The sequence below is a fragment of the Exiguobacterium sp. UBA6282 genome (assembly GCF_002440475.1).
Taxonomy (GTDB): domain Bacteria; phylum Bacillota; class Bacilli; order Exiguobacteriales; family Exiguobacteriaceae; genus Exiguobacterium_A.
In genome coordinates, this window is sequence record NZ_DJUM01000053.1 from 38,778 (window position 1) to 96,448 (window position 57,671).

Annotated in this window: 52 protein-coding genes, 6 pseudogenes and 1 riboswitch (2 of these 59 cut by a window edge); of the genes and pseudogenes, 5 read left to right on the plus strand and 53 right to left on the minus strand. The window is 48.6% G+C overall.

Going from position 1 to position 57,671, the window contains the following annotated elements; genetic code table 11:
- The 9 genes and pseudogenes from B2751_RS13305 to B2751_RS13345 all read right to left on the minus strand — a co-directional run.
- Positions 1–269, minus strand: a pseudogene (locus B2751_RS13305) (3-oxoacyl-ACP reductase family protein); it reaches 384 nt to the left of the window's first position.
- Positions 266–1,186 (minus strand): ACP S-malonyltransferase, encoded by a 921-nt coding sequence (fabD, locus tag B2751_RS13310; RefSeq protein ID WP_214854551.1) that lies wholly within the window; start codon positions 1,184–1,186, stop codon positions 266–268. The pseudogene B2751_RS13305 and the gene fabD overlap by 4 nt, the downstream one beginning before the upstream one ends.
- A 16-nt stretch (positions 1,187–1,202) precedes the next feature.
- Positions 1,203–2,198: a phosphate acyltransferase PlsX gene (gene plsX, locus B2751_RS13315; protein ID WP_290775256.1), complete on the minus strand. Its 996-nt coding sequence runs from the start codon at positions 2,196–2,198 to the stop codon at positions 1,203–1,205.
- Positions 2,195–2,764, minus strand: coding sequence for a transcription factor FapR (fapR, locus tag B2751_RS13320; RefSeq protein WP_035406919.1), 570 nt, complete (start codon positions 2,762–2,764; stop codon positions 2,195–2,197). Before fapR ends, plsX begins: the two co-directional genes overlap by 4 nt.
- A gap of 85 nt (positions 2,765–2,849) precedes the next feature.
- On the minus strand, positions 2,850–4,880 hold the full coding sequence (gene recG / locus B2751_RS13325; protein ID WP_290775257.1) for an ATP-dependent DNA helicase RecG: 2,031 nt from the start codon (positions 4,878–4,880) through the stop codon (positions 2,850–2,852).
- The gene (gene sdaAA / locus B2751_RS13330) at positions 4,864–5,760 is read right to left on the minus strand and encodes an L-serine ammonia-lyase, iron-sulfur-dependent, subunit alpha (RefSeq protein ID WP_035406913.1); all 897 of its coding nucleotides are present in this window, start codon (positions 5,758–5,760) and stop codon (positions 4,864–4,866) included. Before sdaAA ends, recG begins: the two co-directional genes overlap by 17 nt.
- Positions 5,761–5,764: 4 nt before the next feature.
- Entirely contained in the window at positions 5,765–6,427 is a 663-nt protein-coding gene (sdaAB, locus tag B2751_RS13335) for an L-serine ammonia-lyase, iron-sulfur-dependent subunit beta (RefSeq protein WP_023468755.1), read from the minus strand.
- A gap of 100 nt (positions 6,428–6,527) precedes the next feature.
- Positions 6,528–8,201, minus strand: a complete 1,674-nt coding sequence (locus tag B2751_RS13340) for a DAK2 domain-containing protein (protein WP_375091899.1) — start codon at positions 8,199–8,201, stop codon at positions 6,528–6,530.
- A 25-nt stretch (positions 8,202–8,226) separates the two neighbouring features.
- The gene (locus B2751_RS13345) at positions 8,227–8,589 is read right to left on the minus strand and encodes an Asp23/Gls24 family envelope stress response protein (RefSeq protein WP_023468757.1); all 363 of its coding nucleotides are present in this window, start codon (positions 8,587–8,589) and stop codon (positions 8,227–8,229) included.
- A 283-nt stretch (positions 8,590–8,872) separates the two neighbouring features.
- On the opposite strand from B2751_RS13345, the gene rpmB reads away from it, so the two are divergent.
- A complete protein-coding gene (gene rpmB, locus B2751_RS13350; protein WP_023468758.1) occupies positions 8,873–9,061 on the plus strand; it encodes a 50S ribosomal protein L28 in 189 nt (62 codons plus the stop codon).
- Between the two features lie 140 nt (positions 9,062–9,201).
- A pseudogene (locus B2751_RS13355) lies at positions 9,202–10,600 on the plus strand (amino acid permease).
- A 54-nt stretch (positions 10,601–10,654) separates the two neighbouring features.
- Here the strand turns inward: B2751_RS13355 and B2751_RS13360 are convergent.
- From B2751_RS13360 to gmk, 14 genes and pseudogenes are all read right to left on the minus strand, one after another.
- Complete coding sequence (locus tag B2751_RS13360) at positions 10,655–11,257, minus strand: thiamine diphosphokinase (protein ID WP_290775259.1); 603 nt, start codon at positions 11,255–11,257, stop codon at positions 10,655–10,657.
- Between the two features lies 1 nt (position 11,258).
- A complete protein-coding gene (thiT, locus tag B2751_RS13365) occupies positions 11,259–11,963 on the minus strand; it encodes an energy-coupled thiamine transporter ThiT (protein WP_422653608.1) in 705 nt (234 codons plus the stop codon).
- A riboswitch (TPP riboswitch) is annotated at positions 11,946–12,055 on the minus strand. It overlaps the preceding gene by 18 nt.
- Before the next feature lie 22 nt (positions 12,056–12,077).
- Positions 12,078–12,734 carry a ribulose-phosphate 3-epimerase gene (gene rpe / locus B2751_RS13370; RefSeq protein WP_290751464.1) on the minus strand — a complete coding sequence of 219 codons (657 nt, stop codon included), beginning with the start codon at positions 12,732–12,734 and terminating at the stop codon, positions 12,078–12,080.
- 2 nt (positions 12,735–12,736) lie between these two features.
- Complete coding sequence (gene rsgA, locus B2751_RS13375) at positions 12,737–13,642, minus strand: ribosome small subunit-dependent GTPase A (protein ID WP_290751467.1); 906 nt, start codon at positions 13,640–13,642, stop codon at positions 12,737–12,739.
- Between the two features lie 25 nt (positions 13,643–13,667).
- Positions 13,668–15,092 carry a PASTA domain-containing protein gene (locus tag B2751_RS13380; RefSeq protein ID WP_290775263.1) on the minus strand — a complete coding sequence of 475 codons (1,425 nt, stop codon included), beginning with the start codon at positions 15,090–15,092 and terminating at the stop codon, positions 13,668–13,670.
- Complete coding sequence (locus B2751_RS13385; protein ID WP_290775265.1) at positions 15,052–15,600, minus strand: protein kinase domain-containing protein; 549 nt, start codon at positions 15,598–15,600, stop codon at positions 15,052–15,054. Before B2751_RS13385 ends, B2751_RS13380 begins: the two co-directional genes overlap by 41 nt.
- A 2-nt stretch (positions 15,601–15,602) precedes the next feature.
- Positions 15,603–16,337, minus strand: a complete 735-nt coding sequence (locus B2751_RS13390; protein ID WP_290751472.1) for a Stp1/IreP family PP2C-type Ser/Thr phosphatase — start codon at positions 16,335–16,337, stop codon at positions 15,603–15,605.
- Between the two features lie 18 nt (positions 16,338–16,355).
- Positions 16,356–17,687 carry a 16S rRNA (cytosine(967)-C(5))-methyltransferase RsmB gene (gene rsmB, locus B2751_RS13395; protein ID WP_035406883.1) on the minus strand — a complete coding sequence of 444 codons (1,332 nt, stop codon included), beginning with the start codon at positions 17,685–17,687 and terminating at the stop codon, positions 16,356–16,358.
- Entirely contained in the window at positions 17,684–18,604 is a 921-nt protein-coding gene (fmt, locus tag B2751_RS13400; RefSeq protein ID WP_035409509.1) for a methionyl-tRNA formyltransferase, read from the minus strand. The genes rsmB and fmt overlap by 4 nt, the downstream gene beginning before the upstream one ends.
- A gap of 24 nt (positions 18,605–18,628) precedes the next feature.
- Positions 18,629–19,066, minus strand: a pseudogene (gene def, locus B2751_RS13405) (peptide deformylase); the annotation flags it as partial.
- Between the two features lie 9 nt (positions 19,067–19,075).
- Positions 19,076–21,389: pseudogene (gene priA / locus B2751_RS13410) on the minus strand (primosomal protein N').
- Positions 21,386–22,576 (minus strand): bifunctional phosphopantothenoylcysteine decarboxylase/phosphopantothenate--cysteine ligase CoaBC, encoded by a 1,191-nt coding sequence (gene coaBC / locus B2751_RS13415; protein ID WP_035406877.1) that lies wholly within the window; start codon positions 22,574–22,576, stop codon positions 21,386–21,388. The pseudogene priA and the gene coaBC overlap by 4 nt, the downstream one beginning before the upstream one ends.
- A 56-nt stretch (positions 22,577–22,632) precedes the next feature.
- A complete protein-coding gene (gene rpoZ / locus B2751_RS13420; protein ID WP_029342114.1) occupies positions 22,633–22,836 on the minus strand; it encodes a DNA-directed RNA polymerase subunit omega in 204 nt (67 codons plus the stop codon).
- Position 22,837: 1 nt separating this feature from the next.
- Positions 22,838–23,455: a guanylate kinase gene (gene gmk, locus B2751_RS13425; RefSeq protein ID WP_174316772.1), complete on the minus strand. Its 618-nt coding sequence runs from the start codon at positions 23,453–23,455 to the stop codon at positions 22,838–22,840.
- Between the two features lie 168 nt (positions 23,456–23,623).
- Here gmk and B2751_RS13430 point away from each other — a divergent pair, with 168 nt between their 5' ends.
- The gene (locus B2751_RS13430; protein WP_035406875.1) at positions 23,624–25,315 is read left to right on the plus strand and encodes an Rqc2 family fibronectin-binding protein; all 1,692 of its coding nucleotides are present in this window, start codon (positions 23,624–23,626) and stop codon (positions 25,313–25,315) included.
- Between the two features lie 63 nt (positions 25,316–25,378).
- Here B2751_RS13430 and B2751_RS13435 read toward each other — a convergent pair whose 3' ends face one another.
- The 4 genes from B2751_RS13435 to B2751_RS13450 all read right to left on the minus strand — a co-directional run bounded on the left by B2751_RS13435 (position 25,379) and on the right by B2751_RS13450 (position 28,204).
- On the minus strand, positions 25,379–26,290 hold the full coding sequence (locus B2751_RS13435; protein WP_035406871.1) for an FUSC family protein: 912 nt from the start codon (positions 26,288–26,290) through the stop codon (positions 25,379–25,381).
- A complete protein-coding gene (locus B2751_RS13440) occupies positions 26,287–27,189 on the minus strand; it encodes a DUF4097 family beta strand repeat-containing protein (protein ID WP_035406868.1) in 903 nt (300 codons plus the stop codon). Before B2751_RS13440 ends, B2751_RS13435 begins: the two co-directional genes overlap by 4 nt.
- 204 nt (positions 27,190–27,393) lie before the next feature.
- Positions 27,394–28,083, minus strand: coding sequence for a metal-dependent hydrolase (locus B2751_RS13445; protein WP_290775270.1), 690 nt, complete (start codon positions 28,081–28,083; stop codon positions 27,394–27,396).
- A 19-nt stretch (positions 28,084–28,102) separates the two neighbouring features.
- Positions 28,103–28,204 carry a winged helix-turn-helix transcriptional regulator gene (locus B2751_RS13450; protein ID WP_231496886.1) on the minus strand — a complete coding sequence of 34 codons (102 nt, stop codon included), beginning with the start codon at positions 28,202–28,204 and terminating at the stop codon, positions 28,103–28,105.
- Between the two features lie 315 nt (positions 28,205–28,519).
- Between B2751_RS13450 and B2751_RS13455 the strand changes: the two are divergent.
- Positions 28,520–28,983, plus strand: a pseudogene (locus tag B2751_RS13455) (VOC family protein).
- 29 nt (positions 28,984–29,012) lie between these two features.
- Positions 29,013–29,984, plus strand: coding sequence for a zinc-binding dehydrogenase (locus B2751_RS13460; protein ID WP_290775272.1), 972 nt, complete (start codon positions 29,013–29,015; stop codon positions 29,982–29,984).
- A 111-nt stretch (positions 29,985–30,095) separates the two neighbouring features.
- On the opposite strand, the gene B2751_RS13465 is transcribed toward B2751_RS13460, so the two are convergent.
- The 26 genes and pseudogenes from B2751_RS13465 to mraY all read right to left on the minus strand — a co-directional run.
- Positions 30,096–30,905: a GNAT family N-acetyltransferase gene (locus tag B2751_RS13465; protein WP_290775274.1), complete on the minus strand. Its 810-nt coding sequence runs from the start codon at positions 30,903–30,905 to the stop codon at positions 30,096–30,098.
- 81 nt (positions 30,906–30,986) lie between these two features.
- Complete coding sequence (gene pyrE / locus B2751_RS13470) at positions 30,987–31,622, minus strand: orotate phosphoribosyltransferase (protein WP_290775276.1); 636 nt, start codon at positions 31,620–31,622, stop codon at positions 30,987–30,989.
- Entirely contained in the window at positions 31,616–32,317 is a 702-nt protein-coding gene (gene pyrF / locus B2751_RS13475; RefSeq protein WP_290751502.1) for an orotidine-5'-phosphate decarboxylase, read from the minus strand. Before pyrF ends, pyrE begins: the two co-directional genes overlap by 7 nt.
- Positions 32,292–33,221 (minus strand): dihydroorotate dehydrogenase, encoded by a 930-nt coding sequence (locus tag B2751_RS13480; protein WP_056062795.1) that lies wholly within the window; start codon positions 33,219–33,221, stop codon positions 32,292–32,294. Before B2751_RS13480 ends, pyrF begins: the two co-directional genes overlap by 26 nt.
- Entirely contained in the window at positions 33,221–33,952 is a 732-nt protein-coding gene (locus B2751_RS13485; protein WP_290775278.1) for an NAD-dependent dihydroorotate dehydrogenase B electron transfer subunit, read from the minus strand. Before B2751_RS13485 ends, B2751_RS13480 begins: the two co-directional genes overlap by 1 nt.
- Positions 33,949–37,229 (minus strand): annotated as a pseudogene (gene carB, locus B2751_RS13490) (carbamoyl-phosphate synthase large subunit). Before carB ends, B2751_RS13485 begins: the two are co-directional and overlap by 4 nt.
- Positions 37,222–38,310, minus strand: a complete 1,089-nt coding sequence (locus B2751_RS13495) for a carbamoyl phosphate synthase small subunit (protein WP_056062324.1) — start codon at positions 38,308–38,310, stop codon at positions 37,222–37,224. Before B2751_RS13495 ends, carB begins: the two are co-directional and overlap by 8 nt.
- Positions 38,303–39,574, minus strand: coding sequence for a dihydroorotase (locus tag B2751_RS13500; protein ID WP_056062328.1), 1,272 nt, complete (start codon positions 39,572–39,574; stop codon positions 38,303–38,305). Before B2751_RS13500 ends, B2751_RS13495 begins: the two co-directional genes overlap by 8 nt.
- Positions 39,558–40,493, minus strand: a complete 936-nt coding sequence (locus tag B2751_RS13505; RefSeq protein ID WP_290775280.1) for an aspartate carbamoyltransferase catalytic subunit — start codon at positions 40,491–40,493, stop codon at positions 39,558–39,560. Before B2751_RS13505 ends, B2751_RS13500 begins: the two co-directional genes overlap by 17 nt.
- A gap of 120 nt (positions 40,494–40,613) precedes the next feature.
- A complete protein-coding gene (locus B2751_RS13510; protein WP_290775283.1) occupies positions 40,614–41,936 on the minus strand; it encodes a uracil-xanthine permease family protein in 1,323 nt (440 codons plus the stop codon).
- A 51-nt stretch (positions 41,937–41,987) separates the two neighbouring features.
- Positions 41,988–42,518 carry a bifunctional pyr operon transcriptional regulator/uracil phosphoribosyltransferase PyrR gene (gene pyrR / locus B2751_RS13515; RefSeq protein WP_035409506.1) on the minus strand — a complete coding sequence of 177 codons (531 nt, stop codon included), beginning with the start codon at positions 42,516–42,518 and terminating at the stop codon, positions 41,988–41,990.
- 248 nt (positions 42,519–42,766) lie between these two features.
- Positions 42,767–43,690 carry an RluA family pseudouridine synthase gene (locus tag B2751_RS13520; RefSeq protein WP_053453841.1) on the minus strand — a complete coding sequence of 308 codons (924 nt, stop codon included), beginning with the start codon at positions 43,688–43,690 and terminating at the stop codon, positions 42,767–42,769.
- Entirely contained in the window at positions 43,687–44,163 is a 477-nt protein-coding gene (gene lspA / locus B2751_RS13525) for a signal peptidase II (protein ID WP_056062334.1), read from the minus strand. Before lspA ends, B2751_RS13520 begins: the two co-directional genes overlap by 4 nt.
- 72 nt (positions 44,164–44,235) lie before the next feature.
- Entirely contained in the window at positions 44,236–46,971 is a 2,736-nt protein-coding gene (ileS, locus tag B2751_RS13530; protein WP_290775287.1) for an isoleucine--tRNA ligase, read from the minus strand.
- Between the two features lie 298 nt (positions 46,972–47,269).
- Positions 47,270–47,791, minus strand: coding sequence for a DivIVA domain-containing protein (locus B2751_RS13535; RefSeq protein WP_023468794.1), 522 nt, complete (start codon positions 47,789–47,791; stop codon positions 47,270–47,272).
- A 24-nt stretch (positions 47,792–47,815) separates the two neighbouring features.
- Positions 47,816–48,586, minus strand: coding sequence for an RNA-binding protein (locus B2751_RS13540; protein ID WP_290775290.1), 771 nt, complete (start codon positions 48,584–48,586; stop codon positions 47,816–47,818).
- Positions 48,583–48,858 (minus strand): YggT family protein, encoded by a 276-nt coding sequence (locus tag B2751_RS13545; protein WP_035406819.1) that lies wholly within the window; start codon positions 48,856–48,858, stop codon positions 48,583–48,585. Before B2751_RS13545 ends, B2751_RS13540 begins: the two co-directional genes overlap by 4 nt.
- A 2-nt stretch (positions 48,859–48,860) precedes the next feature.
- The gene (locus B2751_RS13550) at positions 48,861–49,358 is read right to left on the minus strand and encodes a cell division protein SepF (protein ID WP_035406816.1); all 498 of its coding nucleotides are present in this window, start codon (positions 49,356–49,358) and stop codon (positions 48,861–48,863) included.
- Positions 49,359–49,380: 22 nt separating this feature from the next.
- Positions 49,381–50,052 carry a YggS family pyridoxal phosphate-dependent enzyme gene (locus tag B2751_RS13555; protein WP_035406814.1) on the minus strand — a complete coding sequence of 224 codons (672 nt, stop codon included), beginning with the start codon at positions 50,050–50,052 and terminating at the stop codon, positions 49,381–49,383.
- Positions 50,039–50,815 carry a peptidoglycan editing factor PgeF gene (gene pgeF / locus B2751_RS13560; protein WP_056062337.1) on the minus strand — a complete coding sequence of 259 codons (777 nt, stop codon included), beginning with the start codon at positions 50,813–50,815 and terminating at the stop codon, positions 50,039–50,041. Before pgeF ends, B2751_RS13555 begins: the two co-directional genes overlap by 14 nt.
- 84 nt (positions 50,816–50,899) lie before the next feature.
- Positions 50,900–52,054: a cell division protein FtsZ gene (gene ftsZ / locus B2751_RS13565; protein ID WP_029342137.1), complete on the minus strand. Its 1,155-nt coding sequence runs from the start codon at positions 52,052–52,054 to the stop codon at positions 50,900–50,902.
- A 48-nt stretch (positions 52,055–52,102) separates the two neighbouring features.
- Positions 52,103–53,407 carry a cell division protein FtsA gene (gene ftsA, locus B2751_RS13570; protein ID WP_035406809.1) on the minus strand — a complete coding sequence of 435 codons (1,305 nt, stop codon included), beginning with the start codon at positions 53,405–53,407 and terminating at the stop codon, positions 52,103–52,105.
- A 229-nt stretch (positions 53,408–53,636) separates the two neighbouring features.
- Positions 53,637–54,416: a cell division protein FtsQ/DivIB gene (locus tag B2751_RS13575; RefSeq protein WP_035406806.1), complete on the minus strand. Its 780-nt coding sequence runs from the start codon at positions 54,414–54,416 to the stop codon at positions 53,637–53,639.
- A 60-nt stretch (positions 54,417–54,476) separates the two neighbouring features.
- Positions 54,477–55,571 carry an undecaprenyldiphospho-muramoylpentapeptide beta-N-acetylglucosaminyltransferase gene (murG, locus tag B2751_RS13580; protein ID WP_290775294.1) on the minus strand — a complete coding sequence of 365 codons (1,095 nt, stop codon included), beginning with the start codon at positions 55,569–55,571 and terminating at the stop codon, positions 54,477–54,479.
- Complete coding sequence (gene murD / locus B2751_RS13585) at positions 55,568–56,914, minus strand: UDP-N-acetylmuramoyl-L-alanine--D-glutamate ligase (protein ID WP_290751545.1); 1,347 nt, start codon at positions 56,912–56,914, stop codon at positions 55,568–55,570. The genes murG and murD overlap by 4 nt, the downstream gene beginning before the upstream one ends.
- 33 nt (positions 56,915–56,947) lie before the next feature.
- Positions 56,948–57,671, minus strand: partial view of a phospho-N-acetylmuramoyl-pentapeptide-transferase gene (gene mraY / locus B2751_RS13590; RefSeq protein WP_290775296.1) — the 3' portion only. The gene runs 239 nt beyond the window's last position; only the last 724 of its 963 coding nucleotides appear in the window; the start codon falls outside the window, past its right edge — the gene reads right to left on this strand; its stop codon occupies positions 56,948–56,950.

Genomic DNA, 57,671 nt, shown 5'->3' on the forward strand with positions numbered 1-57,671 from the left:
ATGCCGGCATTATTGACGACACAATCCAGTTGACCGAACGCATCAATCGTTTGTTTGATCATCTGTTTGACAGCATCCGCTTCAGCGACATTCGCTTGAATCGCGAGTGCTTCACCGCCTGCTTCCTTGATTTCACGGACGACAGCTTCCGCCTTGTCCGTGCTTCCTGCATAGTTGACGACGACACGGAAACCATCTGTTGCCAATCGCTTTGCGATGGCAGCTCCGATACCGCGTGACGCGCCAGTGACGAGTGCTACTTTACTCAACGAATTCCCTCCGCTTCCAATTGCTCAAGTGTCGTGATGCTGATGATTTTCGCATCTTTTTTGATTCGTTTCACGAGACCGCTAAGTGGAGATGACGGACCGAACTCGATGAACGTATCCGCACCCTCTTCGATGAGACGCTCGACGCATGATTCGAACCGGACCGGCGAATAGAGTTGCTGAACGAGCAAACGAATCAATTCGTCTGGTTGATCGTGAAATGCACAATCAACGTTCGAGATGAATTTCGTCTTCGCCGCTTTAAACGGTGATGATACGAGAATATCTTCGAATCGTGGTGCGAAAGGTGTCATGAGCGACGAATGGAACGCACCCGAGACATCAAGTGGTAAGACTCGTTTTGCTCCGAGCTCTTTCAACTTCGCTGTGGCAGATTCGACCGCCGCGATTTGTCCAGAGATGACGAATTGTCCAGGGCAGTTGTAGTTGGCGATTTGAACGATTTCTCCCGTTGCCGCAATTGATTCAACCGCGTGATGGGCTGCCTCGACATCATTCATGCCAATGACTGCTGCCATCGTTCCACCCGTGACTTGATTCATGAGTTTTCCGCGTTCGCGGACGAGATAGACGGCTTCAGACGGTGTGATGACAGAAGCTGCGACGAGCGCGCTATATTCTCCAACACTGTGTCCGAGTACGAAATCAGGTGTATGTCCTTGTGCTGCGTACTGCTGTGCGAGTAATGCACTGTGTGCGACGATGGCTGGTTGAGCGATATCCGTCGCTTTCAATTCATCCTTCGTCCCTGTCGTCATCAGCGTCGTCAGATCCAGACCAATTCGCGTTCCGAGGTCAGCGAGTGCTTGGCGTGTCTCGTCTTGCGTGATGAGCGTCTGTCCCATTCCAGGCGTCTGTGACCCTTGTCCCGGAAACATCCAAACTGTTTTCCCCATCTCGTCTCACTCCTTCTTAACGTGCTTCAGTTGCTTTCGCCTGAACGATTTTGGCAACGACTTCTTGTTCGACCATCTTTTCAGCTTGAACGAGCGCTCTGCTGAATGCATAGGCATTACTTGATCCATGCGCCTTGATGACCGGAGCCGCAATACCGAATAGTCCGGCACCACCATATTCTTCATAGGCGAGCAACTGCTTCATTTTTTTCAACTTCGGTTTCAGTACGAGAGCGGCGAGCTTTGATGTCCACGAGCTCATGAATTGTTCTTTCATGACACCCATGATCATACTGGCTGCCCCTTCAGTACTCTTAAGTAACGTGTTGCCGGCAAAACCTTCCGTAACGATGACATCGACGTCACCGCTCATCGCTTCTCTCGCCTCGACGTTCCCAACGAAATGAATCGGTGCTGTCTCAAGTAGCGGATACGTTTCCTTCGTCAATGCATTCCCTTTACCGGCTTCTGATCCGATATTCAGGAGCCCGACTTTAGGATGTGTGATACCGCGAACTTGTTCTGCGTAGACAGACCCCATGATGGCATAATCGAGCAAATGCTCTGCCTTCGCATCCGGGTTGGCGCCGACATCTAAGATGACGACACCCTTCCCATTACGTGTCGGGAAAGTCGGGGCCAGTGCAGGACGGTCAACTCCTTCGATCCGACCGATGACGAACAATCCGGCAGTCATGAGCGCTCCCGTGTTGCCTGCTGAAATCAAGGCATCTGCTTCTCCTGATTTCACCAGGTTTGCAGCCACAACGAGTGAGCTATCTTTCTTGCGGCGAATGGCACGTACCGGTTCATCTTCTCCGGTGATGACGGATGCTGCGTGGACGATCGTCACGCGCGGATCCTCGATTGTGTATGAGCGTAACTTCAACTCATCTCCGACTAGTCGGATATCGATGTTGTCGTTTGGACGTTCTGCCAGATAGGCAACGACCCCTTCTACGATGGCACGGGGTGCATGGTCGCCCCCCATGGCGTCAACTGCTAAAATCATTTCGATTCCTCCTTACTACTTCGATACACTGTGAATTCGCCGATAAAGACACATTCTTCACCGACATAACTCTCTACCGTGATGTCAGAACGCCCATCTTGGCGATGGGAACTGACGAATGCCTTCGCGACGACGCGTTCTCCGACGTGGACGGAGCGTGTGAACTGAACGTTCGCACGGGTCGTTAACGCGAGTTCATCATCGATGAGCGCAATCGCAAGCGAGTTCGCCTGTGCGAACAAGATATGTCCACGGGCGATTGCATTTCGACTAAACGCATGTTCCGGCAAAACCTCAAGGATTGAGATGGCAGATGTATCAAGTTTCAGGTCAATCATATCACCAATGACTTCATTTTCAGTCAACGTACGCACATCATCCAGGCGTTCAGTCGCGACATGTTTAATTCGCTCCCGTAATTCCGGAATTTTTAATTCCATCCGGTCCAGACGAATCGTCTGGATACTGACACGAAATCGTGTCGCCAGCGCTTCATCCGTGATGAACGGATTTTGCTCGATCGTCTGTAATAATTCTTGTTGTCTCTGTTTTTTAGGTACCCGCATGTACGTTCCTCCCACAAGAAGGATGACTACTATTATTACCTGGTACTAACAGTAGTATATATCCCTTGTTGTTCACTTTCAAGTATTATTCGATTCTTTCTCCTTCAAGAAGCCCTTGCCGTTCGATATATTCACGTAAGACATCGTATTCCGGCGCTTGCCAAAAAGCATCCGATCGCAGTAATCGGACTGCATCTTGTCGGGCCGTTTCCATGACTTGAATATCAAGTGCTGGATCGGTTAAGACGAATCTCGGTAATCCACTTTGTTCGGTACCAAAGAAATTTCCGGCTCCGCGCAGTTTCAAATCCTTTTCCGCTAGCTTGAAGCCATCATTCGTTTCCGTCATCGTTTTAATACGTTCCTTCCCTGTGTCAGAAGATGGATCAGCGATCAAAATACAGTATGACTGAGCATCGCCTCGTCCGACGCGTCCTCTTAATTGATGTAATTGAGCTAGCCCAAAGCGTTCTGCATCATGAATGACGATGATCGATGCATTCGGAACGTTCACGCCGACCTCGACGACCGTCGTCGAAACAAGAATTTGAACGGTGTTGTCCTTGAACGCCTGCATGACCTCGTCTTTTTCTGAAGAAGTCAAGCGCCCATGCATCAAACCGACATGATAGGGCTTGAACCGCTCGGTCAATGTCGCATGTAATTCGATCGCATTTTGAACTTCGAGTGATTCGGATTCCTCGATCAATGGCGTGATGACGTAGGCTTGTCGACCTTGCGACAATTCTTTCTCGACGAACCCGAAAACGCGTTCCATCTGTTGCGGTTTCGCCCAGTAGGTCTCGATTTCCTTTCGTCCCGCCGGCATCTCATCGATGATCGAAACATCCATATCTCCAAAGACCGATATCGCAAGCGTACGCGGAATCGGTGTCGCTGTCATATATAATACATCTGCCTGTTCGGCTTTCGCGCGCAATCGTTTCCGTTGTTCGACACCGAAGCGATGTTGTTCATCGGTGATGACGAGGTGTAATGCCTTGAACTGAACGGTGTCTTGAATCAGCGCATGTGTTCCGACCAAGACGTCGATCTCTCCTGTCACGAGGGCTTCTAGCAAGTGCGCACGCGCTTTCCCTTTAACGGAACTCGTCAGCAGACCGACACGAATCCCAAGTGGTTCAAGCAATGGGGCAAGCGACGCTGCATGCTGTTCCGCTAAAATTTCGGTCGGCACCATCAAAGCGCCTTGTCTTCCCGCACGAACCGTCGCGAACAAGGCGATGGCAGCGATGACGGTCTTCCCGCTTCCGACATCCCCTTGCAGCAACCGATTCATTCGTTCGCCGCGACCGATGTCGTCTAGGATCTCTTTTGTCACACGTTGCTGGGCACCTGTCAGCGGAAACGGCAGGCTCTTGATGAAATTCGCGATATCCGTTTCATGTAAAGGCAAGGCCATCCCTCGACCTTTCCGTCGTCCAAGACGTAACGCCTGTAATTTCAGCTGGAAATAGAGGCACTCCTCGTAGACATAACTGCGACGAGCAGCCGTCAACTCTTGTCGATTCGTTGGGAAATGAAGCGACTTCAACATCGTCATCCGGTCTTGCAACCGATACGTCTTCCGGATGCTATCCGGGATTCGTTCAGCTAATGCCTCAGTCTCCTTGAACGCCAAGTCGACGACGCGTCGGAATGTCTTCATCCGCATGTCACCCCGGAGCGAGTAAACGGGTGTCAATTCGCCTTCGATTGCCCCGAATTGCAATTCCGTCGCAGAGATCGTCATCCGGTGTAAATCCCACTTGCCACTGACAGTCACTTCTGCTCCGAGTTGCAATTGGTCTTTGTAGAATGCCCGGTTGAACATCGTTACGGTCACACTATACCGTTCTTCAACGAGCAGACGGAACGTTAAACGATTCTTTCCTTTGCCATAATAGCGCACAAGTGGTTCAGACTGGACTTGACCCGTGAACTTGACTTTATCCTCATGGATTGCTTCCGTTAGACTTCCCGTCACGAAGTCGTCATAACGAAACGGGACGTGCTCGAGCACGTCCGCAACGGTGAGAATATTCATCTCTTCTAGTTTTTTCGCCAAATCCCGTCCGACACCTTTTAATGTCTTGACGTCACGTGATGGATTCATTCGATAACTCTCCGAAGATTTTCGCTTCGAGCCAGCGACCCGTCGGCGTATTCGCGAGTCCACCTTTTGCTGTCTCGCGAAGCGCAGACGGCATCATCTGACCAATCTCATGCATGGCTGAGATGACTTCATCACACGGAATCCGTGACGTGATTCCTGCGAGTGCCATGTCGGCAGCGACAACAGCATTCGCCCCGCCCATCGCATTGCGTTTCACGCATGGCACTTCGACGAGTCCTGCGACAGGATCACAGACGAGTCCGAGCATGTTCTTCAGTGCGATCGCAAAGGCATGTGCTGACTGATCCGGTGTTCCGCCCGCCATCTCAACGATGGCAGCAGCTGCCATCGCTGTTGCTGAACCAACTTCTGCCTGACAGCCACCAGCCGCTCCGGAGATCGACGCATTGTTCGCGACGACGAAGCCGAATGCACCGGATGTGAATAAGAAGCGTAGCATTTGCTCACGCGTTGGGTTTAAGCGATCTTTGACCGCAAATAACGTACCTGGCACGACGCCGGCACTCCCTGCCGTTGGTGTCGCACAAATTTTTCCCATCGCAGCATTGACTTCATTCGTTCCGATTGCTTTACTAACGGCGTCCAGTAATAAATCACCGGATAATCCTTTACCTGAAGCACGGTACCGCTGGAGTAAGACAGCATCTCCACCAGTTAAACCTGTCACCGATTGGACACCGTCGCCATCAAGTGAACGAGCGACCGCATCTTCCATCACTTGTAGGTTTCGTTCCATCATCGCATAGACTTCATCTCGCTCCAAATGACGAACCGTCATCTCTTGTTCGATCATGACTTCCGAAATTGGAATATTTCGTTCCGTCGCGATGGCGACGAGTTCTTTAACGGATTTAAACATTTCTTCACTCTCCCATCATGACGGCACGCTCGACTTGAGGTAACCGATCGATTTCTTCCAACACTTCTGCCGTTATCCGGTCATCAATCTCAATTGCCATAAGTGCTTGTTTTCCTTTTTCGTGCCGTGATACTTCCATATGCCCGATGTTGATTTCGTAATCAGCCAAAATGCTCGTCACGGCTGCAATTGCTCCGAACCGGTCATGGTGTAAGACGACAAGTGCCGGTCCCCCACCGGACAAACGAAGCGGTACGCCATTTAATTCCGTGATTTCAATCGTTCCCCCACCAATTGAAATACCGACCAATTCAAACTCTTCTACTCCATTCGTCAAATGGACACGAGCCGTATTCGGATGATCCGTCAACGCTTCACTCGTCTCGAAATGAATCTCAATCCCTTTCGACTTCGCGATATCGATCGATTGCGGAATCCGGTCGTCAAACGTATCGTATCCGAGAACACCGCCGATGATGGCGACATCCGTTCCATGTCCACGATACGTATCAGCGAATGAACCGTAAAACGTGATGTGGATGACAGTAGGCGTTTCCCCGAATAATTTACCCGCCATCAATCCAATCCGTGCAGCCCCTGCTGTATGCGAGCTCGATGGACCAACCATGACTGGTCCGATGATGTCAAAGACGCTACGATATTTCATTTCTTTTCCCCTCTCTATGAAACAAACGAAATCCCACCTCTATTATCGCAGATGGTGGGATTCGTGAAAAGGCTAGTCGCCCTTTTTCAGTATGATGGTTTTATTCGACGCTTAAAATGTACGAATAAAGTGGTTGTTTGCCGTCGTGGACTTCCACTTCAGCATCCGGATTAACCGATTCGATGTACGCGACGAGGTCGTCGACTTCTTCTGTCGAAACGCCTTCACCGTAAAGAACTGTGATGATTTCGTCGTCCTCTGTGACGAGTGTATCGACCAGTTTCTTGACAGCACCAAGACTCGAAGTGTCCGTAGCGACGATTTGTTTTTCAGCAATCGCCATGTGATCGTCTTTCTTGATTTCAACACCATCAATATTCGTATCACGAACGGCATATGTGACTTGACCCGACTTCACAGCTGCGATCGCATCCTCCATGTGTGCTTCGTTCTCTTCAACAGTCGCTTCAGGATTATAGACGATCGTCGCCGCCAAACCTTGTGGGACTGTCTTTGATTTCACGACAGTTACGCCACAATTCGCAACAGAAGCTGCTTGTTCAGCGGCCATGATGATGTTCGAGTTGTTCGGATAAACATAGACATGTTCAGCGTGTGCATCCTCGATCGCCTTGACGATGTCTTCCGTTGACGGGTTCATCGTTTGTCCGCCTTCGATGACGACACTGACACCGAGTGATTTAAAGAGTTCACTGATACCTTCACCCATTGCGACTGTCACGAGGGCTGCTTTCGCTTTTGTCTTCGGTGCAGCGACTGGAGTGACTTGGTTCGCGCCCTCTTCTTCGAGGATCGTCGAGTGTTGTTGACGCATATTTTCAATCTTAACAGCAACGAGCTCACCGAAACGTTGTCCTTTTGTGATGACTTCTCCTGGCGTTTCGACGTGGACGTGAACTTTAAGGAGCTCTTCGTCCGCGACGACGAGCAACGAATCACCGAATTCCGCTAATTCGTTCCGGAATGCTTCTTCACTGAACGGCGCATTTGCTAACTTGTCATCTTGGAAGCGAACCATGATTTCCGTACAGTAGCCGTAATGGATCTCTTCTGTCGACATGAAGCTTTGAGCCGATTTATGATGCTCTGCTTCGACGAGTGCTTCCATGACTGGCGCATGTGGCTTATCAAGTTCTTTTCCTTCGAGTGTCGCGAGGAATCCTTCATAGATACAGACGAGACCTTGACCACCTGAATCAACGACACCAACTTCTTTTAATACAGGAAGAAGGTCAGGAGTTCCGTCAAGCGATACTTTCGATGCTTCGACGAGTTGACGCATCAACTCTAAGAAATCCGTCGTCGTTTCAGATTGTGCGATAGCAGCGACAGCTGTCTCACGGGCAACTGTCAAGATCGTTCCTTCGACCGGTTTCATGACTGCTTTGTATGCTGTATCGACACCTTTTTGTAACGCATCAGCGAACTCTTTCGTATCAATCGTTGCTTTTCCTTCGATTGATTTCGAGAATCCACGGAACAATTGACTTAAGATGACGCCAGAGTTTCCGCGCGCCCCCATCAATAATCCACGTGCGAAGACGTTTGCGACTTCCGATACAGAATCCGAAGTGGATTTACCTGCTTCTTTTGCACCTGAAGTCATCGTCAAATTCATGTTCGTTCCCGTATCACCATCTGGCACAGGGAAGACGTTCAATGAATCGACGAAATCTGCGTTTTGATAAAGATTCGCCGCGCCATTTTGAATCATCTTGACTAACTGCGCTCCTGTTAAACGATCTACACTCACTAAAGTTTCCTCCTCTATTCCCGCCTTAGACATTCGTCAAGCGGACTCCTTGGACAAAGATGTTCACAGATGTCACGTCAAGACCTAGTGCCTGACTGAGCGTGTATTTCACGCGACTCTGTACGTTGTTCGCCACCTCTGAGATTTTCGTTCCATAGCTTACGATGATATGCATATCGATATGGACCTGCTCTGAAGCCTGTCGAACGATGACACCGCGTGCAAAGTTCTCACGTTTTAAGAGTTCAGCAAGACCATCCTTGATTTGAGACTGGGATGCCATACCAACGACACCAAAACATTCCATTGCTGCGCCGCCCGCAAGTTGCGCGACGACATCATTATCTACATCAATCTTTCCATAGGTCGTTTTCATCTCGATCGCCACCTGAGTAGCCCCCTTTGAATATTGTATTCTTCTCATAATTCTACTATAAGGACCTACTATTGAAAAGTCGCCGTACTGACTATACAATGAATAAGTGAAAAATAGTAGCGGTCAAATGAACTTTTACCATCATCCTCATCCATTATTTTAAATTTCGAGGTTGTCTGTCAAGTTTTTTTCTTGTCAGCTACTTTTTTTATGTTGCAACCGCCCTGACACCATGCTAAGATAGCAAAGTGTCTATTAGGACGAACGCAAAACAACATAAAAGGAGGCGGAACGCATGGCACGTAAATGCTACGTTACTGGGAAATCGCCAAAGTCGGGTAACAACCGTTCACACGCATTGAACAAAACAAAACGTACTTGGGGAGTCAACGTACAAAAAGTACGTATCCTCGTCGACGGTAAGCCGAAAAAGGTTTGGGTTTCAGCTCGAGCTCTTAAATCAGGTAAAGTCGAACGCGTATAAGGCGCAACCACCGGATGGGAATCTTCCCTTCCGGTTTTTTTATGCCCTCATTTATTTTTCTCATAAACTAATTGTCGCTTTTATTGAAAACGCTTACAATAGGAACGTACTTTATTTTGTCAGAATTGGGGGAAGTCATCATGCAACTCAAACGAGAGATGACGAGTCGACACCTGTTCATGATTTCACTCGGCGGAATCATCGGAACAGGCTTATTTTTAGGGTCAGGGTTAACGATTTCACAAGCAGGACCTCTCGGGGCGGTCCTCAGTTACATCGTGGGTGGGACCATCATGTATCTGACGATGTTATGTCTAGGAGAATTAGCGGTCTATCTGCCGGTCTCGGGGTCATTTCAGACCTATACGACCCGCTTCATCGGACCAGGAATCGGCTTTGCCGTCGGTTGGATTTATTGGCTCGGNNGTGACGGTGGCACTCGAAATTACAGCTGCCGGCAGTTTGATGGACCGCTGGTTTCCGAACGTACCCGTTGTCGTCTGGTGTACCGTCTTTACGGTCTTACTGTTCGGTCTGAACGCCGTCTCCGCCAAAGCATTCGGTGAAGCTGAATTCTGGTTCTCGAGTTTGAAGGTCCTCGCGATCCTGTTCTTCATCATTCTAGGTGGCGCTGCTTGGTTCGGCTGGTTACCGATGGAAGCAGATCGCCCAACATCGTTATTTGCGAACTTTACGGCAAGCGGTTGGTTTCCGAACGGAATTCTCGGTGTCTTGACGACGATGATTGCCGTCAACTTCGCCTTCCAAGGAACGGAATTGATTGGTGTTGCGGCTGGGGAGTCCGACACGCCCGAAAAATCGATTCCAAAAGCGATCCGCAATACAGTCTGGCGGACGTTCATCTTCTTCGTCTTATCGATTACGATCGTTGGTGCATTAATTCCGTATGAAACAGCTCGCGGAGTCAGCAGTCCGTTCATCATGGTCTTTGATGCGATCGGTATTCCGTACGCTGCTGATTTGATGAACATCGTCGTCTTGACGGCACTGTTGTCCGTCGGAAACTCCGGATTATATGCGGCGACTCGGATGTTATGGGCAATGGCGCAAGAAGGGATGATTTCAAAGAAATTATCTTACGTCAATGCACGTGGTGTGCCGATGCGGGCGTTGCTCTTTACGATGATGTTCGCGATGTTATCGCTTCTGACCGCATTTTTCGCAGAAGATACCGTCTTCATTTGGCTCTTGTCCTTAGCCGGACTCGGGGCTCAAGTCGGCTGGATTTCAATCTCTGCTTCGCAGCTTGCATTTCGTCGTCAGTTCGTCCGAAACGGACACGATGTATCCGAACTGAAATTCAAGACACCACTCTATCCGGTGTTACCACTGATTTCGTTGACACTTAACGTCGTCGTCCTCGTCAGTCTTGCGTTTCAAGCGGATCAACGAATCGCTCTATACATCGGTGTTCCTTTCTTCCTTGTCATGTGGGGAAGTTATCATCTCTTCGTCAAAGGAAAACATCTATCCGCTCAAAGCGACATCCGTGTCGCCCCTTCTCAACTCGAAGAATAATTTCATCTAAAAAGAGGCCGCGGAGTCATCCACGGCCTCTTTCCTATGATTGTGCTATTCCTTAAGCGTCCGCATCATCAATAGTTCTCCTTGATGGAGCTCTACCTTCGCTTCTGACGCACACCATTCATTACTGACGGTCAAGGAACCTCCGACCGGTACTGGATGTGCATCAAGTGGATATTTGACTCCGGATAAGCTTAAAGTCGATGGTACGAGTGGAATGAACGAAAGATAATGATAGCTCCCTGCTTCGACTGCATACGTTCCCTCAGCCAAGTATCGTACCTCTTCTCGTTTCGTCACGAGTCGTGCCTCTGGGTATCGCTTCAATAGATATACATTTTGGACGGTCATGTCGAGCCGCCCACCTGTCGCCCCGATAATGAAGGTATCCTCAAACTGTTTCTCCTCTGAGACTGTACGAAGTGCCAGTTCGAGATCCGTTTCATCTTTCTCGGCCGGATGAACGATTGCCCCTTCTGGTACATAACCAAGCGAATCAAAATCACCAATCGTCAGGTCGCATGTCAGCCCAAACGATTCAATCGTCTGAACACCACCGTCGACACCGACGATAAAATCACCTGGCTGACAAAACGTCCGTAAATCCGGCGCTTCTTCTCGCGGACCGGCACAGACGAGAATCGCCCGCATCTCAGACGCCTCGTGCCGAATAACGGAGTAAGCGTGGCGCAGTCGTAAATAAAAGACCCGCAACGACACCACAAAGAACGTAAGACGGTNNTAGTAAACGTGGCGCAGTTGTAAAGAGGAGACCCGCGACGACACCGCATAAAACATAAGATGGTACCATGTATGTCGCGTTATAAATCAATGAATACGGTACGACTGGACCTTCGGCATACTCGGCAAAAAAGACGATTCCACTGATGACATGACAGATATAACGGAGTCCTGCGCCTAATAACGTCGCCAGGAGAACGAACGCCATCAAGCTTTTCTTTTGTCCATTGCGTGCGGCTAGTCTGACTTGACGCGCGAACAGACCACTTAATCCGACGACACCATACGCAATCGTATAGTCAAGCATCGGTTGAACGATCGTCAAGACTTGTGGAGCGAACATCAATTGAATCGTACCGACAAGCGCTCCCGTGACGACCCCTCCGACGACCCCGTGGCGAAATGCCATGACGAAGATCGGTAACATCGCTAAGCTGATTGAACCGCCTTGTGGCATTTTAAATGGAATCAGTAAATCAAAGACGACTCCGAGACTGGCGAAGATGGCAATTTCCATCATCATTTGTAACCGTTTCATGCTATTTTCCTCCTTCATTGTACGAGAGGACGCAAAAAGGCAGTACGACGAACGCCGTACTGCCTGCGTGCGCCACATCCCTACGTCCGTTTGAACGGAACAGGTTCGAAGGGTTAAAGTCTAAAAGACTCCTCTCAGCCGCTTTTCAAGCGACACCCCTTGCGGTCATCATATTTCGTTTTCTCGTTCTTATTATACGGCAGCCCCTTGACGAATGCTAGTAATCGCTTCCGCATAATCTGGTGCATTGTAGATTGCTGATCCTGCGACGAGAACGTTCGCACCGTTATCGATGCAAAGCTTTGCCGTTTCCGGATTGACGCCACCGTCAATCTCGATTTCAAATGTCAGACCGCGATCTGCTTTCATTTGCGCAAGTGATGCGAGTTTTGGCATGACACGCTCGATGAAGGCTTGTCCACCGAAGCCCGGATTGACCGTCATCAATAAGACCATATCGACATCCTCAAGGACGTGTTCAATCGTTGATAATGGCGTATGGGGATTCAAGACGACTCCTGCCTTTGCGCCCGCTGCTTTGATTTGTTGCAAGACACGATGGACATGATTCGTCGCTTCGACGTGGAACGTCACGATGTCCGCCCCTGCTTTGACGAAATCCTCGACGAAACGTTCTGGCTGGTCGATCATCAAATGGACATCGAGAATCATATCCGTCTTTTGACGTAAGCTGCTAAGCACAGGTAATCCAAATGAGATGTTCGGTACGAACTGACCGTCCATGACATCAAAATGGATATAGTCCGCGCCTGCTGCTTCGACTGCTTTAACATCGCGTTCGAGATTCGCAAAATCTGCTGATAAGATAGATGGTGCAATTTTAATCATCTTCAATACCTCCGGGCTCGATTCTTGATTTCGTCTATAAACATACCATAGTTCTCATAACGAGAGGACATGATTTCTTGGGCTTCGACGGCTTCCTTGACGGCACAACCGGGTTCATTCAAATGCAAGCAACCTCGGTATTTGCAATCATCTTGTACAGCCACGAATTCAGGGAAACTCCACCGTACATCCTCGATTTCCATATCATACGGAAAATCGAGGTTCGAGAAACCTGGCGTATCGGCAATCAATCCTTCGGCAAGCGGCATTAATGTGACGTGGCGCGTCGTATGACGTCCGCGTCCGAGTGATTTCGAGATGGCACTTGTTTCTAAATCAAGAGAGGGCTCCAGTGCATTGAGCAATGAACTTTTCCCGACACCGGATTGTCCGGCAAGAACGCTCGTTTTCCCGGCCAGTAACGGACGGACTTGTTCAACACCTGTCAATGTCTCACTTGATGTCTCGATGACCGTATAACCAATCTTCCGGTAAGCGGCAATTGCCTCTCTAACTGCAGGACCTTTGACATCATCAAGCAAGTCCATCTTCGTTAACAGGATGACGGGTTGGATTTCCTTCGCTTCGATCAAGACGAGGAAACGATCGAGCAAGTGCGCTGAAAAATCAGGTTCTGCAGCCGAGACGACAAGCAACGCTTGATCGATATTCGCGACAGGCGGGCGTACTAAAAAGTTGTCCCGCTCCTTCACTTCGAGAATATACCCGGTCTCACTTTCGATATGAAGCACGACTTCGTCTCCAACGACTGGACTGATGCCGCGTTTTCGGAAATTCCCTCTTGCCCGTGAACGGACCTCTCCTTCTGGTGTCATGACATCATAAAAGCCACCCTGCAGGCGTATGATCGTTCCTTCTCGATTCTCTTCGATGCGTTGTTCCGTCATCCTATGCACTCCTTTTTCATCACATTCACTGTGCGTCTTTTGCTTGATTGTACGTGATGGTTTTTGAACGATACACTGTATCGTCTTTATAAATCGTAATCTTGCCTTCTTCTCCCGGATCAATCGTCACCGGCACGTCGAATGTCTCATCTTGGTCAATTGATTCCTCGATGACGGTCCGCTTCCCTTTCGCATCTTCCGTCTCAATCCGGATGACTTGTTTCGGTGGTTCCTCGTCCTCGTTCTCGCTGACCGCGTCATAGACGACCTTTTCAGGGAACGTCGCTGTCAACGTTTTTTCTTCCTCACCTTTTGAGATGAAGACCGTCACGGAGTCGTTCGGTTCGACTTGAGTCCCTGCTTGTGGGAATTGACGGATAACTTGATCGAGTTTCACGTCGCTAGAAAATTCTTGCTCGAACGTTCCATCGAGCCCTTTTTCGTCCAGGTAGGCTTTTGCTTCGTCACTCGATAAGTTCGTCAAATCCTTCAACTCGAAAGAAGATGTTCCTTCCGAGACGGTGATCGTAATCGTTTGTTCTTTCGCGATGACCTCCGTACCAGCCGAGATCGATTGCCGGATCACATTACCTCGCTCGATTTCATCCGACTTTTCACGTTCGACCTCGACTTTAGCGAATCCAGCCTCTTTTAGCGTCTCAATCGCCTCTTTTTCAGCGTCATCTGTCACATCCGGTACTTCGACCGGAGCACTTCCGGTAGAGACGACCAAGTTGACTGTCGAGCCCTTTTTCACCTGCGCGTTTTCACGCGGTGTCTGACTGATGACGTCTCCCTCATCGACCGTATCACTGTTTCGTTCTGTCGTCTCAACGACGAATCCAAGTTTCTCAAGCTTCGTTTCCGCTTCATCTCCATCCGTTTTGACGACGGACGGTACCGTAACGGTAGGATCCGGCCACATCGCAAACGTCGTAGCCGCTCCACCGAGTAATACAAGTAATAATAGGATGACCCACCAGCGTTTTTTCTTTTTCTTTTCTGACGGTTTCGGTTGAACGGTCGTGACGACAGGTGTGTCCGGTTCCGCTTTTGATTCTTCTGGCACTTGTACAGGTGATAAGACCATCGTCTTTTCCATCTCATCCTCTTCTGCACCTCGGATGCCTTCACTTGCTCGTTCGTCAGACAACGCCGTCACCATATCTGCCTTAAAGGCTGCGACGGACTGCTGACGGTCATGCGGTGCTTTTGCGAGCGCCTGCATGATACAGTTCTCAAGCGCTTGTGGCACTTTCGGATTCAAGACGGATGGACGACGCGGTGTATCTTGCAGATGCTTCAAAGCGATCGCAACCGGTGAATCACCCTCGAACGGGACTTGTCCTGTCACAAGTTCGTATAAGACAGCACCAAGCGAATAGATATCCGACTTCTCATCGGCAAATTTACCTTTTGCTTGTTCTGGCGAGAAGNNGCACGGACCCAAGGACAGACATCGTATGCGTCAACGTCGCATTCGACATCGCCACAGCGATTCCGAAATCCGTTACTTTGACGGTACCATCCTCTCGAATCAACATGTTTTGCGGTTTGATATCGCGATGGATGATTCGGTGTGCATGGGCATGATCGATCGCATCACAAATTTGAGCGATGATATCGACGGCCTGCGGCACAGGTAATGCTTGATTTTCACAAAATGTCTTTAATGTCATACCATCGATATACTCCATGACGATGTAATAGATGGCATCTTCTTCGCCTACATCATAGACGGCAACGATGTTTGGATGATTCAAGCTGGTAGCAGCATGCGCTTCACGTTCGAATCGACGAATGAACTGTTCGTCATGCGAAAATTCAGTCCGTAAAATCTTAATGGCAACATGACGCTTTAAAATCTCATCATAGGCTTGATAGACATTCGCCATCCCGCCACTTCCAACTAGCCGTTCTATGCGGTAGCGGTCATTTAATCGATCTCCGTATCGCATATTCAGACCCTCTTTCTTTCTTTGAACCGGATGGCGGCAATCGTAATATTATCCGCGCCTCCTCGAGCATTCGCTTCTTTCACCAATTGTCCGACGATCTCATCAAGCGGATCATCCCGTAAGATGATTTGTTCAATGACATCATCTGGCACTTCATCGGTCAACCCGTCGCTACACACAAGGACGAGGTCATAGTCTGGAGCATCTCTTACTTGAATGTCGACTTCGACCGTTTCGTTCGAGCCGACCGATCGTGTGATGACATTTTTACGTGGATGATTTTCGACTTCCTCGTCCGAAAGCTCTCCCATTTGTCGTAACATGTTGACGTAAGAATGATCATCCGTCAATTGTTTTAACGCCGTACCTTCAAGAGCATAGACCCTACTGTCTCCAACATGACCGATGACGAGCAAATCCTCGACCCAGCACACACAGGCAATGGTCGTTCCGACGATCGCAAGTTGTTCTTCTTTTGAAAACTGAAGAATCCGGGCATTCGCTTCGGCTACACGTTGTTCTATCCATTCGGACAATTCCATCGGGCGATTTGGCATGAGGGAAAAGGATGCTTCAAATACCTCGCGAACGATCGCACTTGCGATATCGCCAGCAGCGTGACCTCCCATACCATCCGCAACGACAGCAAGACCACGTTCAGCGTTCCCGATGAGTAATACCGTATCCTCATTTTTAGTCCTGACTTTCCCAGTGGTCGAAAGGTGAGCTAACTCCATGACAGTCCTCCGTTCGTATCAATCTTCTCGTTTCTTAAACGCGGCAATGTAGAAGCCATCCGTTCCGACTGTCGTCGGTAACAACTTGAGTTCTGCTCGATTCCCAATCAGATGTCGCACGGATTCTGGCATGCGTTCCGCGAAAGATGCATCAAAGTCAAAACCCTGATCGAGAATGAACGCTGTCTGCTCCTCGTTTTCGGTCGGATCAATCGTACAAGTCGAATAGACGAAGATTCCACCTTTTTTAACGAGTGGTAAGACAGATGTCAAGATGTCTCGTTGAATTTTTGGGAGTTGCTCGAGTTGTTCTGGACGTTTCGTCCATTTGATATCCGGTTTTCTCCGAATGACACCAAGTCCTGAACAAGGTGCATCGACAAGAATCCGGTCAAAGGATTCGCTTTCGAAGCGTTCCCCTGCTTTACGGGCATCTAACGCTTCTGCTCGAACAGTCGTAAGACCTAATCGTGTCGCTTGCTGTTCAATCAATTTAATCTTATGTGGATGAAGATCAAGTGCCTGTAGTGTACCCGTCGTCAAACCTTCAGCAATATGCATCGCTTTCCCACCAGGTGCGGCACAGCTGTCGAGTACATGATCGGATGCTTCTGCACCAAGCGCACGGGCGACGAGCATTGAGCTCTCATCCTGAAGAGAAAGATACCCACGGTCAATCAGATCAGTTTTTTGGACGCTTCCTCGTTCGATTTCGAGACCGTCCGGCGCGACCGTAGATGGTTTTGCCGTCACACCTTGATCGAGTAGAAGCTCGATTGCTTCCTCCCGCGTCGTTTTCGTGCGATTGATGCGGACCGTGACCGGTGCCGGTGTGTTATTTAATTGACAGATCTGAAGCGTTTCTTCCGGACCAAACAGTTCGATCCAGCGTTCGACGAGCCACTGCGGGTGACTCGTTTCAATGCTGATTCGTTTTGCAGCAGGCTCAATCTCAGCGAAATGAGGCATTCCCGCCCGTAATACATTCCGTAGCACTCCGTTGACAACTTTCGAGACATGGACTTTCCCACGTTTTTTAGCAATTTCAACGGCTTCATGAATGACGGCATGATCCGGTACACGATCGAGATAAAACAACTGATAGACACTCATTCTTAACAATGGGCGCATGAATGGATCAAGTTTTTTCTGTTTCGCTAAATATGGTTCTAAAATATAATCAAGCGTCAATTCACGACTGAGCGTCCCGTAAACGAGTTCCGTGAACAAGCCGACATCTGACGCCGAGATGGCGCGTTTTTCAAGCATTTGGTGGACCGTAATTGTTGAGAAGGCGCCACCTTGTCCGATTTTCATCAGTGTCGTTACTGCTGCGTCGCGTACATTCATGCGTTCTCACCTACTTGTTGTCCGAGTTCAAGCGATTGACCAATCCCGCGCATGAACGTGGCACCATCCATCCGTTTTTTGCCGGACGGCTGTAAGTCGATCAGCTTCAACGCTGTTTCGGAACCTGTCGCGATGACGGGACCATCCGCTTCTAATGCGATGATTTCACCCGGTCGTCCCGTTCCTGAGACTTTCGTTGCGAAAAAGACTTTTAAGCGATCGTTCCCAAGCATCGTATACGTACTCGGGAATGGATTCATCCCACGAATTTGATCGTAGAGTGTCTCACCCGGTAGCGTAAAATCAAGTCGTTCCCGCTCACGTGAAATGTTCGGCGCAAATGTCGCTTCTTCCTCGACTTGTGCTTCCGGTGTCAATTCACCTGCTAACAGACGTGGTAACGTTTCAAGTAACAGGCGCGCTCCTGCGTCCGCTAACTTCTCAAACATCGAACCGGCTGTATCGTTCTCTTCGATTGGAACGATGATTTTTGACAACATATCACCTGCGTCTAGCCGATCGACCATATACATGATCGTCACACCTGTCTCTTTTTCTCCATCGATGATCGCTTGATGAATCGGTGCACCGCCACGATATTTCGGTAAGAGTGACGCATGGACGTTGATCGCCCCAAAACGTGGTGCTTCGAGAATAGCGGTCGGGACGATCTGACCGTAAGCTGCCGTGATAATGAGATCTGGTTTTAAATCGAGAACATCTTGATAATCCTCTCGAATTCGTTTCGGTTGCAACACAGGAATGTCGTGTTCCATCGCGACGAGTTTTACAGGCGTCGGTTTGACTTCCCGTTTTCGTCCGACTGGTTTATCTGGTTGTGAGACGACACCGACGACGTCATACCCAGCATCGATGACTTCACGCAGCGTTCCTGCTGCAAACTCAGGCGTACCCATGAAAACGACGCGCGGTTTTTCTTGCTCGACGAGTTTATCCGTGAACAGGACACCATCTAAATGATCCATCTCGTGTTGGATGGCACGTGCAAAAAAACCGTTTGCTTTGATTTTAACCGTCCGCCCGAGACGATCTTGAGACTTGACGACGATTCGGTCGAACCGTTCAACCGGTCCGAAGATGCCCGGCATACTGAGACATCCTTCATCATCGATTTGCGAACCGTCCGCTTCGATGATTTCCGGGTTGATCAGCTCGATTGGTCCCGTCTCATCATCGGTATGAACGACGGCTACACGAATCGGCTGGTTGATTTGCGGTGCGGCTAAACCAACCCCGTCATATTCGTACATCGTATCGAACATCCGGTCGATCATTTTACCGAGTTTTTTATCAAACTTCGTGACAGGTTCACACACCTGTCGTAATACATCATTTGGTACTTCTACTACTTTATACATACAGACACCTCACATGAATACAAATGGATTCAAGTCAATCGCGACTTGTGTTTTTGATTTTTGACGACGGGATAAGATATCACGGAGATGTGTCCGGACATCCTCCTGTCCTTTATGTTTAATTANNAAACATATTTTTGAGTCGAGCGAGTGGTGCATCAAACGGTCCATTGACGACTAAATCCTCAGATTCAAAGGCACGAAGCTCGGAAGCGATTTGCTGCGCTTCTGCTTGTGCTTCGAGCGGATGCGCTGCTGAAACTGTAATCAGACCAAGGAACCAAAATGGTGGATGCCCACCGAGCTTTCGCAATTGCATCTCTCGCTTATAAAACGTTTCGAAATCATGCTGTTTGGCCGTTTGAATGACGTAATGCTCCGGGTTGTAGGTCTGGATAATTGACTGACCAGCGAGTTGACCCCGTCCGGCACGACCCGACACTTGGGTGATCAACTGAAACGTGCGCTCACTTGCTCGAAAATCCGGAATACCAAGCGTCGCATCGGCAGCAATCACTCCGACGAGTGTAACGTTCGGAAAGTCGAGACCTTTTGCGATCATCTGTGTTCCGAGCAGAATGTTTCCTTCCTTGCGTTCAAAGGCATCGAGTAATTTCTCATGCGCACCTTTACGCGACGTCGTATCCTGATCCATCCGGATGATTCGCGCCTCCGGAATCAAGTGTGCCAATTCTTCCTCAATCTTTTGCGTACCCGTTCCGAACTGACGAATTTTCGTCGATTCACAGGACGGACAAGTTTTCGGCATTGCGGCTTCAAACCCACAGTAGTGGCATTTCAAGCGATCTTCATGTTGGTGATAGGTTAAATTCACGGCACAATGCGGACATTGTAGCGTCTCCCCGCAATCCCGACATAAGACGAAGGTCGTATATCCGCGACGGTTCAGGAGTAAGACGGTTTGTTCCCCACGTTCGATGCGTTCTTTGATGCCTTCGACTAGCGCGAGGCTGAACGGCGTACGATTGCCCCGTTCGAGTTCCTTACGCATATCAACGATGTCGACTGGAGGCAGTTCCCCACCGAATCGTTCACGAAGCGGTAAGTAACGATAAACCCCTTTTTGTGCCCGTGCATACGTCTCGAGTAACGGTGTTGCACTTCCGAGCACGACGGGACAACGATGATAGGCTGCCCGCCATTTTGCGACGTCGCGCGTATGATAGCGCGGATTCTCTTCCTGCTTATAAGTTGTTTCATGTTCTTCATCGAGAATGATGATTCCGATGTTCGTCAGCGGCGCAAACACAGCAGACCGTGCACCGACGACGACATCGACCTCGCCTTGGGCGATTTTGCGCCACTCATCATACTTTTCTCCGAGCGATAGACCGCTATGCAAGACAGCGACCCGTTCTCCGAAACGGCGTTTAAACCGTTTGACCATCATCGGCGTCAGACTGATTTCTGGGACGAGCAAGATCGCTTGTCTACCGCGTTCAAGTTGTGCATGAATCGATTCAAGATACACTTCCGTCTTACCGCTTCCTGTTACGCCATGTAACAAAAACGTTCCGGTCTCAGCTTCAGCCGTAATCGCCGAGACAGCTTCCTGTTGCTTTTCCGTCAAAGAGGACGGCACAAAGATGTCTTGAACGAGATGTTCATAAGGATTTCGCCGAACATCGATCGTCTCGACTTGAATGATGCTCTTTTTCTCGAGGGCGTTCAACGTCGCGCTCGTTGCGCCCGTTGCCTGCTTGACTTCACTCCAAAGCGCATCCGGAAATTCTTGAATATACGAGTAAAGTGCCGCTTGTTGGCTCGCTTGTTTCGTAAAAGTTGCTTGCTCCTCTAGAAGACGAATCCGTTTATCCGTCTTTGACGTCTTTTTCTCGCGAATGACCGGTTGAAGCGTCACGTCAGCTTGTTTCGCCGCTGTTAAGACGATTTGTTGGACTTCCGTTGGCAATTGACTCATTTTCTTGCCATGATATGCCCGAAGTGGGCCCGACTCGACTATGACCAGTTTATCATAACTCACCTTTAAGGCAGCCGGCAGCATCGCAAGCAATGCCGTCGCTTGAAAACACAAAGTCGTTTCCGATAGATACGCCGATAACTCGAGTAATTCCTGTGTATAGGTCGGGGTCTCATCTAAGACACGGACGATCGATTTGACGTTCGTCAGATCAGACGTTGCTTTCGTTCCGACGACGATTCCAAGCAACGCCCGTGGACCAAATGGTACTTCGACGCGCATACCGGGAACGATCAGCTCTTGCCAGAGTTCTGGAACGGCATAATCGAACGGACGATCGACCGTTGCTGCTGCGACGTCAACGATGACTTCGGCTATCATGCCAATGCCTCCGCGAATTGGCGCATGAGCGATTTGGCGAGCGTCGATTTCAATTGTTGATCGTATCGCGTAACGGAATCGTTCTTTCCAAAAACGACGACTTCATTTTCATCACTGACGAATCCGATATCAGATCGTGACACATCATTCGCGACAATGAAATCGGCTTTCTTTCGGACGAGTTTTTGTTTAGCGAACGTCTCGACATCCGTCGTCTCAGCCGCAAATCCGACTAATAGCTGATGTTGTTTCTGCTCACCAAGCGTCTTCAGAATATCGGTCGTCTCTTCGAGTTCAATTCGAAGTGGTCCGTGGATTTTTTTCTGCTTCTGATCGTACTGGATAGACGGTCGATAGTCAGCTACAGCAGCGGACATGATGACGATGTCTTGCGTTTCATAATCACGTAACATGGCTTCAAGCATCTCTTCTCCTGATTCAACAGCAATCGTCGCTATCCCGGTCGGTAATCCGATCCGAAGTGGTCCATGGACGAGCGTGACATCGGCACCTGCGTCTCTTGCCGCCTCTGCTAGCGCAATTCCTGTCTTTCCGGAAGAATCATTCGTCAAGTAACGAACCGGATCAATCCGTTCCACGGTCGGTCCCGCACTGATCAAGACTTTTCGTCCGGCTAGATACTTCTCTTCAAAGAACGTTGAGAGTGTTGCGACTAAGTCTTCCGGTTCAGGTAAACGACCTTTCCCGACCCAACCACATGCGAGATTTCCGACTCCCGGTGCAATCACCTGGACACCGTCCTGCTTCAGTTGTTCGATGTTGCGGACTGTCGCCGGATGTTCGAGCATGTTGACATTCATCGCTGGTGCGACGATGACGGGACATGTCGCTGCAAGGATCGTCGTCGTGATGAAATCATCCGCGATCCCGTGCGCGAGTTTTGCAATCAAATTCGCGGTCGCTGGTGCGACGACGATCAGGTCCGCTTCGTCCGCTAAATCGATATGGGCGATCTTTGACGGATCATGCTCGATGAAGACGTCATCATAGACCGCTTTTCGCGTCAGTGCTTCAAACGTCGTCTTACCGACGAATTGTTGCGCATTACGCGTCATCGCGACTTGAACATGTGCGCCTGCTTGAACAAGCTTTGAAGCGAGTGCTGCTGATTTGTAGGAAGCGATTCCACCGCCGACACACAGTAGAATGTTTCGGTTGGTTAACATGTAGGTGTCCTCCTTATTGAAAAAAACAGCCACGATGACAAGTGGCTGCTTCAAAATTAGTCTTGCGGTTGGTTCGTGACGGATACTTCTTCGAAATAAAGCTCTTCTAAAGCTTTCCCGACCGGTTTATGCGATTTTGGGTTCGTGACTTTCACGCGTTTCCCGTCTTGGATTTGACGCGCACGCTTAGCGGCAACTGTAACGATTGTATATTTCGACGGTACTTTCTTTTGAAGCTTATCAACTGATGGATATAACATATCACTTAACCTCCATGGCTTTTTTATATAGGGACGCGACACGTTCCCGACTGCAATGTTCCGCCGTGACGATCGCTTGGATCCGGTCACAGGCTTTATGAATTTCGTCGTTCGTCACGACATAGTCATAGGCATCCATCATCTCGATCTCTTCCTTAGCGACGAGAAGACGTTGCTTAATGACTTCCTCCGATTCCGTTCCACGCCCTACGAGGCGGTTCCGTAATTCTTGGAGGCTTGGAGGTGCAAGGAATAAGAAGACAGCTTCCGGAAAATGTTCTTTGACCTGCATGGCCCCTTGAACTTCGATTTCGAGAATGACGTCTTTTCCTTCATCTAGGATCTGGTTCACCCATTCGACAGGTGTTCCATAGTAGTTCCCTACGAATTCAGCATATTCCAAGAGTTGATTGTTCGCAATCATCTCTTCGAATTCTTCACGCGATTTAAAGAAATAGTGGACACCATCTACTTCTCCTTCACGCGGTTGGCGCGTCGTACAGGATACCGAGTAATGCAGATCGTTATCCTGATCTTCGCGCAAGGCACGACAGACCGTTCCCTTTCCGACACCACTTGGACCAGATAATACGAGTAATAAGCCACGCTCTTTGAAAATCACTTCAAAACCCCTCCATCTCACAAACTTCACATTGTTTCATATTAGCAGTAGAGATAGGAAGTTCGCAAGTCATCTTTTTTAGCTCGACTGCTTTATCATACCATAACGATGCCATTTCTGTTACCTTTAGAAAGTGAGAACGAAATCAAGAAAGAAGGTAATCGTATGGCTTTTGACGGATTGATGACGACACGCGTCGTCAAAGAACTCCAACCGCTCGTCGGAGGACGGATCAATAAGGTATACCAACCATATACATTGGATTTAGTATTCCAGGTCCGGGCCGAGCGAAAAAACGTATTGTTGCTCGCCTCTGCGAATGCCATGTATGCACGGATGCACATTACGTCGGAAGCGGTCAGCAACCCGAGTGAACCCCCACTCTTCTGTATGATGCTTCGCAAGCATGTCGAAGGCGGATTCATCGAATCGATCGAACAACTCGAACGCGACCGGATCATTGTCTTACGTGTCCGTTCCCGCAACGAACTTGGCGATGAGGAAGCGAAAAAAATCTATGTCGAGTTGATGGGACGACACTCGAACATCATTTTGACCGATGGACAAGATAAGATCCTCGATGCGATCAAACACTTACCACTCAGTCAAAATACATTCCGGACGATCATGCCAGGGATGACCTATCAACTTCCACCAGCACAGGATAAAGTGGATCCACTCACAGGAGATATCGAAAAGGCACTCCACCGAATCGACTGGAACGCTGGGAAACTGGATCGCCAGTTACTTGGTCTCTTCAGTGGTCTGTCTCCACAAATTGCTAAGGAAGTCGTCACGCGGGCAGGTCTTGCGAACCGGACGAATCTTGCTACCGCTTTCCAGGACGTCTTAAAAGAACTAAACGGTCCTTATGTATTGCAACGGATGGAAGGCGGCAAGGAACGCTTTGCACCGGTCCGCTTAACGGAAGGTTCAATCATTGACGAAAAGACGTTCGCGACGAGTGGTCAAGTCCTCGACGCATTCTTCCATCAAAAAGCAAACCGCGATCGTGTCAAACAACAAGCGGCCGATCTCGAACGGTTCATCAAGAGTGAGTACGATAAGAATATCTTAAAGCGCTCAAAACTCGAAAAAGATTTAGAAGCGACGTTACGAATGGATGAATGGAAGCATAAAGGAGAACTGCTGACGACTTATCTCTATCAGCTCGAACGCGGGATGAAGGAAGCAACCGTCGTCGATTACTATGATCCAGACGGTGCTGAAATCACGATCTCGCTTGATCCCCGCTTCTCGCCAAACGAGAACGCACAGCGTTATTACAAACGGTATAACAAATTAAAAACCGCCAAAGTCGAAGTCGCGCGCCAGCTTGAGAAGAACCAAGCCGAGATTGCGTACTTCGAAGGTTTGCTTGCCCAACTCGATGTCGCATCCCCGGAAGATATCCGGGAAATGCGCGAGGAACTCGTCGAAGAAGGTTATCTGCGCGAACGACAAAAGAAGAAAAAGAAACCACAACTCCCACAACTCGAAGAATATCGTTCTTCGACCGGCCTTCCATTCTTCGTCGGAAAGAACAATAAACAAAATGATTACGCGACGTTCAAGTTTGGACGTCGGTCCGATACGTGGTTACACACGAAGGATATCCCAGGATCGCACGTCATCATTCAAAGTGATGCACCGGATGAGACAACGTTAAAAGAAGCAGCGATTGTTGCCGCCTACTACTCGAAAGCACGTGAATCGAGCCAAGTCCCGGTCGATTTTACGGAGTTACGATATGTCAAAAAACCGAGTGGTGCAAAACCCGGCTTCGTCATCTATACGGATCAAACGACACTTTACGTCACACCTGATCCAGATGTCGTCCAATCCTTACGTCAATGACGCTACACAAAAAAGCGCTGTTTTTCCTAAATATCACTTAGGAGAGACAGCGCTTTTTCATCTTCACTTCATTTTTTCTAACTGTTCCCGGTAATCGAGCAAATGCCCATGGATGATATCCTTCGCCTCGCTTAATTCTTGATCGAATGAGAACATCGCTTGTTTTCGTTCGTGGGAGAAGATGACATCGTAATGATGGCTGAGTAAGAAATCAATTTCCTGGCCGAGCGTCTTTTCCTGTTCTTCTGTCATCGGGATATCCCGATGACTGGCAATGCTTTCAAGCAAGACGAGCAACTTGTCTTCAAGATCGACAAGCTCCTTCAGTCGGATGAACGCTTCACTTTGACCGCTTGCCATCAATGGATATTTTTGATCTTCTTGAAGCATCAACATCATTTCTTCATGTTTGAGAATTTGTTTCCGAACGGCAAGCAGCCTCGTATCATCTTGCACAAGACTCCGCCAATCTTCCATCAACTGTTGCGTCGTTTTTTTGACAAGCAAGAGTAAACGATCCTCATAATGTGGCGGGAAGACGATGTAATTGATGAGGACAGCAGATAACACACCGACGACAGTCAACAACGAACGTGATAATGCATAGTGGACGTAGTCGGCGGTCGGACTCTCGAACATCAACACGATGGCAAAGGCCGCGAACGTCGACATATCCGTTCTTCCAATCATCGAATTAAGGACGAGCGAGACAATTACGGCGAGTCCAATCGTCAGCGGATTCGCCCCAAGTGTCGCAACAATCGCAAGACCACACATTAATCCAAGTACTGTTCCGAAAATCCGGTTGAAGACGATTTTAAACGACCGATGAATCGTCGGTTGCATGGCAACAATTGCTGCGACAGCCCCCATTCCCGAATAAATATCGAACACATACCAGGAGATACTAAGCGCAAGAGCTACCGCGATACCGGTCTTGACCGTTCGTAGTCCAATCCGAAACTTTAATTTCACTCGAGCGTCACCTGCCCGACTTCACTATTGACTGTCACTTCCGGTTTTTCTTGTTTCGACAGTTCATAAATTGTCTCATCCTTATTCTTTTGTTTCGTATATCGGTCAGAGGCTTTAATATCGCCTCCTGTGTCAATCGTAATCGTACCGGCTGATTTATTTGGTTTTAGCTTCGTCGCGCCGTCAATCGTTGTGACGTCGAGACTCAACTTCGCCACATATTCCGCAAGAGAAACACTTTCACCTGTCACTTGCGCATGGACGGCATCCATCTCTTTGATGGAAATCGCACGTGTTGCATTCAGTGTAATCTCATCACCTTTTACTTTATCGAGACTCATCGCTTCTCCGTCCATCTCGATCGTTTTTGCGTAGATGCCCATTCCTTTAAGTGTTCCAGCATCGACATCGACACGGTTCATATAACTCGGTAGTCCCACTTGAATCGTATAGTCTGCTGTTTTTTCGCTCGGACGATTGCCGAGTCGAGACAGCCAACCATCTCGTCCTGTCACCGTTACCGTATTCGTCGATGTACTGATTTTCAGTCGTTTTCCACTCGATGCACTATCGACGAGTTTGATTTGGACGTTTCCGTCTGTGCTTCGAACGAATTGTACCGTTGCGTGCGGCGCCTCGATGGCGAGAGACTTATAGCGATTCGTCGTCTTGAATGTTTCGCCGCGCGATAACAATTCCGTTGAGACGAGCAATGTAATCGAATAGATGACGACAAGTCCGAGAACGACACCACCGTATAAATAAAGCGGTCGCTTCACTGGTCCTTTTTCTCCAATGCGGTTCAACCGTGCATCCATCTTTTGTTTTTGTTTATTTTTTAAGCGTGTGAACGACGATTGTTTTCGTTTCCGCACACTCCTACTGTTATGCTCTTCCATGTCAGTCCCTCCATCTCATGTCTACCATTATTCCGAATATCTGAATCGGCTGTCAACAGCCCCTTCTTATCATAGAAGAAGTTCACCGTTTCGCCATCGGGCGGAAGAAGGAAGCATAATCGGATGAACTACAGATATTCCAGAAGAATAATCGACAAAAAGGAGAGGAACCTTGACGTTTCCTCTCCTTTGCTTAAGAACGGATTATAATTCGAGTGACTCGCCGATCGCGAGTAAATGACCAGTTTGACCTTGCGCTTCAATTTGTTCACAGAATGCGTTCGCATCTTGTTTGATTAAATCAAATGTATCGTAGTGGATCGGTACGACTGCTTTCGCTTGCAACATATCTGCAGCGATCAACGCATCATCCGGACCCATCGTGAAGTTATCACCGATCGGTAAGAAGGCTAAATCGATTGCGTGATGGGCGCCATAAAGGGCTAAATCCCCGAACAGTGCCGTATCGCCTGCGTGATAGATTTCTTTGCCTTCGATTGTCAGCAAGAATCCAGCCGGCATCCCCATATACGTAATGGTTTGTTTCTCTTCATCGATGATGCTTGATGAATGGAATGCCTGTGTCATCTTTACTTTACCAAACGAGAATTCAAACTGTCCGCCAAGGTTCATCGGGTGGACATTCAATCCTTTGAAGCTTAAATACGTTGCCAACTCATGCGTAGCGATGATCGTCGCCCCCGTTGCTTTCGCGATCCGCTCTGCATCAAGCATATGATCGGCATGCGCATGCGTCAAAAGAATGAAGTCCGCCTTGACGTCATCGGGATTCGTCGTCGCTTTATCGTTACCACTAAAGAAGGGATCGATGACGAGATGGTGACCATTCGTTTCAATCGTTACTGTTGACTGTCCATGATAAGTTAGTTTCATCTAGTTCACTGCCTCTCGATTAGGATTCGGATAATTGATTCCCTTCCCCCCATGCACATAAACCTTTCATAACCGGTTGTAGTGTAAATGACGCCTCTGTCAATTTGTATTCGACGTGCAAAACGGCTTCATCATACTCAATCTGCTCAATTATTTTGAGTCGTTTAAGTTCCTACAACTGATCAGTCGAGACTTTCCGAGAAATCCCGGGAATGGCACGTTGTAACTTAAAAATATTTCGTATCTTTCTCTAACGTGCAATATAATTGTGAACGCCATTTTCCGCCGATGATGGCGAGCTCCCTATTGACCGGAAATTGTTCAGTCGACATGTTGTTCTCTCCCCCAAAGTCGTTACTTCAAAGTGCGTACTATGAAATGGAGTGTAGCGCAGGTTAAAGTATGCTTAAATCATTTTGCAAAAAGAGTGTTAGACATGACGTATCCATATAATTTTTCGCACATCGGTCTTTCCGTGCCGAATCTCGACGAAGCTGTTCGTTTTTTATCAAGAGATGAAGGACTGGTATATTATCATGGAACCATTTGATGTCCTCGAAGATGATTCTACCATCGGTGTCATGTACACAGACGTCTTTGGTACATGATGGGACAAGTTCCGGATCGCCCACATGGCGTCAGATGATCGCATCGACATCGAGTTGTTTGAATTCCCGAACAATGAACAATCCGAGAGTAATTGCGAATTCCTGAAACAGGTATCTTGCATTATACGGTTCAAGGCCCAGATGTCGAAGGGTTCGTCGAACAAATCGTCCTCACGGCGGTAAACAACGGATGTCGATCTGCGAATACTATCCAGGAGACAAACCTTACCGGATAGTCTACTGTGAGGATCCATTTGGTAATCTCGTCGAAATTTACTCTCACTCATATTAACTCACGTATTCGAAAGGAGCTTATTAAACATGAAAGCATGGTTAAACCACTCAGGTACAGCCATTGATCAATGGACATTCGAAGAGGTCAAGACACCGACGCCAGGAGAAGGACAAGCCTTGATTCGCGTCAAGACGGTCGCACTGAATCCCGTCGACTATAAGGCAATCAAAAATCCAGCTTGGACGTTCCCGCATATTCCGGGCGTTGACCTAGCGGGTGTCGTCGAACAAATCGGACCCGGCGCAGAAGTGAAAATCGGCGATCGTGTAGCGATTCATACGAACCTGCAACGCGATGGTGCTTTTGCTGAATACGTACTTGTTGATACACGTGCTCTTGCCCCGATTCCAGAAGACGTCTCATTCGCTGAAGCCGCTGCGATTCTTTGCGCAGGCATGACAGCTTATGAAGCGATCGTCCAAAAGATGAATACGACAGGTAAAGAGACGATTCTCATCCATGCTGGTGCAGGTGGTGTGGGTGGCATCGGCATTCAACTCGCGAAACGATTTGGTCTTAAGGTCGCGACGACTGCTTCGACGGAAAACCATGAGTGGGTCAAGCGACTCGGTGCCGATCTTGCCATCGACTACAAAAAAGAAAATGTAACCGAGGTCATTCGCGATTGGACGAATGATCGCGGCGCTGACTTGATTTTCAATACGGTCGGTCGAAATGAAGCAACAGCAGATCTCGGACGTCTTGCCTTCTCGGGTCAACTCGCCTTCATCGCCGGCGGTCCTGATCAATCGGTCGTCAAGCCGTTCACGCTCTCCCCTTCGATCCATGAAGTAGCACTTGCGGCTGCTTATGCAAGCGAAGATGACCGCGCGATCCGAAACCTTGGTCATATGGCAAGTGAATTATTACAACTCGTCGCAACGAAAGAACTCGATCCACTCGTCACAGAGGAGATTCCAGCAGCGGACATCGTCAAAGGATTACAACGTCTATCTGAACGTCACGTCCGTGGTAAAATCATCGCTAAATTTAACTAATACTTGCCGCGGCACAAAACAGCCGACTGTCCTTAGATAATAGGACGGTCGGCTGCTGTCGTACTCTATTTTTTAATTCCTGAACGTTGACTGAAAAAGCATCAGCCATGTTCACCGGTAGCGTTCTTGTTTTTTGATATGTAAGGATCGTCCGACTAACTCGAAACCGACATGCTGATAGATTTTATTCGCTGTCTGGTTCGACCAATCGGTATAGAGCGTCACGACCGGATAAGACTGTAGGAGGTGTTCAGATAGTTTTGCGACAAGATAAGAAGCATATCCATTCCCACGTAGTTTTTTCGGCGTATAGACGTAAGAAATCGTAATCCCAGTTTGCGTGGGACGTGTCGCTGCCGCCATCGCGACGAGCGTATTTCCGCTAAACAATCCGAACAAGCTTCCTTGCTGAATGTGTCGCGTCATTGACTGATGGAGTTGCGTAAGCTGTCGATCAGATGGACGCGTTTCGACCTCATATAAAAATCCGGACGCAAATTCTAAGGCTTGTTGTCCTTCATCGTTCGAAACCGGTCGGAAGACGACGTTCTCCGGAACATGTGGCATCTCGACCTTCGTCAATGCATACATCCCTTGTTCCATATGTACCTCATACATGGAATGTGGGAGTAAAAGCGGCGCTAAGATGGCCTGTTCTCCGACGAATCCTGGACTATCCAGAATTCGCGCAAGCTTTCGAATCCCTTCTTGCGAGAACATATTCCCTGCGACGATGACTTGCTCCGGTATCGTTTGCAATATGACGAGACGATGATCGCCTTCTTGTGCCGTTGCCATCAAGAGCGGTTCATCCCCACGTTCTAATATACCTAGAATCAACTGATGCGTATCTGGACGTTCAAGCAGAAACGGGAGGACGACCATTTTGAATTGTTCATAATCACGATAATGCGTCACCATAGTCGACGACCTCCTTTATTTCTATAGTGTACCAAATCATGCACTAGAAATCGTAGGTCGTCCGACGGAATCTATCTGTTTTTACACGTTTGCGGTAAAACGTTCGCTCCAAGCAACTGGGTCCTTCGACCAATCTGCCAATTGTTCCTGTTCTTCTACCGTGATATCCCCTTGTTGTTGTGCCGTTTCGAGTAACGCTTCGAACGTCAGTAATGCATCCGCGTCAATCTTCGCGTCTCGGAGATTGTTCTTCAAGCGTTCCATCCCGTAAGAGAAAATCGCTTGAATCCGAATGACGTTCGCTCCCTTTGCTTGGAGTGCTTCCGCTGCCTCGATCGCAGACATCCCCGTTGATAATAAGTCTTCGATGACGACGACGCGTTGGCCTGGTTGAATAACACCTTCGATTTGATTACCTTTCCCGTGTTTCTTACTGCCACTACGCACGTAGACCATCGGTAACCCTAATCGTTCCGCGACGAATGCCGCGTGAGGAATACCTGCTGTCGCTGTTCCGGCAACGACTTCGATTCCTAAATCCTTCACTTTCTCAGCGAGGGCATCGGCAATCAAAGAGCGGACTTTTGGATACGAAAGTGTCAACCGATTATCGCAATAGATCGGAGAACGTAGCCCACTCGCCCACGTATACGGATCGTTTGGAGATAACGTGACGGCTTTGATACGGAGTAATACATTTGCAATTGGATTTAACATGATAATTGCCCCTTCCATTCTTCGAGTAACGCCTGATAGACCTGTTCTGGTTGTTTGGCACGTGTAATCGGGCGACCAATTACTAAATCCGTCGCTCCATTTCGACGCGCACCAAGAACGGTCGCGACTCGCTTTTGATCATCTGCTTCATTACTAGAAGGACGAATACCTGGTGTGACAAAACGGAAGTCCGTTCGGCAAACTTCGATTAGTTCAGGAAGATCGAGCGCCGAACAGACGATACCATCTAGTCCGGCTGCTTCTGCCAGTTGCGCATACTCACGAACGACTGCTGGCATCGCTCCTTCAACCTTTAAGTCGCGTAACATCGCTTCATCCGTCGATGTCAACTGCGTCACGCCGATTAGTTGTGTCTTAGCATTCGTTTCACGAAGTCCTTCTCGCGCTGCGATCATCATCTCTTTCCCACCGGCAACATGGACGTTCGTCAATTCAACACCTAATTGCCCGATGATGCGCATCGTCCGGCGCGCCGTCTCTGGAATGTCATGGACTTTGACATCGAGGAATACAGCGTGCCCACGCTCGACGAGTTTTTGGACGAACGATCCCCCTGCAGCATAAAATAATTCCATCCCAACTTTTACGGCTGGTCGTGTCTCTTCGAACTGTTCGAGGAACGAAAACGCTTCTGCTTCGGTCGGAAAATCAAGCGCGATGTAAAGTTGATTCATATGCTTTCCCCCTGATGTCTAAAATATGGTCGATGCCGAGTTCATCCATGCGATCCGGTAACTGCTGGATTAATTCTTGACAGATGTATGGATTGACGAAGTTTGCGGTACCGACGGCAACAGCGGAAGCCCCAGCGTATATCATTTCTAAGACGTCATCGACTTCCATCACGCCACCCATCCCGATAATAGGAATCGAGACAGCTTGTGCGACATCATGAATCATCCGAATCGCGACTGGCTTGATGGATGGACCGGATAATCCACCAATCCGGTTGGCAAGGATTGGCTGTCCCGTTCGGACATCGATTCGCATCCCAACGAGTGTGTTGATCATCGTCAGCCCGTCTGCACCTGCTGCTTCGACGGCACGTGCCATCTCGACGATTGAAGTGACATTCGGTGAAAGCTTAACGTAAACCGGTTTGGTCGAGACCTGTTTGACTCGACGCGTTAATTCAGCGGCAAGCAACGGATCCGTTCCGAACTGGATTCCACCTGATTTGACGTTCGGACAGGAGATATTTAATTCCAATGCATGAATGCCAGGGTGACGGCTCATTTTTTCTGCGACAAGCTCATACTCTTCTGGTGTCGATCCGGCGACATTCGCAATGATTGCTGTATCAAACGTCTCAAGGAACGGTAGTTTTTTCGTTAAGATACCATCGACACCCGGATTTTGGAGACCGATTGCATTCAACATCCCCATTCCACTCTCCGCGACACGCGGCGTCGGATTTCCGTAACGTTCTTCGCCCGTCGCTGCTTTGATCATGATTGCCCCAAGCTCTGATAGATCATATAACTTCGCGTATTCCTCACCGAATCCAAAACATCCAGATGCCGGCATGATCGGGTTTTTCAAGGAAAGTCCCGGCAACTCGACACGTAATCGTTCCATCATAATACGACCTCCTCTGCCCGAAAGACTGGACCATCGGAACAAGTCTTGACGTACCCGCCTGTTGGTGTTTTACAGACACAGGCAAAACAAGCACCGATGCCACACCCCATTCGATTTTCGATGGAGAGATACTTATGCTCAATCGGTTGTTGCTGGAGTGACCGCAACATCGGCTCTGGTCCGCAAGCGAGTAACACATCATAGCTTTCCGGATGTAAGGCAACCGTAACGAACCCTTTCATTCCATGCGTTCCATCAACCGTCGTGACCGTCGTCTTACCAAGCGCTTGGAATTCCGCTTCGTAAAAGACACTCGTTGCCGTATCAAATCCTAGAATCGCTTCACACGTCACACCACGCGCGACAAGTTGGCGCATCGTCTCATACAGTGGTGGTACCCCAATCCCTCCACCAACGAGAACGACCCGTTGATCTCGGTTGATGGCGTCGATCGGAAAACCGTTTCCGAGTGGTCCGAGGGCATCGATTTTGTCGTCGGGACGCAAGGAAGCTAGTTCTGCTGTCCCTTGCCCGATTTCTTTAAAGAGAAACGTAATCAGATCACGATCGACCCGAGCAATCGAGATCGGTCGGCGTAAGAGTGGACCGACGCGTAGATGCATGAATCGCCCCGGCGCAATGTCCTGCGGTTGCTCGAGGCGACAGACGAGTTCTGTCGCGCCTTGAGCTACCGTTCGTCGAGAGACGACCGTCAAGAGTTGCTTCATTGGATCACCACTTTCTTTTCGTGTGTGAAGGCTTGAATCGCACTCGCTTCGAACGAGCGACTCTCGATGACGCGTAGAATCGCTTCCGCCGTATCGAGTGATGTTAGACAAACGACTTGATTCTCCGCTGCTGCCCGGCGAATGATGAAGCCGTCTTTCGTGACTTGTGAGTCGCGACTCATCGTATTGATGACATACTCGATCTCCCCTTTTTCAATCACGTCGAGCATCGATTCGGAAGACGAGTCGATTTTACCGACCGTCTGAACCGGTAACCCTTGCTCCGTCAAGTACGCTGCCGTTCCTTCCGTCGCAAGCAACGTGAATCCAAGTGAGGCAAAGCGTCGTGCGAGATCCGTCATTTCTGCTTTGTCTGGGTCTGCGACCGTCAAGAGAACACGACCGTGTTCTGGAATCGCCATCCCTGAAGCAAGCAATCCTTTGTAGAGTGCTTTTTCAAGTGTTCGATCTGTTCCGATGACTTCTCCGGTCGATTTCATTTCCGGTCCGAGCGTCGGGTCGACTTCTTTAAGCTTCGCAAACGAGAAGACCGGTACTTTGACCGAGACGAGCGATTCTTCCGGTAGGACACCACTTGTTAACCCGTAAGAAGCGAGCGTTTCACCGAGAATGATGTCCGTCGCGAGCCGCGCGACCGGAAGTCCCGTCACTTTCGAGATGAATGGCACCGTCCGGCTGGCACGCGGATTGACTTCAAGAACATAGAGTGCGCCGTCCGCATAGACGAACTGGATGTTGAGCAATCCTTTGATGCCGAATGCTTTGGCGATTCGTGTCGTGTAGTCGACGATCCGGTCCTTGATGTCTTGGGAGACACGTTGTGGCGGATAAACTCCAATCGAGTCACCTGAGTGAACACCGGCACGTTCGATATGCTCCATGATGCCTGGAATGACGACATCTGTTCCATCACAGATCGCGTCGACTTCGAGTTCGATTCCTGTCAGGTAACGGTCGACGAGGACCGGTCGTTCCGGTGAGGCGATGACCGCGTGTTTCATGTAATGTTCCAGTTCTTCTTGTGCATAGACGATTTCCATTGCCCGACCGCCGAGGACATACGATGGACGAACGAGGACCGGGTAACCGAGTGCCGCTGCTGCCGTGACCGCTTCTTCGACCGTGACGGCCGTTTTACCTGGTGGCTGTGGAATGTCGAGCGCCGTCAACGCTGCTTCGAACTGTTTTCGGTCCTCTGCCCGGTCTAAATCCTTAAGCGATGTCCCGAGGATTTTTACACCTTCTGCTGCTAATGACTCAGCTAAGTTGATTGCTGTCTGGCCACCGAACTGGACGATGACACCGAGCGGACGTTCATTTCGGATGACTTCGAGGACATCCTCCGTCGTTAATGGTTCAAAGTAGAGTCGATCGGAAATCGAGAAGTCGGTCGACACGGTTTCCGGATTGTTGTTGACGATAATTGCTTCATAGCCAGCTTGACGAATCGCTTGAATCGAATGGACTGTCGCATAGTCGAACTCGACTCCTTGACCAATCCGGATCGGACCCGATCCTAAGACGAGGATCGAAGAACGATTCGTCGCGATTGCCTCATTTTCACGTTCGTATGTTCCATAGTAGTACGGTGTATCAGAAGCGAACTCTGCCGCACACGTATCGACCATTTTATACACTGGATGAATCGCTTGCGCTTCACGCATCCGGCGAATCTCTGTTTCCGTTTGTCCTGTGATCCGGGCGAGCATTGGGTCACTGAATCCATACCGCTTCACATGAAGTAGCAGTTCAGGTGTCAAACCGGTAGCGACCGATTGCTCAAGTTGCCAAATATGCTGTAGCTTTTCGAGGAATAAGCGATCAATTGCCGTCCAAGCATGAATCTGTTCGACGCTATAGCCGCGGACAAAACCAGCGTATAAGGCGAAAAGTCGATCATCTGTCGCCTGGCGAATCGCTTGTTGCAAAGCATCATCTGCCATTTCGATGAAGCGTGGCATGTACAAATCCGCTGTACCGATTTCAAGCGAACGAACGGCTTTCAGTAATGCCTCTTCCATCGTCCGCCCCATTGCCATAACCTCACCGGTCGCCTTCATCTGTGTCCCGAGCGTCCGATCTGCCGTTTCGAATTTATCGAACGGCCAGCGCGGAATTTTGGCGACAACATAATCGAGTGCCGGTTCGAACGAAGCAAAGCTCGTCTCGGTGATCGGGTTCTTTAATTCAGATAAGGCATACCCGACGGCAATCTTTGCAGCAAGTTTTGCGATCGGATAACCGGTCGCTTTTGAAGCAAGTGCGGACGAGCGGGAAACACGTGGATTGACTTCGATGACATAGTAGTCAAAGCTCGTCGGATCCAGCGCGAACTGGATGTTACATCCACCTTCGATACCGAGTGCGCGAATGATATCGAGCGAGACGTTACGTAGCAGTTGATAATCGCGATCCGATAACGTTTGCGTCGGAGCAAAGACGATCGAGTCTCCGGTATGAACACCGACCGGATCGAAGTTTTCCATCGCACAGACGATGATCGCTTGGTCGCTCGAATCGCGCATCACTTCATACTCGACTTCTTTCATGCCAGCGATNNACAGACGATGATGGCTTGGTTTGTTGCATCACGCATGACTTCAAATTCGACCTCTTTCATCCCAGCAATTGATTTTTCAAGGAGTACTTGTGTTGCCGGACTTGCCTTGAGTCCCCCTTCGACGATTCGCGTGAACTCTTCCGGTGTATGGGCGATTCCACCACCCGTTCCTCCGAGTGTATATGCTGGACGGATGATGATTGGTAGACCAATCTGTTGTCGGAATTGTTGTGCTTCTTCGAGCGAATGCACGATTTCACTATCCGGTACGCCATGTCCGCGTCTAAACATCAGTTGACGGAACAAATCACGATCTTCTGCCTCTTCGATTGCTGATAATTTCGTTCCGAGCAACTCGACATTGTATTCAGCTAGGACACCAAGACGATCTAGTTCAACAGCCAAGTTCAGACCCGTCTGACCGCCAAGTGTCGCAAGTAAGGCGTCTGGTCGTTCCTTCCGGATGATCCGCGAAACGAACTCTGCTTGAAGAGGCTCGATGTAGACACGATCAGCAACTGTTGGATCTGTCATGATTGTCGCTGGATTCGAGTTGACGAGGATGACTTCATATCCTTCTTCCTTTAAGGCTTGACACGCTTGTGTTCCTGCGTAGTCGAATTCAGCGGCTTGTCCGATTACGATTGGACCGGACCCGATAACGAGAATCTTCTGGATATCTTGACGTTTAGGCATGAGAGACCTCCTGTTGTTTCGTGATTTCTTCTAAAAACTGTTGGAATAGACCGTTCGCATCCATTGGACCGGGTGATGCTTCCGGATGATACTGGACGGAGAAGACAGATGCTGACGTATGACGGATGCCTTCGACCGTTCCATCGTTGATTGCGAGATGTGTTACTTCAAGCACTGTATGTTGCAATGATTGTTCATCGACGGCATATCCATGGTTTTGCGACGTGATGTCGACGCGACCTGTCCGGATATCTTGGACGGGATGATTCGCACCCCGGTGACCGAATGGCAGTTTGAACGTATCCGCGCCATGTGCTAGTGCAATCAACTGGTGCCCAAGACAAATTCCGAAGATGACGACTTTCCCTGTCAATTCTTGAATCAGCGGAATCGCTGTCGGGACATCCTTTGGGTTCCCTGGTCCGTTCGACAGCATCACACCGTCTGGACGATAGCGTAAGACTTCCGTTGCGCTCACGTCGTATGGTACGACGACAACTTCACAGCCGCGTTTGACAAGTTCGCGGACGATTCCGAGCTTCGCTCCGAAGTCGACGAGAACGATTCGTGGTCCAGCTCCTGGGATGATATACGCCCGTTCCGTTGAAGCACGTTTGACTTGATCCGTCTCGATTGGTGCATCTTGCAGGTGGCTTAATTCCTCTTCTAGGTCGAACTCTCCATCAACGAGTCGGCCGCGCATGACGCCTTTCGAGCGGATATGTCGTGTTAACTGTCGCGTATCGATTCCACTTAATCCTGGAATATCAAGATCTCGAAGAGCCGCATCGAGCGACATCTCACTGCGGAAGTTCGACGGTGTTTGGCAATGTTCGCGGACAATCAATGCTTTAGCGAGTGGACGCGTCGTTTCATAGTCTTCTCGATTGACTCCGTAATTGCCGATCAACGGATTCGTCAGCACGATCATCTGATCACAGTAAGATGGATCCGATAGCATCTCTTGATAACCAGTCATTCCGGTTTGGAAGACGACCTCTCCTGTTGTTGTCGTGTCCGATCCAAACGCCGTTCCTTCAAACGTCATACCATCCTCTAACACCAGTGTCCGTTTACGCATGTGCTATGTCCTCCTTGAATACGATTTCTCCCTTGACGAGCGTCATGACCGGGAATCCTTTTAACCGTTCTCCTGCGAACGGTGTGTTCTTACCTTTTGAACGGAACCGTTCCGGTGAAACCGTCCGCTCCGTCTCTAGATCAAGCAGGACTAAGTCTGCTTCTGCCCCCACTTCGAGTTTGCCGTAAGGTAATTCAAAAATCGCTGCTGCCTTGTCCGTCAAATTCCGAATCAGTGTCTCAAGTGTCATCTTGCCTTCAGCGACAAGCTTCGTATAGAGGAGCGGGAATGCTGTCTCGAATCCTGTGATGCCAAACGGGGCGCGTTCGATACCGAGTGCCTTCTCTTCTGCTGCATGAGGAGCGTGATCCGTTGCGATGCAATCAATCGTTCCGTCTGCTAATCCTTCGAGCAATGCTTGGCGATCTGCCTCACTCCGCAGTGGTGGATTCATTTTAAAGTTCGGATCCTGATTCGATATGTCTTCATCGATCAATACAAGATGGTGCGGTGTGACTTCTGCTGTCACTCGGATCCCTGCTCGTTTGGCGTCACGAATGACGCGAACGGATTCTTTCGTCGAGACATGACAGACGTGATAATGACAGCCGGTTTCTTCTGCAATCAGGACATCACGTGCGATGTGGATACTCTCAGCAAGCGATGGAATACCTTGCAACCCTTCCCGTCGACTGTAGTTTCCTTCGTGCACACATCCTGCTTTTAACGAATCATCTTCGCAGTGGGCAACAATCGTCTTCCCGAGCCGTGCTGCTTGTTGCATTGCCGTTCGCATGACGGCTGCCGTCTGGACCCCGACACCATCATCCGTGAATGCCACGGCATCCGTTAATTGATCGAACGCGACGAGTTCTTGTCCGAGTTGATTTTTTGAAATCGCCGCGTAAGGCAAAACCCGGACAGATGCCGTCTCTTCAATCTTTTGGAACAATGCATCAAGTGTTTGACGATCGTCCGGTACGGGACGCGTATTCGGCATCGGACAAATCGTCGTAAATCCACCAGCTGCCGCAGCTGCCGTACCTGTCGCAATTGTCTCCTTATGTTCGCCGCCCGGTTCCCGCAGGTGGACATGGATGTCGACGAATCCTGGTGCAACGAATAATCCGGAAGCATCGATGACCGTTTCCCCAACTTGCGGTATTGCTGCTAAGTCCGTGATTTTTCCAGCTTCGATTCGAATATCCCCTGTTCGAACTTGTCCAGCCTCGTACCATCTCGCATTTTCAATTCGTGTTGTCATCTGCATCGTCTCCTTTGATTGTTTTCATCGAAAAGCACCATTCCAGAATCGCCATTCGCGCAAAGACACCATTTTTCATCTGTTCAAAAATCCGCGATTGCGGGTGTTCGACGAGTTCGTCGGCAATCTCGACTCCGCGATTGACCGGTGCCGGATGTAGGACGATCGCTGAAGGTTTCAGTCGATTCATCCGCTCATGCGTCAATCCATGTGTGACGTGATAGACATCTGGATCAAACCGTGTCGTTCCGTCATGCCGTTCGTGCTGGACTCGAAGCAACATCAAGATGTCACACTGTTCAACTGCTTCGTCCATTGAAAGATACGGTATTCCCATCGCTTCGTCATACCATTCGCGTGGCCCTGATCCATAGACGATGGCGCCAAGTCGTTTTAAGATATCGGCATTCGACCGAGCGACACGACTATGTTGTAAATCCCCACAGATGACGACTACTTTTCCTACAATCGTTCCAAACGTCTCGACCATTGTCATCAAATCAAGCAAGGACTGCGATGGATGCTGTCCGCTCCCGTCTCCTGCATTGATGATCGGAATATCGAGTGTCTGCATCAATTCTTCATAATAACCGGTGTCACCGTGACGAATGACCAATCCATCGGCGCCAATCGCTTCGAGTGTTTTGCACGTATCGTGTAACGTCTCCCCTTTTTGCACGGATGACGTCGCTGTTTCAAACGGCAGTAGATGCATGTTCAAACGATGCTCTGCCATTTCAAAGGAAGAGCGTGTCCGCGTCGAGTTTTCAAAAAACAGATTGACGAGTGTCTTGTCGGAAAAGTCTGGTGCCGGTTCGCCTTGTTTAAAAGCGAGACTACGTTCAATCAACGAATTGATCTCCGTTATGGATAAGCTTTCTAAATTGACGAAATGTCGGGTTTGCAAGATCGTTTTCATGTATTTCACTCCTTCAGGTCATGAAAAAGGCGCACCTTCTAAGTGAAGGTGCGCCGAAAGAAGACAGAGGAGTCCCTGCACCTTTTCATGGCCTTCACTTTATCGTTCTCTCGGAACGTCTTAAAAGTTGTTCGCTACAGATTGAGTTGTAGAGTTTTCCGTTGTTTCAACTGTTTCTTCGACCTGTTCCGTCGTTTTCGGAAGGATCAGATTCAGGATGATCCCAAGGATCGTCGCCAGTGCCATACCTTCGAGGGAGAAGTTCCCGATTTTCAAGGCGGCCCCTCCGATTCCCGTGACAAGAATGACAGCTGTGATCGTCAAGTTCCGTTTATCAGCAAGGTCGATCTTACTTTCCGTCAGTGTCCGGAGACCGTTTGACGCGATGACTCCGAATAAGAGAATACTGATGCCACCCATGACTGGTGTAGGAATCGTCTTGATGAATCCTTCGACATATCCGAGGAATCCGAAGCTGATAGCAAGAACCGCTGCCCCACCTAGGACGAAGACACTGTAGACCCGTGTGATCGACATGACGCCGTTGTTCTCACCGTACGTCGTAACCGGTGGTCCACCAAGCATCGAAGCGACTGTCTTCGCGATTCCGTCGCCAAGTACTGTCCGGTGCATCCCTGGATCAAGGAGCGTCTCGCGCCCAATGATCCGTGATGTCACTTTTTGTTCGCCGATGTGCTCCGTCAGTGTGACGAGCGTCACGGGAACGATCAGAAGCAAGGCAGCTGTATTCCATGATGGTGTGTAATTCAAGAACGGAATCGTGAAGTCCGGCACGTGGAAGAACGTTGCCTGTTGAAGTGGTTTGAAGTCAATGATTCCGACCGATGCCGCAACGAGATAACCGACCGTGATTCCGAACAGGATCGGAATCGTGCTCCACATTCCTTTTAAATACGTCATTGCGAGAAGTGTGACACCGAGCGTGACCATCGCGACGAGTAAGTAAAGTCCGTTGTACTTACCGTCCGCTCCGTTCATCGCCATGTTGACAGCGGTCGGGGCAAGCGATAACCCGATAACCATGATGACCGGACCGATGACAACAGGCGGGAGCAAGCGAAGCAACCAAGCAGCCCCCGTGTAACGGATGAGAAGTGAGACAAGTCCGTAGACGAGTCCAGCGACCATTCCGCCGATTAAGGCGTCCTCGACACCCCACCGTTCACTGACGGCGATGATCGGGGCGATGTAGGCAAAACTAGAACCAAGATATGTGGGTACTTTGAAGCGAGTGACGGCGAGGAAAATCAGTGTGCCGACTCCGCTTGCGACGAGTGCAACCGATGTGTTGAGTCCCGTTAAGAGTGGGACGAGCACGGTCGCACCAAACATCGCGAAGACGTGTTGTAGGCTGAGCATCAGCCAATTTAGAGGGTGAGTAGGTACTTCTTGTACATCAAGTACTGCGGCATGTTTTGCCATATGGATGACTCCCTTTCTGGTCTCTCTGGACCACCTTAAAGGTTTTGATTTTTAGCGTTTAATGAATACTTGATCGGCTTCGTCGACTTCAGCGAGCGCGACGACGACTTGCTCGTCACGTGACGTCGGAACGTTCTTGCCGATGAAATCTGGACGGATCGGTAACTCTCGATGCCCACGATCGACGAGGACAGCGAGTTGAATCATACTCGGTCTTCCGTGGTCGACGAGTGCGTCCATCGCGGCGCGGACGGTGCGTCCTGTGTAGAGCACGTCGTCAACGAGGACGACGATTTTTCCGGTGATGTCTTCCGGTAGATCAGATCCTTTTATTTCTGGCTCTAAACTTCGCTTTGACAAGTCATCTCGGTACATTGAGATGTCGACGACACCGAGTAAGACCGGCTTTCCTTCGATCTGTTCGATCCGCTTCGCAAGGCGGCGCGCGAGTGTCTCGCCACGCGTCTTGATTCCGACGATCATTAAATCAGCAATACCTTTGTTACGTTCGATGATTTCATGGGCGATCCGTGTCAGTGCGCGTCCAATCGCGGCTTCATCTAAGATGACGGCTGGTTTCATAGTTTCTCCTTTCATACAAAAGACCTTCTGCGGAAATCCGCAGAAGGTCATCGAAGACAGAATCATGGCATACGTCTTGTATGCATGCCTACGCACGTTTGTGGTAGGTTCTCCCTTTCGCAGCCTCTCCGGACTCGATTAAAGGTGATACTAGTTTGGTAGGATCGTCGCTCGGACGACCGAAGTGTCAGTAGAGGATGTCTCGCATCGCTCTCTAGGTGATACTCTACCGTTTTATTAGAAAAACGTCAAGACTCTAATTCAAGTTTTTTCAGTTGACCAATCTCGAATGTCATCTCTTCTGGGAGCGGTGCTTCAAAACGCATCCATTCGCCTGTCCGTGGATGTTCGAAGCCGAGAACCGCAGCATGCAAGGCTTGACCATTCATTTTCATCGTCTTACGTGGACCATATTTCGGGTCACCGGCAAGCGGGAAACCGATATAACGCATGTGGACACGGATTTGGTGTGTCCGCCCTGTTTCGAGTTTACATTCAACGACTGTAAACCCTTCGTACCGATCGAGAACACGGAAATGGGTTACGGCAGATTTTGAATTCTTATCCGTTACCGTCATCCGTTGACGATCGTTCTTATCGCGTCCGATCGGTGCTTCAATCGTTCCGAGCTCGTGCGGAATCTCACCGTGTACGAGCGCAATGTAGAGACGTTCCGTCGTTTTCTCTTTCAACTGATGCGCGAGTGATTCATGCGCTAAGTCGTTCTTAGCAACCATCAACAGACCAGACGTGTCCTTATCGATTCGGTGAACGATTCCTGGACGTTTGACACCATTAATGCCCGAGAGATCTTGACAATGATGTAACAAGGCATTGACGAGGGTCCCTGAGACATGACCTGCCGCTGGGTGGACGACCATTCCTTTTGGTTTGTTGACGACAATGACATCTGAGTCCTCGTAGACGACCTCAAGCGGGATATCTTCTGGTAAAATCTCAAGTTCTACCGCTTCCGGGATATGAACGGCAATCGATTCTGTTCCCGATAATTTATAGTTTGGTTTAACGACACGACCATCGACTTCGACGCGTCCCGCTTTTAACCATTCCTGTACTTGCGAACGCGACCATTCATTTTGTTCTGCGAGCCACTTATCAATGCGCCCTGTCGCTCCATCCGCTTGTACGGACCATGTTTCTACTTCATTCATTTATCCATCGTTCCTTTCTTAGTCAACCGTTCTTCGAACATGACGCTAATCAGCATCGTGATGACACCAAACGTCAAACAGACGTCTGCGACATTAAAGATCGGGAAATTATAGCCGAACGGGAAGAAGTGGAAGAAATCAACGACTTCTCCTCGAACCATTCGATCAATGAAATTTCCGATCGCACCACTAAGTAGTAGCGAGATACTCCAAGCAAATACCTTATTTTTCGTGCCTTCCTTGTAGAGGAAGTAAATCAATCCAATGACGACGATAATCGTGACGAAGAAGAAGAAACCGAATTTACCTTCGAGCATTCCCCATGCGGCGCCACGGTTCCGATACGAGTTGAGATAAAAGAAATCCGGAATGACTGTGATCGCTTGACCGATCGTCATATTTTGAACGACGATCCATTTCGTCAACTGGTCGATTCCAACGAGTAAAGCAGCAATCCCTAAGTAAAGCCACATCCTATTGTCCTCCGCATCCAAAAATAATGAGGGACGTCCTGCGAAGTCGCAGTCGCCCCTCCCTTTGTATCATTATAAAGAATTGACGACTTCAGTACAACGTGGGCAAAGCGTCGGATGAGCCGGATCTTGTCCGAGTTCTGTCGAATATGTCCAACAACGTTCACATTTTTCACCGTCAGCTTTTTGAACTGTAATACCAGTCGTCTCATACATCTTATCCGTTGTATCCACGAATTCGAGTTGTGAGACTTGGAGCAACTGCTCAAGATGATCAATCGTTTTAAGCAATGCTTTTGTTTCTTCCTTCGGTGCAAGCAAGAGTTTTGCTTCGAGTGTCTTACCGACGAGTTTCTCGACGCGTGCTTCCTCGAGTGCTTTTAAGACATCATCACGGAATGTCAGGAACGCGTTCCATTTCTCGATGAGAGCAAGTCCTTCTTCTGAGACTTCGACCGTTTCCGGAAGGTCCGTCAAGAAGATACTCTTCGTCTCAACAGCTGGTACGAATTCCCATGCTTCGTCTGCCGTGTGTGGCAAGATAGGTGCCATCAATTGCAACAAGGCGACGACTGTATCATACATGACCGTCTGAACCGCACGACGCGATGTCGCGTCTGCTTTTTCGATATACAGGATATCTTTCGTGTAATCGAGGTAGAACGACGACAAATCAAGGACACAGAAGTTGTGGAGCAATTGATAGACCGACATGAAGTCGTACGCATCATAAGCCGCTTTTACTTTTCCAACAAGTTGGTCCAGTTTCGTACGCATGAAACGGTCTGACTCTGGTAAGTCTTCAAATGCGACTCGGTGCGTCGCAGGATCGAATTGATCCAAGTTTCCGAGAAGGAAACGAACCGTGTTCCGGATTTTACGATATGATTCTGAGACTTGTTTGAAGTTATCCATCGATGCCCGAACATCAGCTTGATAATCGACAGATGCCACCCACAAACGAAGGATCTCTGCTCCGAATTGTTGCATGACTTGGATTGGTGCAATCGTGTTACCAATCGATTTCGACATCTTGCGACCTTGACCATCCAGAACGAATCCGTGACTGACGACCGCTTTGTATGGTGCTTTCCCAGTCGTTGCGACGGCTGTCGATAGCGACGAGTTAAACCAACCGCGGTATTGGTCAGAACCTTCAAGATAGAGATCCGCTGGACGTGTCAATTCAGGACGTGTCGCAAGGACACCGGCATGTGATGAACCAGAATCGAACCAGACATCCATGATGTCCGTTTCTTTTTTGAAGATACCGTTCGGACTTGCTGGATGTGTGAATCCTTCAGGAAGCAAGTCGACTGCTTCGCGCTCATACCAGACATTTGATCCGTGAGTTGCAAATAGATTCGCGATATGATCAATCGTTTCTGGTGTGACGATTTCCGTTCCATCTTCAGCGTAGAAGATTGGAAGTGGAACGCCCCAAGCACGTTGACGGGAGATGACCCAGTCGCCGCGGTCTTTGAACATGTTGTGGAGACGTGTTTCACCCCACTCTGGTACCCACTGGACGCCTTTGATCTCATCAAGGATTTCCGCACGGAAGTCTTTGATTGAAGCGAACCACTGTGGCGTTGCCCGGAAGATGACCGGTTTTTTCGTCCGCCAGTCGTGTGGATACGAGTGTTTGATGAATGACAGTTTTAAGAGAGCGCCTGCTTCTTCGAGTGCGAGACCGATTTCTTTGTTCGCATCTTCATAGAACATGCCTTCGAATCCAGGAGCTTCTGCCGTCATGACACCTTTATCGTCAACTGGGCAGAGAACGTCAAGCCCGTATGCTTGACCAATACGGAAGTCATCTTCCCCGTGTCCTGGAGCTGTATGAACGACACCCGTCGCTTCAGCTGTAACGTGGTCGCCGAGCATGACGAGTGATTCACGGTCATAAAGCGGATGTTTCGCTTTCACGTACTCGAAGTCCGCACCGTTGAAGACACGTCCAATTGTCGCGTCTTCCCATCCGAGCGCTTCGATGACTTCTGGAACAAGTGTTTCCGCTACGATATATCCTTTTCCTTGATACTCGATCCGCGCATACGTCAATTCCGCACTGACAGAGATTCCAAGGTTCGCTGGGATCGTCCATGGAGTGGTCGTCCAGATGACGAAATGATCCGTCGGCTCAAGGATGTTTTTTCCATCCATGACTTGGAATGCGACATAGATCGCAGCTGACCGTTTGTCTTGATATTCGATTTCTGCTTCAGCTAGTGCTGATTCAGAAGACGGTGACCAATAGACCGGCTTTTTCCCTTTATAGATATAGCCTTTGTTCGCCATATCCCCGAACAAACGAATTTGAGCTGCTTCAAATTCTGGTTGAAGCGTGATATATGGATTGTCATAGTCACCGAGAACACCGAGACGTTTGAATTGATCACGTTGGTGATCGACTTGTTCGAGCGCATATTTCGCACATAACTCACGGAATTCCGCGACCGTCATCGATTTGCGGTCAACACCTGCTTTTTGAAGTGCTGTCTCGATAGGCAAGCCATGTGTGTCCCAACCTGGTACGTAAGGGGACTGGAAGCCATTCATCGATTTGTAACGGACGATGATGTCTTTTAAGACTTTGTTTAATCCGTGACCCATGTGGATGTCACCGTTCGCATAAGGAGGACCATCGTGAAGGATGAACGTCGGTTTTCCAGCATTCTTTTCTTGGACCGCAGCATAGAGATTCATCTCTTCCCATCGTGCTTGCATATCCGGCTCACGTTTTGGCAAGTTGCCTCGCATTAAAAACTCCGTTTTCATCATCAATAAGGTTTCTTTGTAATCCATCTGACCATCTCTCACCTTTCGCTTTAAAAGTACAAAAAAAGCCAAGCTCATCCCTGAGATAGGGACGAGCTTGGCTGAACTCGCGGTACCACCCTACTAATCCTGCTCGTCTGTTCGACGACGCAGGACCGCTTAAGAACTCGCTAACGGGAGTGAACCGGCATGACTTACTGTTCGGAGAACGTTCAGTCATACACTCTAAGGGGATATCCCATCTCTTTCGTTGCTCGGGCTTCCACCATTTCCCGATTCGCTGTCAACTGTCCAAGATTCGACGTGTCCTTATCATTGATTTTATTTATACGACATCGTCGTCATTATACGCAACTGCTGGAACATCGTCAAGCGCTCCACGAGAAGAGAAATCAAATGCATCCCAGTCGTGGCTCGTCAATAATTCCATTTGAGCATCGATCAACACTTTGAAGCGATTTCGATAGAGCTCGATTTTCTTACGCATCTGTTCCACTTCGAAGTCCGTCCGTTGTGCCCGGCGTTGTGCCGCATCTTGCAATTGCTCTGCTTCGCGTTCTGCCTGTTTCAAGATCAAGCTTGCTTCTTTTGAAGCATTCGCTTTCACTTCTTCTGCCGCTTCCTGTGCGACAATAATCGATTTATTCAATGTTTCTTCCATCGAACTAAAGTAATCGACACGCGCTTGCATGTTTTGGATGACTTCCTGTTGTTGACGGTTCTCACGTAACAACAACTCAAAATCCTTGATGACCTGATCTAGGAATTCGTTCACTTCATCCTCGTCATAGCCGCGAAACTTTCGTGTGAACTCCTTATTATGAATATCGAGTGGCGTTAATGGCATGATGAATTCCTCCTCCGCATTTTTTTATCCTTTTAAAATACCGTATTGTAGTTTGATTCGATCCCGTTTCGTTGATCCGAGAATCGCAATCAGTTTAACGCGTCCCGTTCCACGTAAGGAAAGCAGATCCCCTTCTTCAAGCATGAAACTCACGTCATCGACTACCTTATAATTCACTTTACTTTCACCCTGTTTAATGAGCGTCTGTGCCTTTTGACGGGAGAAGCCGAGAATTTCACTGACGACCGTATCGAACCGAAGTGAGCTGACGAACCCGAGCGTCTCTTCCCACTCTTGTTCCTTCACTTTCAAGCGATCTTTTGCGTCTATGCGCGAAAGACGAATCTTCGTCTTACCTGCGCGTTCGACGTTTGCTTCGATATATGTCGCAACTTCGTCCGCGACAGCAAATTGCACTTGATCCTGGATGATGACGTCGCCGAACTTGGCACGCTTCAATCCGACGTTCAATAATGTACCGGTGACTTGACGATGAGATAGTTCAACGAATTTAGTAGGATAATGAATGCGATAAATGGAAATGTCAAAGTCATCCGCGTTGTATTCATAATAGTCTGGTGCGAGGATTGCTCGTTTACGTTCGGCGCCTTCGAAACCGCCCTCAAAAAAGAGGGCGCATTTCGAACCGACGAGTTCTTGTGTAATTTGCTGTTCACGAGGGTCTAGAAAATCCGTTAATTTAAACGTATACGTCGCTTCCACGTGATCAATCCAGTTCAAGACCGAATCGACGAATTCCCGCTCGCTTCCACGATAATGATCATATACACTCATACGAAGAAGATAGCTCGGATACCGGATTGTGCCAAGTTCAAGACGAGAAAGGCAACAATCGGCGAGATATCTAGCATGCCTCCGATAGGCGGGATAATACGACGGAAGGGTGCTAGGAATGGCTCGACCAACATCGCGAGCACTTGTCCGAATTTCGAATCACGGGCATTCGGGAACCAAGATAGCAGAATGTACACAATCATGACATAACTATAATATTGTAATAACGTACTTAATGTACGACCAATCGCGTACATCACTTGTGAATCCATACTTACCACCCCTTATGATTAATATCATCTTCTCCTAGGAGATTCGAGATGCTACCAGCCAACTCGACATTGTTTGGAACACAGAGGAGGGTATTCTGACTGATCGTCGTGATCGTTCCATCGAGAGCGAAAACGACACCAGATAAGAAGTTGATCATCTGTCGTGATTGATCTTTTGACATACGTTGCATATTGACGATGACAGCACGGTTCTGACGAAGATGTTCCCCAATCTCTTGGGCTTCGTTAAAGACACGTGGTTCACTCAAGATGACCTGCGATTTCGTTTTTTTCGTCGCATGTAGCGGCACGATATTCGATTGTCTCACGCTGTCCTCCTTTTGAGTAACACTTGGGGTAGATTCCTCGTAATACTCTTCGTACTCTTGTTGTGAAGCACCTCTACCTTTATTTATTGTAGCATCATTTTCATATTCGAGTTCATCTAAATCATCGCTGTTGCCGAGAAATAGATTTTGCATTTTTGATTTGAAACCCATATCCATTCTCCCTTCTTATCGTTTAGGTGTGAACGAGCGTCGTCCCGACTCGGACGAACGTCGCCCCTTCTTCGATGGCAATCTCAAAATCCGATGACATCCCCATGGATAACTCTGTACATGGAGCATACGACAATTTTTTTGCCTTGACCTCTTCTTGCAATGTTTTTAATGACCGGAATACCTCACGTATACGCGTCGTGTCTTCCGTCAACGGTGCCATCGTCATCAGTCCGATGACACGAATCGCGGGATACTGACCGATTTCGTGTAAGAACGACGGTACATCCTCCGGTGCAATACCTTGCTTCGATTCTTCTCCCGAGATATTGACTTGAATGAAACAATCAATGATTCGGTTCGTTCGTTTATTGATCTCTTCTGCCAAATGAAGACGATCGAGCGAATGCAGCACATCAATGGCATCGATGATCTGACGAACTTTACGCGTCTGTAACGTGCCGATGAAGTGCCATGTACAGGCTGTACGTCCAAGTTCTGCTTGTTTTTCGAGCAGTCCATCCGGACGATTTTCTCCAAGATGCGTTACACCGGCCTCTAATAATTCAGAAGCAACTTGACTTGAGACTGATTTCGTCACGCCAATCAACTGTACCTGCTTTTTGGATGAACTCTTTTCACTCGCTTGTTTTATCCGTCGTGTAACCTCTTGTACATTTTCAAGAATTGACATCCAATGACTCCTTTACGATCAAACTCGCGAACCGACCGCCGTGGTCGCCGTGGCGATAAGAGAAGTAATCTTCCGCCTGACAATGTGTACATAGACCTGAGTCAAGGACATCACCCACTCCACAACGCTCAGCAAGCGCAGCATTTGTTTTTTGTAGCGATAACATCGCTTTTCCATCTTCCTTGCGTATGTAAGGAGACTCATCGAGTTCAAGTGCGTCGATCGCATCGATAACGGGTTGATCGACTTCGTAACAACAATCACGAATCGATGGACCAATGACCATCTGAATCGATGAGCGACTCGCACCTGCACGCTCCATTTGTTTGACTGTCTCTTCAACGATATTGCCAACAGTCCCCCGCCATCCGGCGTGCGTATTCGCGATGATTCCTGTCGTCGGATCACAGAAGACAAGCGGAACACAATCAGCGAAGAGCATCATCAGTAAGACATTCGAATCAGTCGTCACCAATCCATCTGTACCCGGAATCGCTGTTTCGTAATCCAGAGCGCCGCGTCCGGAGTCAAGTGTCGTCACCTGTTCAACGTGATTCCCATGGATTTGCTGCGCCCAAATTGAGTTCTCAAGAGATAGATCAAGCTGTCGAGCAATGACTTGTCGGTTCTGGATGACGCCGTCACGATCATCGTTGACATGTAATCCTAAGTTACCGTTTCCATGTGGTGCTGCAAACTTCGTCGTAAAGGCGGCACGTACGGTACCTGTTGGTGTATCCCATTTGATCCATTGTCCAAACATGTTGATGCCTCCTTCGATTTTAAAAAAAGAGGCGCCGCTTTCGCGACACCTCTTGGTTTAGCAGTCGTGTCACTGGAACATCGATCAACGATTATTCCGGCGAAGGAAAGATGGGATGTCCATCGTTTCTTCGACATCTGGCGCTTTAGCTGGTTCAGGATTTGAGCTGACAGGCGTCTCTTCGACTTGTGGTTTAGACTCCTCTGTTGGTGGTGGAGTCGCTTGTTTTTTCTTCAATAGGTTTTTCATCATCTCTTGTGCGGATGGAATTTCGAAGTCGAGTGGTTCGTTTTCGAATTCTGTCGCGATGACTGTGACGATGATTTCATCTTCTAGGTTATCATTGATGACCGAACCGAAGATCAAGTTAACTTCCTCATCTGCTGCACTTTGAACGATCTGTGCGGCTTCCGTTACTTCATACAAGCTGAGGTTCGCACTACCCGTGATGTTCATTAGAACACCTTTCGCGCCTTCGATTGATGTTTCAAGCAATGGACTTGAAATCGCTTTTTTAGCGGCTTCCGTCGCGCGATGTTCACCTGTTGCGACACCTACACCCATCAAAGCAGAACCTTTTTCAGTCATGATCGTCTTCACATCGGCGAAGTCGAGGTTGATTAGACCAGGAACGGCAATCAAGTCCGTGATACCCTGTACACCTTGACGTAAGACGTTATCCGCTTCTTTGAACGCTTCAAGCATCGGTGTGTTCCGATCGACGATTTCAAGCAACTTATCATTCGGGATGACGATCAACGTATCGACTTTTTCTTTGAAGTTCTGGACACCAGAAACAGCATGTTGCATCCGTTTACGTCCTTCGAACATGAATGGCTTTGTCACGACACCGACTGTCAATGCGCCAATTTCTTTTGAAATCTCAGCGATGACTGGAGCAGCTCCTGTTCCAGTTCCGCCACCCATACCGGCTGTGACGAAGACCATGTCAGCTCCTGAAAGGATTTCTGTTAATTGTTCACGGCTCTCTTCTGCCGCTTTTTTACCGATTTCCGGATTTGCACCCGCACCGAGACCACGTGTCAATTTTGCGCCGAGTTGTAATTTCACGTCAGCTTGTGACATGTTCAATGCCTGAGCGTCTGTGTTTACAGCGATGAACTCTACGCCTTGGACACCGTGTTCAATCATTCGGTTGACGGCGTTCGAACCGCCACCGCCTACACCGATGACCTTGATTTTTGCTACTTGGTCCATCATTTCATCAAAATGCAACATAAAAAGGGCCCCCTAATATTTTTTACTCATTGGATTTTTTTGTAGGCATTAACCAAAGAATTTCTCAAAGAAACTACTGAATGACTTTTTCTCTTTTGGAGGCTGTTCACGCGTTGGTCGTTCTTCACGAGCAGGTGATGCCTGTTCGTTCATGAGCAGTGCATCCTGCTCACGTCCGGATGCTACGACTTCTTTCTCTTCTGCCCGGTCGAAACCTGATTTCGATACGGCGCTTCTTGAGAGTACATAACGTAACATACCAGCTGCAACGGCATACTTCGGATGACGAATACCAAGACTAGCAGGCTGATAAACATTGACGCTCTGCTTGAAAATCCGTTTTCCGAGCTGATCAATGCCAGGTAGTGAAGAACTTCCACCACATAAGATCAAGCCGCTATTCATGTGAGCGTATCCCGCTTGCGTCATTCGTTTTTGAATCATCTCGAAGATTTCCTCAAGTCGCGCTTCTAAAACGAATCCGATCTCTGATTGTGGTTCGAAACGATGTTCCCCGTTGATCGTGACGTATGAGACTTTCTCCTCCGGATCACCGAGTGCTTCGAGTGCAACGCCGTATTCTTCTTTAGCGAGTTTCGCATCTTGGTATTTGCAGTTCATCTTGTACGTCAAATCACGTGTCAGATGATCTCCACCGTAAGGCAACGTCGTCGAGTAGACGAGATCGTTCTTTTCATAGATGGAAAGCGTCGTCGTCTCATGTCCGATATCGATGATCCCAACACCGAGTTCTAGTTCATCAATCGATGCTGCGATTCTAGATACCGCTAAACTCTCCAGCACATATCCAGCAAGCTCTAAACCAGCCCGTTCAATGGAACGTTTAATGCTATGTAGGATCGTCTTCGCTCCGATGATGAGCTTCCCTGTTACTTCGAGACGATAACCAATCATTCCTCTTGGATCAGTGATTTCTGTTTGCTGATCAACCGTAAACGTCTTCGGCAAGACATCAACTACACTGAGTTCATTTGGAATTCGCATGACCATCGCAGAATGCAAGACATCTTTCACATCATCATCCGTGATTTCATTGTCCTCACCTTTGATTGACGTCATCCCCTGGCAATCCTTGACTTGAATGTGCTCGCCCGAAATAGCGACATATACTTCACCAATTGGTTCACCAAGTGTACGTTCCACTTCTGTGACCGCTTGTTTAATGGCATGTACCGTTTGATCGATGTCAACGATGACACCTCGTTTAACACCCGCGGATGGTGCAGAACCTTCAGCAAGAACGTTCAGCGTTCCACCAAGTAGTTCACCGACGATGAGCTTCACCTCCGATGTCCCAATGTCGAGTGCGGCAATCGTACCTTTCGTTTCCATGGGAGTGACACCTCCACTTTCATAATACTAATCCTTTTTATTCCTAATTATATTCTAGGAATAGATCAGGCTTCTTCTCGTTTAAGTCTACACTATATAAATACTTACGAAAAGAAGTTATTGCCCGTCTTAGCGTCCTAATAGATTACGATTTGATGACGATTCAAATAAAGGTCGACGAATGAAAACACATGTTTGTTTTTTTGTTCGTCAGCCCTTTACGAATCTTCTATTTTTTCCCTTTATATGGTTTGAAATAGATACCACCATCAATTGTAATTGTTCCTGTCTTTCCTTTTGGTAAGGCAGAAATGACCTTTACATATTCATTCAATGAATTAGAAAAGGCAGAAGTACTGAGCAAAACCGTATTCCCATCCGTCATGAACAACTTCAGACCACCTTTGTCAGTCTTATCATTAGCGACGATCTCGGATATCCGGCTCCGTACTTTCGGCTCGATTTTAACAAGCTCCTTCGTCAATCGATTTAGAGATTGATCGGTGAAGCCAGTCAGGATCGGAGCGTCAAACAATTCTTCCTTCGACTTACCGGGAATGATCGTTCCATCCGCAAGGACGATCCGGTCTCCCGGTTTATCTTTCGCATAGGCAATCTCTTTCTCTTCCGTCACCGTCACGCGATATTGGTGCAAAAATTGCTTTTGCATCGTTGCTTCTTGAATACCTGGGACCTTCTCAATCCGTTCAAGAACGTCTTCCTCTGACACATTAAAGGCATGTGTCTCTTTCACCTTGATCCCGGATGCTTGCAAAATATCCTCTGATTTCACATTGACGTTACCATCAACATCAAATCGAGCGACCCGGGAATAGCTTGACTGCAGATAAAAGACGACACCGACCAATAGACCAATCAAAATCAGGACATAAATGAGTCTTCGGTTAGCTTTTTTGCGACGTTGTTCACGGATATAAGGTATCTTATCCTCGAGACTGCGGACGTTCTTGTCCTCTTGCGGTCGTTCGACCGCTCTCCGTTCCCTCACGTCTCATTCCTCCTCTATACGTAACAGTTCATTTCCCTATCGGTCTTTTCCTGCAATAGTTTAGTTTTTTTGTCCTGTTAGTCGTAACAATTCATCAACTAAGTCTCGTGATGCATTCGGCATACCGAGCGCAAGTGCTGCTTCAGACATCTTTTGTTGTTGCGCCAATGCTTTTTCACATGCATCAAATAACCGTTCACCTGTCAGTTCTTGTTCACGAATCAATAGACTCGCACCTGTCTCGACGAGCGATGAGACATTGACTTCTTGATGGTTTTCCGTCACGTAAGGACTTGGAATGAGGACACTCGGTAACCCAAGCGTCGTCAGTTCTGCTAATGTACTTGCTCCCGAACGCGAAATGACAAGTTGACTTGCTTTTAGGATGTTCGGTAAATCATATACAAATGGACGCAGTTGAATGCGTTCAGGTACTGAGCCAACGCGTGAAACAATCGTATCGTAATGAATCTGACCCGTAACGAAGAGGAGCGACCATCCGGCTTGTTCAACTTTCGGCATCATGTCGACGACTGCTTCATTGATGGCAGGCGCACCACGACTACCACCATAGATGACAACGAGTGGACGCCCTTCCTCGAAACCGAAACGTTGACGCTCTTCCGTTGGGTTGATTTGTAACTCCGCTACTTCAGAAGCGCGTGGGTTTCCGATCAGAACCGTCTTTGTTTCGTTTTTACCGAAGTGATGACCGGATCCTTTGAAGGATAATGCGACACGGTCCACATAACGCGCTAAAAATTTATTGGTGATACCGGGAAGACTGTTTTGTTCATGAACGAGTGTCTTAAAACCCATTTTTGCTGCCGTGTACAGAACAGGTCCACAGACGAACCCACCTGTACCGACGACAATATCCGGTTGGAACTGGCGCAGTAGTCGGCGAACCCGTCGGACACTCTTGACAAACCGGATACCCGTCTTGACGTTCTCGAACGACAGCGAACGACGGATGCCAGAGATCTCAATCGATTCAAATGGAATTCCTGCCCGACGGACGATATCCGCTTCGAGACCGTTTTCTGTTCCGATATAGAGGACCTCACACGGCATGCGTTCTTCGAGCTCTCGGATCATGGCAAGTGCCGGATAGATGTGACCACCTGTACCGCCACCAGAGACGACGATTTTCATACTGTTGTTCCCCCTACTTCATGTACGGCACGAACGAAATGATCGCCGCGCTCTTCATATGTCTTATACTGATCCCAACTTGCGGATGCTGGTGATAAAAGAATGATGTCTCCAGGTTGTGATACTTCAAACGCTACTTTCACGGCTTCATCCATCGTCTTGACGACCGTTGATGAATAGCCGTTTTCAGATGCAAGCGTTCCGAAGCGATGTCCGGTTTCTCCCAGTCCGATGACATGTTTGACGTGCTTCATCGCATCGAGTAGCGGTGTCAAATCCGCTCCACGCTCGAGCCCACCACATAACCAGATGATGTTTGTCGTGAATCCAGATAGGGCTGCTTCTGTCGCGACGTTATTCGTCGCTTTCGAATCGTTATAAACTTTTCGACCAGCAATTTCACCGACGAACTGTGTCCGGTGCTCTACTCCTCCGAATGTCCGTAGCACATGCTGGACATTCGCTAATGGTAAGTCGAATGGTTCGACGAGCGCTAAGGCCGCGAGGACGTTCTCAACATTGTGACCACCACCGAGAGCAAGTTCTTTGACGGGTAGAATACTCGATCCATTGATCGTCAACACATCATTCACTATTTCTGCATAAGCAGATTGACGACGTGAGAATAGGAGCGGCGTCACATTTGCTGTCTTACCGAGCTCGTTGACCGATGCATCATCAGCGTTCAAGATAAGCCGATCCGAAGATGTCATGTTTTTGAAAATCCGAGCTTTTGCTTCTCCGTATGATTCAAAATCACCATGATAATCGAGATGTGCCGGTGATAGATTTAAAAAGGCCGCTGTGTATGGTCGGAACTGATCGATCCCCATCAATTGAAAACTCGATAATTCAATGACGATGATGTCATCTCGTTTCGCCTGACGTGCGATTTCAATTGCCGGAAATCCAATGTTGCCTGCCAAATGCACACGTCGAGACCCTGTTTTCAACAATTCATGAACGAGTGTCGTCGTCGTCGTTTTCCCGTTTGATCCTGTGATAGCAATCCACGTCGCATCTGTTGCGTGATACGCCAGTTCCACCTCTGTCCAAACGGGAATGTTGCGTCGTAATGCTTCTTGTAACAATTCGATCTGATACGGAATCCCTGGATTCTTGACGATCAAATCGATGTCATCGAGTAGTGTAAGCGGATGCCCACCATAAACCGTTTGGACATCGAGTGATGCAAGCACTGCTTGATCACTCTCGGACGGTGTTTTCCCGTCATTCACTGTCACTTCTGCACCTACGCTCGCTAAATAACGAGCGGCTGCGATTCCACTTTTCGCCGTTCCGAGAACGAGCACCTTTTGATCATTCCATTGTCGTTGTTCCATTGTTGAATCGCTCACTTTCTCTCTTCGTTTTTATCACATAAATACGTAGGCGATGAATGCCATCAAACAGCTGATTCCTGCGAATGTACCGACAATCCGCCATTCGCTCCAACCAACCATTTCAAAATGGTGATGAATCGGACTCATTTTAAAGATACGTTTCCCTGTCGTCTTAAATGAGATGACTTGTAGAATGACAGATAGTGTCTCTACAACGAAGACAATGCCGATCAAGACAAGGAGAAGTTCTAGTTTTAGGACAATCGATAGACCTGCTAGTGCGGCACCGAGTGCAAGGGACCCTGTATCGCCCATGAAGATTTTTGCTGGATGAGCATTGAATAAAAGGAATCCAATTAGGGCACCAACTGCTGAGAAGGCAAAACAAGCAGCACCTACTTCATCCGCGATGAACAAACTGTACAAACCGAAGAAGAGGAATGTCGGAATCGCCGTAAACGATACGAGACCGTCTAACCCGTCTGTCAAGTTGACAGCATTCGAGAATCCGACTAACCAGAACAAGGCGACGAACGGATAGATGATACCAAAATCAAGTTTGAAGTCTGTGAATGGAATCGACAGATACGTCGCGTCACTCGTAAATCCACCACTCAACCAAACGAATAACAATCCGACGACGATTTGCCCAATCAGTTTTTGCTTCGAATTCAAGCCGAGATTACGCTTCTTGACGACTTTGATGTAGTCATCGATGAAACCAATCGCACCATATGCAAGTGTTAAAAAGAGTAAC

Coding starts and splice junctions, on each gene's coding strand:
- B2751_RS13520 (WP_053453841.1), bottom strand. CDS start 43,690: ATGAATGAAGTAGAAACATGGTCCGTACAAGCGGATGGAGCGACAGGG.
- B2751_RS13555 (WP_035406814.1), bottom strand. CDS start 50,052: ATGTCAATTCTTGAAAATGTACAAGAGGTTACACGACGGATAAAACAA.
- B2751_RS13500 (WP_056062328.1), bottom strand. CDS start 39,574: ATGACAACACGAATTGAAAATGCGAGATGGTACGAGGCTGGACAAGTT.
- B2751_RS13510 (WP_290775283.1), bottom strand. CDS start 41,936: ATGGCAAAACATGCCGCAGTACTTGATGTACAAGAAGTACCTACTCAC.
- sdaAA (WP_035406913.1), bottom strand. CDS start 5,760: ATGTTTAAATCCGTTAAAGAACTCGTCGCCATCGCGACGGAACGAAAT.
- B2751_RS13545 (WP_035406819.1), bottom strand. CDS start 48,858: ATGGATTCACAAGTGATGTACGCGATTGGTCGTACATTAAGTACGTTA.
- B2751_RS13495 (WP_056062324.1), bottom strand. CDS start 38,310: ATGCGTAAACGGACACTGGTGTTAGAGGATGGTATGACGTTTGAAGGA.
- coaBC (WP_035406877.1), bottom strand. CDS start 22,576: ATGTTAACCAACCGAAACATTCTACTGTGTGTCGGCGGTGGAATCGCT.
- rpe (WP_290751464.1), bottom strand. CDS start 12,734: ATGATTAAAATTGCACCATCTATCTTATCAGCAGATTTTGCGAATCTC.
- B2751_RS13550 (WP_035406816.1), bottom strand. CDS start 49,358: ATGGGTTTCAAATCAAAAATGCAAAATCTATTTCTCGGCAACAGCGAT.
- ileS (WP_290775287.1), bottom strand. CDS start 46,971: ATGGATTACAAAGAAACCTTATTGATGATGAAAACGGAGTTTTTAATG.
- pgeF (WP_056062337.1), bottom strand. CDS start 50,815: ATGTTTGGACAATGGATCAAATGGGATACACCAACAGGTACCGTACGT.
- B2751_RS13390 (WP_290751472.1), bottom strand. CDS start 16,337: ATGGAGTTAGCTCACCTTTCGACCACTGGGAAAGTCAGGACTAAAAAT.
- plsX (WP_290775256.1), bottom strand. CDS start 2,198: ATGATTTTAGCAGTTGACGCCATGGGGGGCGACCATGCACCCCGTGCC.
- ftsZ (WP_029342137.1), bottom strand. CDS start 52,054: ATGTTGCATTTTGATGAAATGATGGACCAAGTAGCAAAAATCAAGGTC.
- B2751_RS13430 (WP_035406875.1), top strand. CDS start 23,624: ATGGCTTTTGACGGATTGATGACGACACGCGTCGTCAAAGAACTCCAA.
- pyrF (WP_290751502.1), bottom strand. CDS start 32,317: ATGAATCAACTTTACATCGCGCTTGATTTTCCGACCGAAGCAGAAGCG.
- B2751_RS13485 (WP_290775278.1), bottom strand. CDS start 33,952: ATGAAGCAACTCTTGACGGTCGTCTCTCGACGAACGGTAGCTCAAGGC.
- B2751_RS13465 (WP_290775274.1), bottom strand. CDS start 30,905: ATGGTGACGCATTATCGTGATTATGAACAATTCAAAATGGTCGTCCTC.
- murD (WP_290751545.1), bottom strand. CDS start 56,914: ATGGAACAACGACAATGGAATGATCAAAAGGTGCTCGTTCTCGGAACG.
- B2751_RS13445 (WP_290775270.1), bottom strand. CDS start 28,083: ATGAAACTAACTTATCATGGACAGTCAACAGTAACGATTGAAACGAAT.
- rsgA (WP_290751467.1), bottom strand. CDS start 13,642: ATGACGGAACAACGCATCGAAGAGAATCGAGAAGGAACGATCATACGC.
- pyrR (WP_035409506.1), bottom strand. CDS start 42,518: ATGAAACCAGCCGTCATCTTAGATGAAGCCGCGATTGGACGCGCACTG.
- murG (WP_290775294.1), bottom strand. CDS start 55,571: ATGAAAATCGTCGTCTCTGGTGGCGGTACAGGTGGTCACATCTATCCG.
- fmt (WP_035409509.1), bottom strand. CDS start 18,604: ATGGGTACGCCTGAGTTTGCAGCAGGAACGCTGCGTGAAGTCATCGAT.
- lspA (WP_056062334.1), bottom strand. CDS start 44,163: ATGTGGCTTTACTTAGGGATTGCTGCTTTACTCGTTGGAATCGACCAG.
- pyrE (WP_290775276.1), bottom strand. CDS start 31,622: ATGTTAAATCCAATTGCAAATGTATTACTCCGTATCAAAGCCGTCACG.
- sdaAB (WP_023468755.1), bottom strand. CDS start 6,427: ATGAAATATCGTAGCGTCTTTGACATCATCGGACCAGTCATGGTTGGT.
- rsmB (WP_035406883.1), bottom strand. CDS start 17,687: ATGAATGTACGCGACGCAGCAGTAACGACACTGATGAAAATCGGACAA.
- B2751_RS13440 (WP_035406868.1), bottom strand. CDS start 27,189: ATGGAAGAGCATAACAGTAGGAGTGTGCGGAAACGAAAACAATCGTCG.
- B2751_RS13540 (WP_290775290.1), bottom strand. CDS start 48,586: ATGAGTGTATATGATCATTATCGTGGAAGCGAGCGGGAATTCGTCGAT.
- ftsA (WP_035406809.1), bottom strand. CDS start 53,407: ATGGAAACGAAAGGTACGATTGCCGCACTCGACATTGGGACATCGGAG.
- B2751_RS13535 (WP_023468794.1), bottom strand. CDS start 47,791: ATGCCATTAACGCCACTCGATATTCATAATAAGGAGTTCACACGAAAG.
- rpoZ (WP_029342114.1), bottom strand. CDS start 22,836: ATGTTATATCCATCAGTTGATAAGCTTCAAAAGAAAGTACCGTCGAAA.
- recG (WP_290775257.1), bottom strand. CDS start 4,880: ATGAATCCATCACGTGACGTCAAGACATTAAAAGGTGTCGGACGGGAT.
- B2751_RS13360 (WP_290775259.1), bottom strand. CDS start 11,257: ATGCGGGCGATTCTCGTCTGTGCCGGTCCGCGAGAAGAAGCGCCGGAT.
- B2751_RS13460 (WP_290775272.1), top strand. CDS start 29,013: ATGAAAGCATGGTTAAACCACTCAGGTACAGCCATTGATCAATGGACA.
- fapR (WP_035406919.1), bottom strand. CDS start 2,764: ATGCGGGTACCTAAAAAACAGAGACAACAAGAATTATTACAGACGATC.
- B2751_RS13505 (WP_290775280.1), bottom strand. CDS start 40,493: ATGAAAACGATCTTGCAAACCCGACATTTCGTCAATTTAGAAAGCTTA.
- fabD (WP_214854551.1), bottom strand. CDS start 1,186: ATGGGGAAAACAGTTTGGATGTTTCCGGGACAAGGGTCACAGACGCCT.
- rpmB (WP_023468758.1), top strand. CDS start 8,873: ATGGCACGTAAATGCTACGTTACTGGGAAATCGCCAAAGTCGGGTAAC.
- B2751_RS13480 (WP_056062795.1), bottom strand. CDS start 33,221: ATGGAACGATTACGTGTCGAGTTGCCGGGACTTTCCTTGAAAAACCCG.